The sequence below is a fragment of the Vogesella sp. LIG4 genome, assembly GCF_900090205.1.
GTDB lineage: Bacteria > Pseudomonadota > Gammaproteobacteria > Burkholderiales > Chromobacteriaceae > Vogesella.
In genome coordinates, this window is the sequence record NZ_LT607802.1 from 1,510,762 (window position 1) to 1,565,222 (window position 54,461).

At 64.3% G+C, this 54,461-nt stretch carries 56 protein-coding genes and 1 riboswitch (1 of these 57 running past the window's edge); of the genes, 33 read left to right on the forward strand and 23 right to left on the reverse strand.

The features are described 5' to 3' along the window. Window positions 1-72 precede the first annotated feature (72 nt). The 7 genes from PSELUDRAFT_RS07090 to PSELUDRAFT_RS07120 all read left to right on the forward strand — a co-directional run bounded on the left by PSELUDRAFT_RS07090 (window position 73) and on the right by PSELUDRAFT_RS07120 (window position 5,918). Window positions 73-603 carry a hypothetical protein gene (locus PSELUDRAFT_RS07090; protein WP_088966180.1) on the forward strand — a complete coding sequence of 177 codons (531 nt, stop codon included), beginning with the start codon at window positions 73-75 and terminating at the stop codon, window positions 601-603. 48 nt (window positions 604-651) lie between these two features. Beyond that, a complete protein-coding gene (locus PSELUDRAFT_RS07095; RefSeq protein ID WP_088966181.1) occupies window positions 652-1,143 on the forward strand; it encodes a gluconate 2-dehydrogenase subunit 3 family protein in 492 nt (163 codons plus the stop codon). Continuing rightward, the gene (locus tag PSELUDRAFT_RS07100) at window positions 1,134-2,798 is read left to right on the forward strand and encodes a GMC family oxidoreductase (RefSeq protein ID WP_088966182.1); all 1,665 of its coding nucleotides are present in this window, start codon (window positions 1,134-1,136) and stop codon (window positions 2,796-2,798) included. Before PSELUDRAFT_RS07095 ends, PSELUDRAFT_RS07100 begins: the two co-directional genes overlap by 10 nt. 221 nt (window positions 2,799-3,019) lie before the next feature. After that, on the forward strand, window positions 3,020-3,493 hold the full coding sequence (locus PSELUDRAFT_RS07105) for a hypothetical protein (protein WP_088966183.1): 474 nt from the start codon (window positions 3,020-3,022) through the stop codon (window positions 3,491-3,493). Between the two features lie 115 nt (window positions 3,494-3,608). After that, entirely contained in the window at window positions 3,609-4,202 is a 594-nt protein-coding gene (gene ruvA, locus PSELUDRAFT_RS07110; protein ID WP_088966184.1) for a Holliday junction branch migration protein RuvA, read from the forward strand. Window positions 4,203-4,204: 2 nt separating this feature from the next. Further along, window positions 4,205-4,951, forward strand: coding sequence for an SDR family oxidoreductase (locus PSELUDRAFT_RS07115; protein ID WP_088966185.1), 747 nt, complete (start codon window positions 4,205-4,207; stop codon window positions 4,949-4,951). Window positions 4,952-5,141: 190 nt separating this feature from the next. Then, window positions 5,142-5,918 carry an NYN domain-containing protein gene (locus PSELUDRAFT_RS07120; protein ID WP_088966186.1) on the forward strand — a complete coding sequence of 259 codons (777 nt, stop codon included), beginning with the start codon at window positions 5,142-5,144 and terminating at the stop codon, window positions 5,916-5,918. 414 nt (window positions 5,919-6,332) lie between these two features. Here PSELUDRAFT_RS07120 and ribB read toward each other — a convergent pair whose 3' ends face one another. Then, window positions 6,333-6,965, reverse strand: coding sequence for a 3,4-dihydroxy-2-butanone-4-phosphate synthase (gene ribB / locus PSELUDRAFT_RS07125; protein ID WP_088966187.1), 633 nt, complete (start codon window positions 6,963-6,965; stop codon window positions 6,333-6,335). Between the two features lie 126 nt (window positions 6,966-7,091). Continuing rightward, window positions 7,092-7,232, reverse strand: a riboswitch (FMN riboswitch). A gap of 212 nt (window positions 7,233-7,444) precedes the next feature. Between ribB and ruvB the strand changes: the two genes are divergently transcribed. Genes ruvB through PSELUDRAFT_RS07140 form a run of 3 tightly spaced genes read left to right on the forward strand, consistent with a single transcriptional unit; the run spans window position 7,445 to window position 9,664 of the window. Then, a complete protein-coding gene (ruvB, locus tag PSELUDRAFT_RS07130; RefSeq protein ID WP_088966188.1) occupies window positions 7,445-8,479 on the forward strand; it encodes a Holliday junction branch migration DNA helicase RuvB in 1,035 nt (344 codons plus the stop codon). After that, on the forward strand, window positions 8,476-9,195 hold the full coding sequence (locus tag PSELUDRAFT_RS07135) for a glutamine amidotransferase (RefSeq protein WP_088966189.1): 720 nt from the start codon (window positions 8,476-8,478) through the stop codon (window positions 9,193-9,195). Before ruvB ends, PSELUDRAFT_RS07135 begins: the two co-directional genes overlap by 4 nt. A 43-nt stretch (window positions 9,196-9,238) precedes the next feature. Continuing rightward, window positions 9,239-9,664: a hypothetical protein gene (locus PSELUDRAFT_RS07140; protein ID WP_088966190.1), complete on the forward strand. Its 426-nt coding sequence runs from the start codon at window positions 9,239-9,241 to the stop codon at window positions 9,662-9,664. A gap of 93 nt (window positions 9,665-9,757) precedes the next feature. Here the strand turns inward: PSELUDRAFT_RS07140 and proB are convergent, their stop codons facing one another. From proB to bioA, 3 genes are all read right to left on the reverse strand, one after another. Next, complete coding sequence (proB, locus tag PSELUDRAFT_RS07145) at window positions 9,758-10,876, reverse strand: glutamate 5-kinase (protein ID WP_088966191.1); 1,119 nt, start codon at window positions 10,874-10,876, stop codon at window positions 9,758-9,760. A 53-nt stretch (window positions 10,877-10,929) separates the two neighbouring features. Next, complete coding sequence (locus tag PSELUDRAFT_RS07150) at window positions 10,930-12,516, reverse strand: hypothetical protein (protein ID WP_088966192.1); 1,587 nt, start codon at window positions 12,514-12,516, stop codon at window positions 10,930-10,932. A 72-nt stretch (window positions 12,517-12,588) separates the two neighbouring features. Continuing rightward, window positions 12,589-13,947: an adenosylmethionine--8-amino-7-oxononanoate transaminase gene (gene bioA, locus PSELUDRAFT_RS07155; protein WP_088966193.1), complete on the reverse strand. Its 1,359-nt coding sequence runs from the start codon at window positions 13,945-13,947 to the stop codon at window positions 12,589-12,591. Between the two features lie 255 nt (window positions 13,948-14,202). On the opposite strand from bioA, the gene PSELUDRAFT_RS07160 reads away from it, so the two are divergent. The 5 genes from PSELUDRAFT_RS07160 (at window position 14,203) to PSELUDRAFT_RS07180 (ending at window position 18,049) form a co-directional block, all read left to right on the forward strand. Next, entirely contained in the window at window positions 14,203-14,637 is a 435-nt protein-coding gene (locus PSELUDRAFT_RS07160; RefSeq protein ID WP_088968420.1) for a pilin, read from the forward strand. Window positions 14,638-14,675: 38 nt separating this feature from the next. Beyond that, on the forward strand, window positions 14,676-15,131 hold the full coding sequence (locus PSELUDRAFT_RS07165) for a pilin (RefSeq protein WP_088966194.1): 456 nt from the start codon (window positions 14,676-14,678) through the stop codon (window positions 15,129-15,131). A 172-nt stretch (window positions 15,132-15,303) separates the two neighbouring features. Then, window positions 15,304-15,759: a pilin gene (locus PSELUDRAFT_RS07170; protein ID WP_088966195.1), complete on the forward strand. Its 456-nt coding sequence runs from the start codon at window positions 15,304-15,306 to the stop codon at window positions 15,757-15,759. A gap of 75 nt (window positions 15,760-15,834) precedes the next feature. After that, complete coding sequence (locus PSELUDRAFT_RS07175) at window positions 15,835-17,655, forward strand: PglL family O-oligosaccharyltransferase (RefSeq protein ID WP_088966196.1); 1,821 nt, start codon at window positions 15,835-15,837, stop codon at window positions 17,653-17,655. A gap of 70 nt (window positions 17,656-17,725) precedes the next feature. Next, window positions 17,726-18,049 (forward strand): hypothetical protein, encoded by a 324-nt coding sequence (locus tag PSELUDRAFT_RS07180; RefSeq protein ID WP_197693949.1) that lies wholly within the window; start codon window positions 17,726-17,728, stop codon window positions 18,047-18,049. Window positions 18,050-18,109: 60 nt separating this feature from the next. Here PSELUDRAFT_RS07180 and pyrE read toward each other — a convergent pair whose 3' ends face one another. Further along, the gene (pyrE, locus tag PSELUDRAFT_RS07185; protein WP_088966198.1) at window positions 18,110-18,754 is read right to left on the reverse strand and encodes an orotate phosphoribosyltransferase; all 645 of its coding nucleotides are present in this window, start codon (window positions 18,752-18,754) and stop codon (window positions 18,110-18,112) included. Between the two features lie 70 nt (window positions 18,755-18,824). On the opposite strand from pyrE, the gene PSELUDRAFT_RS07190 reads away from it, so the two are divergent. Both PSELUDRAFT_RS07190 and PSELUDRAFT_RS07195 read left to right on the forward strand, forming a co-directional pair. Continuing rightward, window positions 18,825-19,598, forward strand: a complete 774-nt coding sequence (locus PSELUDRAFT_RS07190; RefSeq protein ID WP_088966199.1) for an exodeoxyribonuclease III — start codon at window positions 18,825-18,827, stop codon at window positions 19,596-19,598. Further along, on the forward strand, window positions 19,598-20,194 hold the full coding sequence (locus tag PSELUDRAFT_RS07195) for an alpha/beta hydrolase (protein ID WP_088966200.1): 597 nt from the start codon (window positions 19,598-19,600) through the stop codon (window positions 20,192-20,194). The genes PSELUDRAFT_RS07190 and PSELUDRAFT_RS07195 overlap by 1 nt, the downstream gene beginning before the upstream one ends. 94 nt (window positions 20,195-20,288) lie before the next feature. On the opposite strand, the gene PSELUDRAFT_RS07200 is transcribed toward PSELUDRAFT_RS07195, so the two are convergent. The 4 genes from PSELUDRAFT_RS07200 to hemF all read right to left on the reverse strand — a co-directional run bounded on the left by PSELUDRAFT_RS07200 (window position 20,289) and on the right by hemF (window position 23,332). Then, window positions 20,289-20,903: a DJ-1/PfpI family protein gene (locus PSELUDRAFT_RS07200; RefSeq protein ID WP_088966201.1), complete on the reverse strand. Its 615-nt coding sequence runs from the start codon at window positions 20,901-20,903 to the stop codon at window positions 20,289-20,291. Window positions 20,904-21,022: 119 nt separating this feature from the next. Beyond that, on the reverse strand, window positions 21,023-21,862 hold the full coding sequence (locus tag PSELUDRAFT_RS07205; protein WP_088966202.1) for a sulfurtransferase: 840 nt from the start codon (window positions 21,860-21,862) through the stop codon (window positions 21,023-21,025). 134 nt (window positions 21,863-21,996) lie between these two features. Further along, window positions 21,997-22,395: an HIT family protein gene (locus tag PSELUDRAFT_RS07210; RefSeq protein ID WP_088966203.1), complete on the reverse strand. Its 399-nt coding sequence runs from the start codon at window positions 22,393-22,395 to the stop codon at window positions 21,997-21,999. 28 nt (window positions 22,396-22,423) lie between these two features. Next, window positions 22,424-23,332, reverse strand: coding sequence for an oxygen-dependent coproporphyrinogen oxidase (gene hemF / locus PSELUDRAFT_RS07215; RefSeq protein WP_088966204.1), 909 nt, complete (start codon window positions 23,330-23,332; stop codon window positions 22,424-22,426). A gap of 94 nt (window positions 23,333-23,426) precedes the next feature. On the opposite strand from hemF, the gene PSELUDRAFT_RS07220 reads away from it, so the two are divergent. Further along, window positions 23,427-24,047 carry a glutathione S-transferase N-terminal domain-containing protein gene (locus PSELUDRAFT_RS07220; protein ID WP_088966205.1) on the forward strand — a complete coding sequence of 207 codons (621 nt, stop codon included), beginning with the start codon at window positions 23,427-23,429 and terminating at the stop codon, window positions 24,045-24,047. 257 nt (window positions 24,048-24,304) lie between these two features. Here the strand turns inward: PSELUDRAFT_RS07220 and PSELUDRAFT_RS07225 are convergent, their stop codons facing one another. The 6 genes from PSELUDRAFT_RS07225 to PSELUDRAFT_RS07250 form a co-directional block, all read right to left on the reverse strand. Further along, window positions 24,305-24,895: a porin family protein gene (locus PSELUDRAFT_RS07225; protein ID WP_088966206.1), complete on the reverse strand. Its 591-nt coding sequence runs from the start codon at window positions 24,893-24,895 to the stop codon at window positions 24,305-24,307. Window positions 24,896-25,056: 161 nt separating this feature from the next. Next, entirely contained in the window at window positions 25,057-26,385 is a 1,329-nt protein-coding gene (locus tag PSELUDRAFT_RS07230) for an ATP-binding protein (RefSeq protein WP_088966207.1), read from the reverse strand. Continuing rightward, window positions 26,382-27,080, reverse strand: coding sequence for a winged helix-turn-helix domain-containing protein (locus tag PSELUDRAFT_RS07235; RefSeq protein WP_088966208.1), 699 nt, complete (start codon window positions 27,078-27,080; stop codon window positions 26,382-26,384). Before PSELUDRAFT_RS07235 ends, PSELUDRAFT_RS07230 begins: the two co-directional genes overlap by 4 nt. Before the next feature lie 250 nt (window positions 27,081-27,330). Beyond that, on the reverse strand, window positions 27,331-28,269 hold the full coding sequence (locus PSELUDRAFT_RS07240) for a homoserine kinase (protein WP_088966209.1): 939 nt from the start codon (window positions 28,267-28,269) through the stop codon (window positions 27,331-27,333). A gap of 9 nt (window positions 28,270-28,278) precedes the next feature. Continuing rightward, complete coding sequence (locus tag PSELUDRAFT_RS07245) at window positions 28,279-28,563, reverse strand: DUF2782 domain-containing protein (protein ID WP_088966210.1); 285 nt, start codon at window positions 28,561-28,563, stop codon at window positions 28,279-28,281. A 117-nt stretch (window positions 28,564-28,680) separates the two neighbouring features. Continuing rightward, entirely contained in the window at window positions 28,681-29,409 is a 729-nt protein-coding gene (locus tag PSELUDRAFT_RS07250) for a TIGR00730 family Rossman fold protein (protein WP_088966211.1), read from the reverse strand. Window positions 29,410-29,423: 14 nt separating this feature from the next. Here PSELUDRAFT_RS07250 and polA point away from each other — a divergent pair, with 14 nt between their 5' ends. Beyond that, on the forward strand, window positions 29,424-32,240 hold the full coding sequence (polA, locus tag PSELUDRAFT_RS07255; RefSeq protein WP_088966212.1) for a DNA polymerase I: 2,817 nt from the start codon (window positions 29,424-29,426) through the stop codon (window positions 32,238-32,240). A gap of 84 nt (window positions 32,241-32,324) precedes the next feature. Here the strand turns inward: polA and PSELUDRAFT_RS07260 are convergent, their stop codons facing one another. After that, on the reverse strand, window positions 32,325-33,989 hold the full coding sequence (locus tag PSELUDRAFT_RS07260) for a diguanylate cyclase (RefSeq protein WP_088966213.1): 1,665 nt from the start codon (window positions 33,987-33,989) through the stop codon (window positions 32,325-32,327). A gap of 166 nt (window positions 33,990-34,155) precedes the next feature. Here PSELUDRAFT_RS07260 and cysG point away from each other — a divergent pair, with 166 nt between their 5' ends. From cysG to PSELUDRAFT_RS07330, 14 genes are all read left to right on the forward strand, one after another. Further along, window positions 34,156-35,550: a siroheme synthase CysG gene (gene cysG / locus PSELUDRAFT_RS07265; protein ID WP_088966214.1), complete on the forward strand. Its 1,395-nt coding sequence runs from the start codon at window positions 34,156-34,158 to the stop codon at window positions 35,548-35,550. A gap of 66 nt (window positions 35,551-35,616) precedes the next feature. Next, window positions 35,617-36,030 (forward strand): PTS sugar transporter subunit IIA, encoded by a 414-nt coding sequence (locus PSELUDRAFT_RS07270; RefSeq protein WP_088966215.1) that lies wholly within the window; start codon window positions 35,617-35,619, stop codon window positions 36,028-36,030. Then, entirely contained in the window at window positions 36,011-36,280 is a 270-nt protein-coding gene (locus PSELUDRAFT_RS07275) for an HPr family phosphocarrier protein (protein ID WP_088966216.1), read from the forward strand. The genes PSELUDRAFT_RS07270 and PSELUDRAFT_RS07275 overlap by 20 nt, the downstream gene beginning before the upstream one ends. A gap of 90 nt (window positions 36,281-36,370) precedes the next feature. After that, a complete protein-coding gene (ptsP, locus tag PSELUDRAFT_RS07280) occupies window positions 36,371-38,110 on the forward strand; it encodes a phosphoenolpyruvate--protein phosphotransferase (protein WP_088966217.1) in 1,740 nt (579 codons plus the stop codon). Window positions 38,111-38,127: 17 nt separating this feature from the next. Next, the gene (rfaQ, locus tag PSELUDRAFT_RS07285; protein WP_088966218.1) at window positions 38,128-39,207 is read left to right on the forward strand and encodes a putative lipopolysaccharide heptosyltransferase III; all 1,080 of its coding nucleotides are present in this window, start codon (window positions 38,128-38,130) and stop codon (window positions 39,205-39,207) included. Beyond that, window positions 39,204-40,343 carry a glycosyltransferase family 4 protein gene (locus PSELUDRAFT_RS07290; protein ID WP_088966219.1) on the forward strand — a complete coding sequence of 380 codons (1,140 nt, stop codon included), beginning with the start codon at window positions 39,204-39,206 and terminating at the stop codon, window positions 40,341-40,343. Before rfaQ ends, PSELUDRAFT_RS07290 begins: the two co-directional genes overlap by 4 nt. Then, window positions 40,340-41,467, forward strand: coding sequence for a glycosyltransferase family 9 protein (locus PSELUDRAFT_RS07295; protein WP_088966220.1), 1,128 nt, complete (start codon window positions 40,340-40,342; stop codon window positions 41,465-41,467). Before PSELUDRAFT_RS07290 ends, PSELUDRAFT_RS07295 begins: the two co-directional genes overlap by 4 nt. 6 nt (window positions 41,468-41,473) lie before the next feature. Continuing rightward, on the forward strand, window positions 41,474-42,772 hold the full coding sequence (locus PSELUDRAFT_RS07300; RefSeq protein WP_088966221.1) for an O-antigen ligase: 1,299 nt from the start codon (window positions 41,474-41,476) through the stop codon (window positions 42,770-42,772). Next, on the forward strand, window positions 42,765-43,871 hold the full coding sequence (locus PSELUDRAFT_RS07305) for a glycosyltransferase family 4 protein (protein ID WP_088966222.1): 1,107 nt from the start codon (window positions 42,765-42,767) through the stop codon (window positions 43,869-43,871). Before PSELUDRAFT_RS07300 ends, PSELUDRAFT_RS07305 begins: the two co-directional genes overlap by 8 nt. 12 nt (window positions 43,872-43,883) lie before the next feature. Further along, entirely contained in the window at window positions 43,884-45,632 is a 1,749-nt protein-coding gene (gene msbA, locus PSELUDRAFT_RS07310) for a lipid A export permease/ATP-binding protein MsbA (protein ID WP_088966223.1), read from the forward strand. Window position 45,633: 1 nt separating this feature from the next. After that, window positions 45,634-46,743: a glycosyltransferase family 4 protein gene (locus PSELUDRAFT_RS07315; RefSeq protein ID WP_088966224.1), complete on the forward strand. Its 1,110-nt coding sequence runs from the start codon at window positions 45,634-45,636 to the stop codon at window positions 46,741-46,743. Beyond that, entirely contained in the window at window positions 46,730-47,551 is an 822-nt protein-coding gene (locus tag PSELUDRAFT_RS07320; protein ID WP_088966225.1) for a polysaccharide deacetylase family protein, read from the forward strand. The genes PSELUDRAFT_RS07315 and PSELUDRAFT_RS07320 overlap by 14 nt, the downstream gene beginning before the upstream one ends. Before the next feature lie 156 nt (window positions 47,552-47,707). Continuing rightward, window positions 47,708-48,244, forward strand: a complete 537-nt coding sequence (locus PSELUDRAFT_RS07325; protein ID WP_088968421.1) for a GspH/FimT family pseudopilin — start codon at window positions 47,708-47,710, stop codon at window positions 48,242-48,244. Then, window positions 48,241-48,660, forward strand: a complete 420-nt coding sequence (locus PSELUDRAFT_RS07330; RefSeq protein ID WP_088966226.1) for a type IV pilin protein — start codon at window positions 48,241-48,243, stop codon at window positions 48,658-48,660. The genes PSELUDRAFT_RS07325 and PSELUDRAFT_RS07330 overlap by 4 nt, the downstream gene beginning before the upstream one ends. 13 nt (window positions 48,661-48,673) lie before the next feature. Here PSELUDRAFT_RS07330 and PSELUDRAFT_RS07335 read toward each other — a convergent pair whose 3' ends face one another. The 7 genes from PSELUDRAFT_RS07335 to PSELUDRAFT_RS07365 form a co-directional block, all read right to left on the reverse strand. After that, complete coding sequence (locus tag PSELUDRAFT_RS07335) at window positions 48,674-49,042, reverse strand: FimV family protein (RefSeq protein WP_088966227.1); 369 nt, start codon at window positions 49,040-49,042, stop codon at window positions 48,674-48,676. A 79-nt stretch (window positions 49,043-49,121) separates the two neighbouring features. Further along, window positions 49,122-50,210, reverse strand: coding sequence for a 3-dehydroquinate synthase (gene aroB, locus PSELUDRAFT_RS07340; RefSeq protein WP_088966228.1), 1,089 nt, complete (start codon window positions 50,208-50,210; stop codon window positions 49,122-49,124). A 2-nt stretch (window positions 50,211-50,212) separates the two neighbouring features. Then, complete coding sequence (gene aroK, locus PSELUDRAFT_RS07345) at window positions 50,213-50,746, reverse strand: shikimate kinase AroK (RefSeq protein ID WP_179947595.1); 534 nt, start codon at window positions 50,744-50,746, stop codon at window positions 50,213-50,215. A 33-nt stretch (window positions 50,747-50,779) separates the two neighbouring features. Next, entirely contained in the window at window positions 50,780-52,885 is a 2,106-nt protein-coding gene (gene pilQ / locus PSELUDRAFT_RS07350) for a type IV pilus secretin PilQ (RefSeq protein WP_162291246.1), read from the reverse strand. Then, entirely contained in the window at window positions 52,882-53,400 is a 519-nt protein-coding gene (locus tag PSELUDRAFT_RS07355) for a pilus assembly protein PilP (protein WP_088966230.1), read from the reverse strand. The genes pilQ and PSELUDRAFT_RS07355 overlap by 4 nt, the downstream gene beginning before the upstream one ends. A gap of 14 nt (window positions 53,401-53,414) precedes the next feature. Beyond that, the gene (locus PSELUDRAFT_RS07360; RefSeq protein ID WP_088966231.1) at window positions 53,415-54,032 is read right to left on the reverse strand and encodes a type 4a pilus biogenesis protein PilO; all 618 of its coding nucleotides are present in this window, start codon (window positions 54,030-54,032) and stop codon (window positions 53,415-53,417) included. Next, window positions 54,029-54,461, reverse strand: the 3' portion of a protein-coding gene (locus PSELUDRAFT_RS07365) for a PilN domain-containing protein (RefSeq protein ID WP_088966232.1). 137 nt of this gene lie beyond the right edge of the window; the window shows 433 of its 570 coding nt (coding positions 138-570); its start codon lies beyond the right edge, outside the window; its stop codon occupies window positions 54,029-54,031. The genes PSELUDRAFT_RS07360 and PSELUDRAFT_RS07365 overlap by 4 nt, the downstream gene beginning before the upstream one ends.

Consider the following 54,461-nt stretch of genomic DNA (forward strand, 5'->3'; position numbering starts at 1 on the left):
TTAGGCTATCCGCATGCCGCGCATCGCCGCCGTTCAGGCTGGCTCCTGTGCATGTCGCCCGGAGAAAACAACATGAAAAAGATTCCGCTGTTGTTCGCATGCTGTCTGTCGCTGCTGGCGGCGCAGGCATTCGCCGGGGTGATCCCCACCGTTCCCGCTACCGAAACCGGCGACAGCCATACCCAGACCCGTGCCTACGCCGGCCTGAAGTGGACGCTGGGCGAAGGCCCGACACCGTCGCTGGTGCTGGGGCTGGTGAATGCCCGCACCACCTCCGGCGGCCATAGCGATGGCGCCGACCTGGTGCTGAGTTTCGGCCTGACTGGCGGCATCAAGCCGCAGGCGCTGAAGCTGAGCTACCTGAACGGCAGCAACGAGGTGCAGGGCGAGCTGGGGCTGGGCTACAGCTTCGTTGCCGGCAAACCGTTCGGCGGGCTTGGCCTGCGCGGGCCGTACGCCACCCTGGCCGGCGACTACCTGGACAGCAAGATACTGCCCAGCCTGACCCTGCACAGCCTGGGCAAGTTCGACAAGCCGCAGCCGCATTACAGCTGCCCCAGCAGTCTGTACACCCTGTCGGGCACCACCTGTATCGGGCCGTAAGCGGGCTACCCGATTGGCAATGCTGACAACGCGAGGCACGGTATAGCGATGCATCTGGCCTCTCCCCAGCGGCGGCAACTCCTGCAGGTGGTTGCCGCCTTTTTCGTGGCTTGCGGCGTAGCGCCGCTGCCTGCCGCCCCCTTGGCCGTGCCCGACGCCAGCGAGCGCCGCACGCTGGCCGCCTTTGTCGATGTGCTGCTGCCGCGCGATGCGCTGTCGCCCGCCGCCAGCGAGCTGCAGGTGGACGATATGCTGTGGCAGCTGGCCGGCCACGATGCGCGCTTCCGCCAGTTGCTGGCGCTGGGCTGCCAGTGGCTCAACCTCGGCGAGCAGGGGCAATTCGCCGCGCTGGCGCCGGAGCAGCAGCAGGCCGTGGTGGCCTGGATGGCCGAGTCGGACTGGAACCACCCGCCACGCCGCTTTTACGAACTGGTGCGCCAGAGCGCCATTAGCGGCTACTACAGCCAGCCGGCGGCACGCGCCGGGCTGGACCTGCCGCTGGCGCCGCAACCACAGGGCTATCCGCCGCCATGGGACTGAAACCGCGTTTCGATGCCGTCATCGTCGGCGCCGGCGCCGGTGGTGCCGCTGCCGCCTGGCGGCTGTGCCGGCACGGCCTGTCGGTACTGCTGCTGGAGGCCGGGCCGCGCTTCCAGCCGGCGCGCGATTACAGCCTGCAGCTGCCGGACTGGGAACGGCTGCACTTTCCGCAGCTGCCCGGCAGCCAGGCGCGCATCAGCTTTGCCGATTTCGCCGCGCTGGACCCGGCAGCACAGGATCTGCGCTCGTGGAGCAAGGCTGGCGGGGCCATGGTGCGCTCCGGCGTGCGCGAACCGATGGGGCCCGGCTACTGGCATGTGCAGGGTGTAGGCGGGAGCACGTTGCATTTCGTTGGCGAGGCGCACCGGTTGCACCCGGCGGCGATGAAGTTGCGCAGCGATTTTGGCGTCGGCCACGACTGGCCGCTGGATTACGCCGCGCTGGAGCCCTACTACCAGCAGTGCGAGCAGCTGATCGGCGTGGCCGGCCCGGCCGAACAGGGCGCGCGCTGGCGCTCCGCACCGTACCCGCTGCCGGCGCATCCGCTCAGCCCGGCAGCACAGCGGCTGGCGCAGGCCGGGGCCACGCTCGGCATGCACTGGCAGGCCAATTCCCGCGCCGCGCTATCGCGCGTTTACGATGGCCGCCCGGACTGCAACTACTGCGGCCAGTGCAGCCGCGGCTGCCCGCGCGGCGACAAGGGCTCGGCCGATGTCACCTTCATTCGCCACGCCGAAAGCAGCGGCCGGCTGCAACTGCGCACCGGCAGCCGCCTGCTGCGCATGGAAAGCGGCAGCAATGGCCTGATCCGCGCCATTGAATATGTTGAGGGCAGCCAGCGCCACCGGGTGGAAACGCCGCTGCTGATCCTGGCCGCCGGTGCGGTGCAGACGCCGCGGCTGTTGCTGGCGATGCGCAGTCGCGAACAGCCGCACGGGCTGGCCAACGGCTCCGGCCAGGTTGGCCGCAATTTCCTGGAAACGCTGTTCTGGTCCAGCACCGCGCTGCTGCCGGCGCTGCATGGCAGCCATCGCGGCCTGCCGGCCGATGCCATCTGCTGGGATTTCAACGCGCCGCAGGCGATTGCCGATGTGGTCGGCGGCTGCCGTTTCAATTCCACGGTGCAGGAAATCGGCCTGACCGGGCCCATCGCCTATGCCTCGCGCGTGGTGGCCGGCTTTGGCGCCGCGCTCAAGCAGGGCGTGCGCGACAGCTTTGGCCACTGCCTGTCGGTGGGGGCGATCGGCGAAGTGCTGCCCAACGAACGCAGCTTCATCGATCTGCACCCGAGCGAGCGGGATGATCTGGGCATGCCGCTGCCGCGCATCCATGCCGAACTGGGCGAGAGCGAGATCCGCCGCCTGCGCTTCATGGCGCAGCAGTCGCGGCGCCTGCTGCAGGCGGCTGGCGCCAGCGAGCTGGTGGAGGAAGTCGGCGCCTGGGACCAGTTCTCCACCACCCATGCCTTCGGCACCTGCCGCATGGGCGCCTCCAGCGCGGACAGCGTGGTGGATGCCAATAACCGCAGCCACGACCACGCCAATCTGTACATCACCGATGCCAGTGTGTTTCCCTCCAGCGGGGGCGGCGAGTCGCCGTCGCTGACCATCCAGGCGCTGGCGCTGCGGGCGGCGGATCATATTGCCGGCAGCTAAGCGCCTGTTCATGATCTGCTGCGCTGAGGCGATACGGCGTTGAATTCGACTCGGGGATGCGTATTTACGCTGTGTAAACGCCGCGCCCCTCGGTTTTCGCCTTGTCTCGCTCTCGCTCGCGAGAGCGTGAACACGCGCCAGGTGCTTTCTTGTCCGTGGCCAAGGTTGGCTGCAACAATGTTGCCCACACTGATGTCATCAAAAAAATAGTGGAGTTTGCCATGTGGAACGACTACGCCATTGCCCGCGCCCTGCACGTGCTGGCCATTCTGCTGTGGGTAGGCGGCGTGGCTTTTGTCACCGTGGTGCTGATTCCGGCCATCCGCCGGCATATTCCGGAGCAGCAGCAATACACGCTGTTCGAAACCGTGGAGCACCGCTTCGGCGCCCAGGCGCGGCTGTGGGTGCTGCTGGCGTTGGGCAGCGGCTTGTGGATGCTGCATGCCAGCGCCGGCTGGGCGCGGCTGCTGGATACCGGCTGGCTGCAGCTGATGCTGGCCGCCTGGCTGCCGTTCTTCCTGATGCTGTTCCTGCTGGAGCCGCTGTTCATCCACCGCTGGCTGCGCAACAAGGCGGCGCGCGACCCGGCCGGCAGCATGCGCCTGCTGCAATGGCTGCACGTGGGCCTGCTGGCACTGACCCTGGCGGCCGCCGTGGCCGGGGTGGTGGGCGCGCACGGCGGCTGGCGCTTCTAGCGCGGCACGGCCGGCGGCGGCGCTGTGGCACAATGCCGGGCAGACCGCCGGCTTACCCGGCCGGCATCATCCTTCCTTTGCGCCGCGCTGCGGCCAACCTTGTGAAAGACCCCGCATGATCGGACGACTCACCGGCAACCTGATCGAAAAACTGCCGCCGCAAATCACCGTGGACGTGAACGGCGTCGGCTACGACGTGGACGTCACCATGACCACCTTCTACCAGCTGCCGGCGCCGGGGCAGAAGGTGACGCTGTTCACCCACCTGGTGGTGCGCGAGGACGCTCACCTGCTGTACGGCTTTGCCAGCCGCGACGAGCGCGAAACCTTCCGCCAGCTGATCAAGATCACCGGCATCGGCGCCAAGATCGCGCTGGCCATCCTCTCCGGCATGACCGCCGACGAGCTGGCCATCGCGGTGGCCAGCGAGGACATCAAGCGGCTGTCGTCGGTGCCGGGCATCGGCAAGAAAACCGCCGAGCGCCTGGTGCTGGAACTGCGCGGCAAGCTGGCCACCGGCGGCAACCTCACCGTGCCGGGCGGCCTGCCGTTTGCTGCCACCCCGGACGAGAAGAGCGACATCGTCAATGCGCTGCTGGCATTGGGCTACAACGAAAAAGAGGCCGCCGCGGCTACCAAGGGCTTGCCGGCGGAGGTTACCGTCAGCGACGGCGTGCGCCTGGCGCTGAAAAACCTGATGAAGGGCTGAACATGAGCAAGGTGCTGCTGATCACCGGCGCCAGCCGCGGCATCGGCGCCGCCACCGCGCGGCTGGCTGCGCAGCAGGGCTGGGCGGTGGCGGTGAACTACCACCACAACCACACTGCTGCCGAGGCGGTGGTGGCCGACATCCGCGCCGCCGGCGGCAAGGCGGTGGCGATTGCGGCCAACGTGGCGGACGAGGTGGACGTGCTGCGCATGTTTGCCGAGTGCGAAGCGGCGCTTGGCCCGCTGTCGGCGCTGGTCAACAACGCTGGCGTGCTGGAGCAGCAGATGCGGCTGGACGAAATGAGCATGGCGCGCTGGCAGCGCATCATGGCCACCAATGTGCTGGGTCCGATGCTGTGCTGCCGCGAGGCGGTGAAGCGGCTGTCCACCCGCCACGGCGGGCCGGGCGGCGCCATCGTCAACGTCTCCTCCGCTGCCGCGCGGCTGGGTTCGCCGGGCGAATACGTGGACTATGCCGCCAGCAAGGGCGCGCTGGATACGCTGACCATGGGGCTGGCCAAGGAAGTGGCTGCCGAGGGCATCCGCGTCAACGGCGTGCGCCCCGGCTTCATCTACACCGATATGCACGCCGACGGCGGCGAACCGGGCCGCGTCGACCGCGTGAAAAGCGCGGTGCCGATGCAGCGCGGCGGCCAGCCGGAAGAAGTGGCGGCCGCCATCCTGTGGCTGTTGTCCGATGCGGCGTCGTTTACCACCGGGCATATGCTGGATGTTTCCGGCGGGCGCTGAATGCCGGTTCACGATCTGCTGCGCGGAAAAGCGTTTCGGGTGAGTGCGGCTCGCTCATTCACGGCGTGTAAACGCCGAGCCCTGCCGATTTTGCCTTGTCCCGCGCGGGCTCGCGGGATCGTGAACAGGCTTTGAACAACAAGGCACCGCCGCACACTGCCGGCGGCGCAGCATCATCAAGGGGAACACCATGCCCAACGTAGCGGTACTGATAGACGCGGACAATGTGTCGCCGGCCTGGATCGAAGACGTGCTGGAGGAGGCCGGCAAGCTGGGCGTGCTGGCGCTCAAGCGCGTCTATGGCGACTTCAGCCGCCATGACAAGGCCTGGCGCGACCTGTGCGCGCGCTTCGCCATTCACCCCATCCAGCAGTTTCCCAATACCAAGGGCAAGAACGCTTCCGACATCACCCTGGTGATCGACGCCATGGACATGCTGCACTCTGGGCGCTATCAAAGCTTCTGCCTGGTTTCCAGCGACAGCGACTTCTCGCGGCTGGCCACCCGGCTGCGCGAGGACGGCCTGGAAGTGTGGGGCTTCGGTGAGGAAAAGACGCCGGGCGCCTTCGTCAACGCCTGCAGCAAGTTCGTGTACGTGGAAGTGCTGGCGATGGCCGACGACGTCACCAAGGCCGAAGAGGCCGGCAGCAAGGAGGGCGCGCCCGACAGTGGCAGGCAGAAGCCGGCGGCACGGGTACTGCGCCCGCTGGACAAGAAACTGCGCGCCCAGTTTCAGAAGGGCATCGAGAGCATGGACGATGACGAAGGCTGGGCCGACCTGGGCGGCGTGGGCAGCCTGCTTGGCCAGTGGATGCCGGACTTCGATCCGCGCAACTACGGCTTTGCCAAGCTTTCCGACCTGGTGGTGAAGTCCGGCTGGTTCGAGGTGTACAAGGCCGGCGGCGGCCGCGGTGGGGTATCGATCCGCCTCAAGCCGGGCAACGGCGGCAGCAAGAAGGCGAAGTAGCCCTGCCGGGCATGAAACGTTGGCCGCAAGCCGTTGCCGGTTTGCGGCCAACATTTTTTAGTGGAGTGGAGTCCGCTGCGCGGATGATGTTTGAAGTCGCCGGTTCCGCCCGGCGGACGGGGTACTTTCTTTTGCTTCGCCAAAAGAAAGTACCCAAAGAAAAGGCGACACCCTGATATCTATTGGCGCTGCTCGAAACCCCGTGCAAAAAGGCACGCCCCAGGCGCCGCCGAACTCGCCCCTCGCTAACGGCTCGGGACTCAGACAGATCGGCGTCTTAAAACCTGGGGCGCACCATTTTGCCCGGCTCGCGCCAACGGGATTGGGGCGCGTCGGTTCGGTTCTACCTCTTGTGTCATTAGCAGGTAGCCCGGATGCGCTGGGCTTATCCGGGCCACGCGTGGCCGCGCTAGTTCAATGCGCGTTGCGCTCCAGCCATTCCACCAGTTCGGCCACCGTCAGCTGCGGCAGGCCGTGGCGTTCGGCGTAGGCGTCCAGTTCGGCGCCGCGCATCATGCTGCCGTCCGGGTTCATCAGTTCGCACAGCACGCCGGCCGGGCTGAAGCCGGCCAGTCGCGCCAGCTCCACCGCCGATTCGGTATGGCCGCGGCGTTCGCGCACGCCGCCGGCGCGGGCGATCAGCGGGTAGACGTGGCCGGGGCGTGCCAGGTCGGCGGGTACTGCTTGCGGGTTGATGGCGGCGCGGATGGTGGTGGTGCGGTCGGCGGCGGAGACGCCGGTGCTTACGCCCTCGGCGGCTTCGATGCTGACGGTGAAGGCGGTGCCGTAGCGGCTGCCGTTGTTGGGCACCATCGGTGGCAGCTCCAGCCGCGCGGCGTGTTCCGGGGTCAGGCACAGGCAGACGATGCCGCTGCAGTCGCGGATCATGCGCGCCATTTCCGGCACGGAGAGCGCGTCGGCGGCCAGGATCAGGTCGGCTTCGTTTTCGCGGTCGTGGTCGTCGGCGACGATCACCGGCAGGCCGCGACGCAGGGCGTCGAGTGCGGCGTGGATGCGCAGGGAAAGGATATCGGTGTTGGCATTCATGGGAACGGTCCTCAAGTACGGCGTTTGAGAAACACGTCACCGGGCAGGAAGCGGCGGCCTTGCGGCCAACCTTGCGCCACGCGGATTGCGCGCGCAGACACAGCGCCGCGCATGGCGCGGTACTGGCGTCATCTTCTTTCATCCGGACTATTACCGTCGGCTCTGGATTCGCACCAGATCTGCTGACCCTTCACATGAAGGCGCTCGCGGGCTTGGCCTTGCGGCCTTACCGCCGGTGGGGACTTGCACCCCGCCCCGAAGACGTACGGGCCTTCCGGTTTGCAGCTAATGTTCACGATCTTGCGAGCTAGGCGAGACAAGGCGAAAACGGCTGAGAGAGCGGAATTGACATGAAGTCAATGAGCATCTCGAAGGTGTACTCATCGCGTAACGTCTCACGACGCGCAGCAGATCGTGCGGAAGGCAAGGGCGAGTATAGCAGTGGTAACATCCCCCCATCGATTGCGAGCGACTGTTACATGATCCAGACCGACAACCTGATGGGCGGCGCCCCCGAGCGCCGCATCGTGACCCAGCAAAGCCTGTCGCAGCAGGAAGAGGCGCTGGAGCGCGCGCTGCGGCCCAAGCTCCTGGACGAGTACGTGGGCCAGAAGAAGGCGCGCGAGCAACTGGAGATCTTCATCGAGGCGGCGAAAAAGCGTGGCGAGGCGCTGGACCACGTGCTGCTGTTCGGCCCGCCCGGCCTTGGCAAGACCACGCTGGCGCACATCGTGGCGCGCGAGATGGGGGTGAACCTGCGCCAGACTTCCGGCCCGGTGCTGGAGCGCGCCGGCGACCTGGCGGCGCTGCTCACCAACCTGGAGCCGCACGACGTGCTGTTCATCGACGAGATCCACCGCCTGAGCCCGGTGGTGGAGGAGATCCTCTACCCGGCGCTGGAGGATTACCAGATCGACATCATGATCGGCGAAGGGCCGGCGGCGCGCTCGGTGAAGATCGACCTGCCGCCGTTCACCCTGGTGGGCGCCACCACCCGCGCTGGCATGCTCACCAACCCGCTGCGCGACCGCTTCGGCATCGTGGCGCGGCTGGAGTTCTATACCGCCGAGGAGCTGACGCGCATCGTCAGTCGCTCCGCCGGCCTGCTGGGCGTGCCGCTGGGCGATGATGGCGCCTTCGAGGTGGCGCGCCGTTCGCGCGGCACGCCGCGTATCGCCAACCGCCTGCTGCGCCGGGTGCGCGACTATGCCGAGGTGAAGGCCGACGGCGTGGTGACTTCCCAGGTGGCCGATGCCGCGCTGGCGATGCTGGACGTGGACCCGGCCGGGCTGGACGTGATGGACCGCAAACTGCTGCAGGCCATCCTCGACAAGTTCGGCGGCGGCCCGGTAGGGCTGGACAACGTGGCGGCCGCCATCGGCGAATCCACCGACACCATCGAGGACGTGATCGAACCGTTCCTGATCCAGCAGGGTTACCTGCAACGCACCCCGCGCGGCCGCATGGCGACCGCGCTGGCTTACACCCACTTTGGCTTACCCATCGAATCATGAAACAGCGACTGATCATCAAGACCGGCGAACCGCACGCCGAGGTACAGGCCGAACACGGCAATTTCGAACAATGGATCGTCCGCGAACTGGGCAGCGACGGCGCCGCCTGGCGCGTGGTGGACGTGACCGGGGGCGAAGCGCTGCCGCCGGTGGCCGAGGTGGCTGGCGCCATCATCACCGGCTCGCCGGCCATGGTCAGCGACCGTGCCGACTGGAGCGAGGAGGCCGCCGCCTGGCTGCGCGCGGCGCATGCGGCCAACGTACCGCTGCTGGGCATCTGCTTTGGCCACCAGCTGCTGGCGCACGCGCTGGGCGGCGAGGTGGGCTACCACCCGGGTGGGCCGGAGGTGGGCACCGTGCAGGTGCAGCGTCAGCCGGCCGCGGCGGGCGATGCGCTGTTCGACGCCATGCCGGCGCAGTTTGCCGCCCAGGCGCTGCACTGGCAGAGCGTGCTGCGCCTGCCGCCGGGTGCCGCGGTGCTGGCGGCCAACGCTTTCGAGCCGCATCACGCCTTCCGCCTTGGCCGCAGCTGGGGCGTGCAGTTCCACCCGGAATTCGACACCGCCGCCAGCGTGAGCCTGCTCGACGTGCTGACGCCGGCACTGGAAAAGGAACAGCAGCCGGTAGCGGCGCTGCGCGCCGGCATCGCCTCGACACCGGAGGCTGCCACGCTGTTGCCGCGCTTCGCCGCCCTGTTGCAGGGCAGCAATAACTAAAGCGGCGTACAATGCCATTCACTTCAAAAATCAGGGAGCAATCATGTTCTATGCCTTGCTGATCGTGACACTGTCTGTGGCGCTGGTGACCTCGCTGCTGGTGGCGCGTTTCTTCAACGATGCCATCACCAAGATTCTCAGCCGCATCATCGGCCCGGAACTGACCGATGCCTGGCGCAAGTACATGACCTTCGCCATCGTGGTGGTGGGGGTGTCCGGCGGCGTGAACATGTGGGAGATCCAGAAATACCTGCAGAACGGCCGCGAACAGACCATGGAGCTGAACGGCCCGCGCTGGGTGATCGAGATCTACCGTACCGCCATCGATACGCTGTCGCAGATTTCCTGGGTGATGCTGCTGTTCTTCCTGTGTGCCATGGTGGCCTACGTGATCATGCGCGTGGCGGAAAGCAGCCGCGCCAACCGCCAGCAGCGCGAAGGCAGCCAGGACGAGGACACCACGGCCTGATTATCGCCGCGCGTGATGCACAACGGCCCGCACCATGAGGTGACGGGCCGTTTGCTTGTGTGCTTGCGGCCAACGTTGGCCGCATGATGCCGCTTACAGCGTCACCATGTTGTCGCGGTGGATCAGCTCCGGTTCCACCAGGTAGCCCAGCACGCCCTCGATGTCGCGGGTGGCTTTCTTCATGATCAGTCGCGCCTCTTCCGAGCTGTAGTTCACCAGGCCGCGCGCCACTTCGGCACCCTGCTGGTTGACGCACACCACGGCGTCGCCGCGCAGGAAGCTGCCTTCCACCGCGATGACGCCGATGGGCAGCAGGCTGGTGCCGCGCTCGCGCACCGCCAGTGCGGCGCCGTCATCCAGCACCAGTTTGCCGGACAGCTGCAGGTGGTCGGCCAGCCACTGCTTGCGGGCGGCCAGGCGGGTGGTGGCGGCATTGAGCTGGGTGCCGATGCTCTCGCCGTCCGCCAGGCGCGACAGTACGTTGGTCTCGCGGCCGCTGGCGATCACCGTGGCGGCGCCGCTGCGTGCCGCGCGCTTGGCGGCGATGATCTTGGTGTACATGCCGCCGGTGCCCACGCTGGAGCCGGCGCCGCCGGCCATGGCTTCCAGCTGCGGCGTGCCGGCCTCGGCCTCGTGCACGAACTCGGCATCCGGATGCTTGCGCGGGTCGGCTGTGTACAGGCCTTTCTGGTCGGTGAGGATCACCAGCGCATCGGCTTCGATCAGGTTGGTGACCAGTGCGCCCAGGGTGTCGTTGTCGCCAAAGCGGATCTCGCTGGTGACCACGGTGTCGTTCTCGTTGATGATCGGCACCACGCCCAGGGTGAGCAGGGTGGCGATGGTGGTGCGGGCGTTGAGGTAGCGCAGGCGGTCGGACAGGTCTTCGTGGGTGAGCAGCACCTGCGCGGTTTTCAGGCCGTATTCGCGGAAGGCGCTTTCATAGGCCTGGCACAGCCCCATCTGGCCGACGGCGGCGGCGGCCTGCAGCTCGTGTACCGCCTTGGGGCGCTTGTTCCAGCCCAGGCGCTGGCAGCCTTCGGCAATGGCGCCGCTGGAAACCAGCACCACCTGTTTGCCGCGGCGGCGCAATTCGGCGATTTCCGCCGCCCAGCGGGCAAGCGCGGCATGGTCCAGGCCCTTGCCGTCGTTGGTTACCAGGCTGGAGCCGACTTTGACCACGATGCGTGTGGCCGTGTGAATCACCGATTGCATCCGCACTGCTTCCTGTTCGTGTGAAACGGAAAGCCAGTTTACCCGATTCAGCGCTAATGGTGCGCCGCGGTGCTGAGCACGGCGGGGCGGTACTCCATGAACTGGTAACCGGCGGTCTGCAGCGACAGCGAGGTGCTGCTGACCACCTGGCGGCCCTGGCGATCCAGCAGGTAGAACTCGCGCTGGCGCTGGTACTGGCGGCCGCCCAGCACCAGTTGCGGCTGTTTGCCGGGCCGCGCGGCGGCAGGCAGGCGCAGCGCCATGTGGTAGTGATCGTTGGGGTGGGTGAGCAGCGGCAGGGTCATCACCGCCTCCGGCTGCGGGCCTACCAGTTCCACGCCGCATTCGGTTTCCATCTGTTCGCCGCACAGGTTGACCCAGCGCACCACCGCCAGCTGCCAGGGCTGGCTGCTGCCGCGCAGCAGCAGCAGTTCTCCGGCGCGCAGCGGGTGGTACTGCGCCTCGCCGCGCAGCAGCATGCCGGAGGCGCTGGTGTTGACGACCTGCATGCGTACCGGCAGCGGCGGCGGCATGCGTTGCAGCTTGCCGTGCATGCCGTTGTCCGGCAGCAGCTCCTGCGGCAGCGCCTCGCCGTTGGGGAAGGTCCAGGCGGCACCGTTGGTCATGTACCAGATGGTGGACAGGCTGCTGACCAGCTCCACTTCCTCTTCGCTGGGCAGGCGTTCGTGACGTCGCAGAATGGCGCTCTGCCATTCCATGGTGAGGTACAGCACGTGCTGTATTTCTTCTTCCACCTCGAACGGGCTTTGCTGGTGACGCGCCAGGTATTGCAGCTTCTGCAGCTTGCTTTTCAGTTCGGCTTCCAGCGAATGGGTGTCCACCACCCAGATGCCCTGGGCGCTGGGGCTGTCCGGCGCTTCGCTGATGAAGCGCGGCGGGTGGTCGGAGCCGGGCTGGAAGGCGAAGCTGCCGTGGCCGCTGGTGAGGTGGCCCAAGTGCAGCAGGTCGAGCTGGTCGGCATGCTTGCGGATCAGCAGCAGGCTGTAGTCGATCAGCGCCGGTGCCATGCGGTTGCTGGCGGTCATGCCCAGCAGCAGGGTCTGGCGGTAGTAGTGCGCCGGGCTCTTGGCTTGGCCGGGCAGCGGGATGTTCTCCCAGCCCTTTTCCAGCGCGTGGAAGAACAGGCGGTGGCAATCCAGCCAGAAGCCTTCCGGCAGGGTGCTATAGGTGCGGGCGTACAGAAAGGCCAGCTGGCGCGCGCTGCGCATCGCCAGGCACAGCGCCTCGGTCTTGTATTTGTCCAGCGCCAGCAGGCCGTGCTCTTCGCTGCGCTCCATCGCCAGCAGCTTGTAGCCGTTGTGCAGCGCCAGTGCCAGGTGTTGGGCCAGCCGGGCGGCGTGCCGCGCGCGGTGCTGGGTGGACAGCTCGCCGTTTGCGGCCAACCTTTCCAGCAGCGGCAGCAGGATCTTGTGCTCCTGCTGATGGCGGTCCAGCAGTTTGGCACGCTGTGCCGTCGGCAGACGCGCACGGTTGAGTTGCTCCAGTGCCTGGCGCAGTTGTTCCGCGCATTCGAGCGGCTGCCCCAGCGGGCGCTGGCGTAGCCAGTCGTTCAGCTGCCCAAGATCGGACATCGCCAGGGATGCGTCGATGTAGGGCGGCGCAACAGACAATTTCAGCATGCTCAACCTGCCATTTTCAGTATTATCGAAAAAGCATAGTGTAATGCCGTTGTGTGGCTGGCAACAGCCTGATTATGGCAAGGGCATCTCCCTGCTGCTGCCAGTGCTGGCCGTTTGCGCTGCCAACGCTGCCACTACCGCCTGGGCGCTTTCGGACAGTTGCTGCATATGTGTTTCTTCCAGCACGTACGGCGGCATGAAATACACGGTATTGCCTATCGGTCGCGTCAGGCAGCCACGCTCCAGCATGGCGCGGTAGAACGCCAGGCTGAAGTCGCTGCGCTCGGTCTCCACGTCGAACGCCCAGATCATGCCGCGCTGGCGTACATGACGAATGCCCGGCGTATCCTGCAGCCAGGCCAGGTGGCGATTGAACTGGGCAGCTTTCTCTGCGTTGCGCACCAGTATGTCTTCGTCTTCAAAAATGGCCAGCACTTCCAGCGCAGCACGGCAGGCCAGGGCATTGCCGGTGTAGCTGTGCGAATGCAGGAAACCGCGACTGACATCATCATCGTAGAACGCTTTATAGATATCGTCGCGGGTCAATACGCAGGAAAGTGGCAGATAGCCGCCGGTAATGCCCTTGGACAGGCACAGGAAGTCCGGTTTTATGCCAGCCTGCTCGCAGGCGAACAGCGTGCCGGTGCGGCCGAAGCCCACGGCGATCTCGTCGGCGATCAGGTGCACCTGGTACTGGTCGCACAGCGCGCGCAGCCGCGTCAGGTAGACCGGGTCGTACATCAGCATGCCGGCCGCGCCCTGCACCAGCGGCTCGATGATGATGGCAGCAATCTGCCCGGCTTCGCGCTGGAACAGCTGTTCCACATCCGCAATCGCCTTCAGCGCAACATCGGCCGCGCTTTCACCCGGCCGCGCCAGCCGTGCATCCGGCGAGGCAACGCGCAGATTGCTCTGCAGCAGCGGCGCGTAGGTGGCGGAGAACAGCGGCACGTCGGTTACCGCCAGCGCGCCAGCGGTTTCGCCGTGGTAGCTGTGCTGCAGGCTGACAAAGCGGTGCTTGCCCGCCTGGCCGCAGTTGCGCCAGTAGTGGAAGCTCATCTTCAGCGCGATTTCGGTGGCGCTGGCGCCGTCCGACGCATAGAAAGCATGGCCCAGGCCGGTGAGCGCATGCAGCTTTTCCGACAGCTCCACCACCGGGCGGTGGGTGAAGCCGGCCAGGATCACGTGTTCCAGCGAATCCAGCTGCTCGCGGATCGCCTGCTTGATGCGCGGGTGGTTGTGCCCGAACAGGTTCACCCACCAGGAGCTGATGCTGTCGATGTAGCGTTTGCCATCGAAATCCTCCAGCCACACGCCGTCACCGCGCGCAACCGGAATGATGGGCAACTGCTCGTGGCGCTTCATCTGCGTACACGGGTGCCAGACGGCATTGCGGCTGCGTTGCAGCCATTCTTGAGAGTGGTTCGACATGCGCTTGCTCCAGGGTTTGGGCTGCATGCTAGCAGAGCCTGGCAGCTTGCTGACTGACAAAAATTGTCACTGTCTGGCGATGTTTGTCAGTTGCTAGTCATTACGGCGGTGTGCGATAGCGAGCCGGAAGAGTGATTCTGGTTAATACTTGGTAAGAATTTCAAGGCATACTGATCTGGCATGAGCAGTAGAAACAGGGCTGGCCTGGAAATTGCATACATGGGCTGCCAGCCAGCGGCAGCCAGGGAGCAGGGAATGAAGCATAGTGAATCGGGGTTCACCCTGATCGAGCTGATGGTGGTGGTGGCGATTATCGGCATTCTGGCGGCGATAGCGGTTCCTGCATATAACAACTACACCCGGCGTTCGTATTTGGCAGAGGCTCTTACTCTGGCAGGTGGGGTGAAAACTTCCGTTGAAGAATATTACGGGACTTTTAATCAATGGCCGAATACAAATGCAAGTGCCGGATTACAGTCACCCAATTCATATTGGGGTGAGTCGGTAACTGAGTTGCGATTGGTCGCTTCCGGATCGGTTGCTATGATACGAATGCAGTTGAATGACAAGGTGGTTAGTGGAGCATATGTCTGGTTGATTCCAGATCCAATTGTCAGTGGTTCGTTTCGCTGGCAATGTCAGGGTGACAACAATTTAACTTCACTATTGCCCTCCAACTGCCGGGGCTAATGGTTGGTTCTAAGGTGGCAGTAACTTAGGAGGTGTTTATGAAAAGCGTTCAGCAGGGTTTTACTCTTATTGAACTGATGATCGTAGTAGCGATCATTGGTATTCTGGCTGCGATTGCTATTCCTGCATATCAGGATTACACCAAGCGCGCTCACGTTTCTGAAGGCCTGCAATTGGCTGGCGCAGCTAAGACTTCTATTGCAGAATACTATGCCTCAAGCGGTGTGTTCCCGTTGAATAACACCGCGGCTGGTTTGGCAGCTGCAACTACCATTAAAGGTGCGGCAGTGACTCAGGTTGAAGTAAAACAAGATGCGAGTGGTTCGGGGGCGATTGTTATTACTTATAACACTACCGTTGCTAGCGGCGGCAAGGTATGGCTCGATGCAGTTGCTGCCAGTGGGTCCCTGAGCTGGAACTGCTACTATGACCCTGCTTTGATGCAGTCCAATTGGGTGCCATCCAACTGCCGCACTTCTCAAACGGCCCCTTAACGAGTTCGTGCTTGTATCGAGTGCTGCCAGGTGAGGCTAAAATGGTGGCTGAATGGCAGTAGTACATTATCACTGGTAATGCCAGGGCAATAATGAATTGACTTCATTATTGTCCGCCAATTGTCGGTACTAATGGCCAGATTTTTCTGGCAGTAACTCAGGAGGGTGTTTCATGAAACGCGTTCAGCAAGGTTTTACTCTCATCGAACTGATGATCGTGGTGGCCATTATCGGTATTCTGGCCGCCATTGCCATCCCGGCTTACCAGGATTACACCAAGCGAGCCCACGTTTCCGAGGGGCTGCAATTGGCTGGTGCAGCCAAGACTTCTATTGCAGAATACTATGCCTCGAGTGGTGTATTTCCTTTGAACAACACTGCGGCAGGTTTGGCAACTGCAACCGATATCAAGGGTGCGGCAGTAACTCAGGTAGAAGTGAAGCAAGATGCGAGTGGTTCGGGGGCGATTGTTATTACCTATAACACTACTGTGGCTAGTGGTGGAAAGGTATGGCTCGATGCGGTTGCTGCCAGTGGGTCCCTGAGTTGGAATTGCTACTATGATCCCGCTTTGATGCAGTCCAACTGGGTGCCATCCAACTGCCGTACTTCACAAACTGCTCCTTAAAAAGTTTGGGCTTGCCAAGGTATTGGATATTCACGAAAGGGTGCTGCGGCGCCCTTTTTATTTTTCAGGCGAAAAATGCGTTCTAACTGGGTTGATAGCTGGGCGCTGGTTTTCTTGGCGATGGCAGTGAGCTTGCCTTTTTTCAATTATGCTCGATATGTGCCTGCACCCGACTGGTGGACTGATGCGGCTGCACTATTCATGCTGGTTTGCGGCGCATTGCTTGGTCTGCTGAGCGCAAGCACGATGGCTTGGCCGCGTGCCAGCATCTGGGCCTTGGTCTGGTGGTTGGCCTGTTTTGTGCCGATATTTGTGCTGCGCTTTGGCAATGTGTACCAGATCCCGCTATCGGAAACGTTCGGCATTCTGTGGGCCATCGTGGCGGGTAGCCAATTTTATGCGCTGGAGCAGCGTCTTGGCAGGCCGCGCGTGGTAACTGTGCTGGCGATTTGCGTGCTGATTGTGGCCTTGATGCAAGCATTTATCGGCTTTGAACAGCTAATGGGACTTGCCCTGCTGGCGAATGGTTACTTCCTGTTTAATGGCCCAGGTGACATCATGGGTAATTTTGGGCAACGCAACCAGTTTGCCCAGTTTTTGAGTTGGGGGATCATTGCTGCCCAGTACCTGATGGCAACTCGTAAGCTGAATATTGTATTGTCATTTATATCCATGACAATACTGTCTGTGGTAGTTGCTTGGTCAGGTGGGCGGCTGCCTTTGGCTTATGCTGTTACCATGGTGCTGTTCGCTACTGTCTGGTACAGAAAAAATCGGGATGTACGTTTGTTGTCCACGCTCATTGCAGGAGCCGTACTAATATTGGTGGCCCAATTATTTGGGCATCATATTGCCCAGTGGATAACGGGACATGAAGTCAATAGTGGTCTAGACAGAATCAATGATGCTGGTTTTGGGGGGCGCAGGCGGGTTGAATGGACAAAAGCCTGGCAAATTGCCAAGGCATATCCCTGGTTCGGGGTGGGGTTTGGCGGTTATGCATACCAGTCTGTCTGGCTGGAGGCGTTTGCCGGGCTACCCAAGATTCCAGAAAATACGCTGTTCACACATAGCCATAATCTGATTACCCAGTTGCTGGCAGAAACAGGGGTGCCAGCAACTTTACTGGCTGCCACCGGGGTAGTAGTAGCAATGTTGCCTTATTTCCGGCGCGAACAGGCAACGTCGGAGAATGCATTCCTGGTACTGATTGCTGCCGCAATATTGGGGCACTCCATGTTCGAGTACCCGATGTGGTATATGCCGTTTCTGGTCATGTTCTTCATTGTGCTCATGCTTTCTCCACAGGGTGGCCTGAGCATTCCTGTGCGTCCAATGTTGCGCAAGCTTGGAGTGCTTGTGCTTGTCGTTGCCACCTTTGCATACCTGGTGAACGGCGCGAGTGTTTTTAATCAGCTCCGCTTCATGGTAGTAACCACTACGGATGTCAAACTGAATGAAAAGAACATGGCGAGACTGCTGCAAATCGCGCCTAATCCGTTCTGGTCTTATGAGGCAGAATCTCTGCTTGCCAATTATATGCAGCCATCCCGTCAGGATTTGCAGCTGAAGCGTCGCTATTACGAACAGTTGGCAGCTTATCGGCCCTATCCGCTGCTGTTATGCAACCTGGCCATGTTGCGGACCTGGTCTGGCGATCAGGCGGGTGCGCAGAATGCCCTGATCATGGCGCTGGCAACGTATCCTGCAAATTCGCCGCAAATCCTGTGGCAACTGAAAGCAGCGGGAGATCCTGCCTTGCAACCACTGGAGGATATGGCCAACAAAAGTGCGCAAACGTTAGCCAAGCATGGTGACCAGGCGGTTGTCGAAGCTGTCACCAAAGGCCTCCCCGTCCGCGGCCCGCAGATTCCCGATCTGTCGCGCTTCCGCTGACGCGGTGCCGTGGTAGGGCAGGGGGCTTGGTGGTATCGTGTCGGTCTTGGTGTTGCAGGATGAAACCGGCATGAAAACATGGATGATCCCCCTGCTGCTGGCGCTGTCGGCCGTGGCACAGGCGCAGCCGACAGTGGACCAGCAGTTGCTGTCGGCGCAGATGACATTCCGCGCGGCGGATAACAAGCAGCTGCAGGCGTTGAAGCTGGAACAGGCGGCGGAGCTGGCGGTGAAGGAAGCCGAACAGAAGCTGGCCAGCGCGCAGCAGCAGCTGCAGCAGAGCCAGCAGCAGTTGCAGGATGCGCATGTGGCGCGGCAGGCGGCGGATGCCGAGCTGTCGCAGGCCACGCAGCAGCTGCAGCAGGCCTGGAAGCTGAAGGAAGGCGGGCAATGAAAAACCGGGGCATGGCCCCGGTTTTGTTTTGCTGCCGTATGGAACGCTATCTAAAGCAGCTTAGTTCTGCACGCCGTACTTGGCGCGGTAGGCGCTGACCGCCTCCAGGTTGGCCGCAAGCTCCGGGCTGCCGGCCAGGAAACCCAGCAGGTCGTTCAGGTTGGCGATGGCCACTACCGGCAGATTGTAGTCGCGGGCCACTTCCTGCACTGCGGACAGCTCGCCAGTGCCGCGTTCCATGCGGTCCAGCGCGATGGCCACGCCGGCCGGTTCGGCACCGGCAGCGCGGATCAGCTGTACCGATTCGCGCACCGAGGTACCGGCGGAGATCACGTCGTCGATGATTAGCACCTTGCCCTTGAGCGGCGCGCCCACCAGGGTGCCGCCTTCGCCGTGGTCCTTGGCTTCCTTGCGGTTGTAGGCGAACGGCACGTTGCGGCCCTGTTCAGCCAGTGCCATGGAGGCGGCGGCGGCCAGGATGATGCCCTTGTAGGCCGGGCCGAAGATCATGTCGAAGCCGATGCCGCTGGCGCTGATCGACTGTGCGTAGAAGCGCGATAGTTGCAGCACGCTGTCGCCGTCATAGAACAGGCCGGCGTTGAAGAAGTAGGGCGAGGTCCGTCCTGCCTTGGTGACAAACTCGCCGAAGCGCAACACCTGCTTGTCCAGCGCAAAACGAATAAAATCCTGACGGAAATCGCTCATTACAAACCCTCTTTCACTTAAGTCTTTGTTGCTGCTTGAAAATGGCGGCAAGGATACCACGGGAGAACCCATGCTTCGAATCGTTTCGGCCAACCTCAACGGCATCCGCTCGGCGGACAAGAAAGGTTTCTTCGACTGGCTGGCAGGCCACAACGCCGATTTCGTCTGCGTGCAGGAGTTGAAGGCGCAGGCCGACGACCTGTCCGCGCGCATGCGTGCGCCGGACGGCTACAGCGGCTACTTCCACTACGCCGAGAAGAAGGGCTACAGCGGCGTGGGCATCTACAGCCGCCACCAGCCGGACGCGGTGGTGGAAGGCCTGGGCGTGGACTGGATCGACGCCGAGGGTCGCTACCTGCAGTTGGATTTCGGCAACTTGTCGGTGGTGTCGCTGTACCTGCCGTCCGGCTCCAGCAGCGATGAGCGCCAGCAGGTGAAGTTCCAGTTTCTGGACGTGTTCATGCCGCACTTGGACGCGCTGCGCGAAAGCGGCCGCGACGTGGTGATCTGCGGCGACTGGAACATCGCCCACAACGAGATCGACCTCAAGAACTGGAAGGGCAACCTGAAGAACTCCGGCTTCCTGCCGGAAGAGCGTGCCTGGATGACCGACCTGCTGTCGCGCGGCTGGAGCGACACCTGGCGCCGGTTGTACCCGGAGCAGCCGGGCTACAGCTGGTGGAGCAACCGCGGCCAGGCCTACGCCAAGGACGTGGGTTGGCGTATCGACTACCACATCGTTTCGCCGGGCATGATGGACACCGCGCGTGCCGCCAGCGTGTACAAGGACGAAAAATTCTCCGACCACGCACCACTGACGGTGGACTACGACAGGGCACTGTGATGCTGGACGATGATGACGTGTACCTGGTGACGGTGCCGGGCTGGGGCAATTCCGGCGCGGAACACTGGCAGAGCTACTGGGAAGTGCTGTACCCGCTGGCCCTGCGTGTGGAGCAGGACAACTGGCTGTACCCGACGCGTGCGGAGTGGGTGGCGCGGCTGGCGGCCACGGTGGACGATTGCGCCGGCAAGGTGGTGCTGGCGGCGCACAGCCTGGGCTGCCACACCGTGGTGGCATGGCTGGCGCAGGCCAGCCTGCAGCAGCAGCGCAAGGTACAGGGTGTGCTGCTGGTGGCGCCGCCGGCGCTGCCGATCACCCCGCAGCGGGCACTGGCCAGCGGTGAACTGCCGGCAGGTGCGGCGGTGCCGGATTTCGCCGGCTTCGAGCAGGCTCTGGCGCTGCATTTGCCGGTGCCGGTGCGGCTGGTGGCCAGCCGCGACGACCTGTTCTGCGACTGGGCCGAAGCCGAGGCGATGGCCGCAGGCTGGGGTGTCAAGCTGCTGGATGCCGGCCACGCCGGCCACATGGGCAGCCACAGCGGGCTGGGCGACTGGAAGGCGGGGCAGAAGCTGATCCAGCAGTTGATGCTGGGCTGAGCCTGTCGGCTGGGTGTACGGCCCGCTTTACCGGGCAGGAAAACAAAAAGGTTGGCCGCATGCGGCCAACCTTTTGTTGTTTCAAGCGTGGAGATCAGGCGAAGGCGTGCTGGCCGGCATCGGCCTGGCGCAGCACTTGCAGCGCGTGCGCCACGTAGCTTTCCTTCTCGCCCACCGGCGCCATGTAGTGCAGCGCGGCTTCCGCCGCGGCCTCGCCGGCCAGGCGCGAGATCAGCCAGCCTGCCAGGTAGGCGGAAGCCAGGCAGCCGCCGGCGGTGGCCACGCTGCCGTTGACGTGCAGCGGCGTCTGCAGCGGGCGCACGCCCAGCTCCTGCAGCCACGGTGCGGTGGTGAGGTCGGTGCAGGCCACGCCGTCCTGCAGCAGGCCGAGGCGCGCCAGAATCAGCGCGCCGGAGCATTGCGCCGCGATCAGTTGCCGCGAGCGGTCCAGCTGCAGCCGCGCCAGCATCGCTTCATCCTGGATGATATTGCGGGTCTGGATGCCGCTGCCCACCAGCACCGCGTCGGCGCTGGTGGCTTCTTCCAGCGAGATATGGCCGTGCAGCGTCACGCCGTTCATCGAGGTGACCTGCGGCGTGGGCGTGGCCAGCGACACGCGCAGCTTGGGCGTGACGCGGTTGAGGATGCCCAGCGCGATCAGCGAGTCCAGTTCATTGAAACCTTCGAAAGTCAGGATGGCAACGTGCATGGGGTCTCCTCGTCAGCAAAAAAATTGTAGAGCGTGCTCACGATCCTGCGAGCCCGGGCGAGACAGGGCGCACTCATCGCGCAATGTTTCACGACGCGCAGCGGATCGTGTGCCGGCGCTCAGGCGCCGGTGGCTATCGGGCGGCTGCTATCACTGCACCACTCGCTCCACGAGCCGGGATACAGGCGGCTGCCGGCGAGGCCGGCGTGTTCCAGTGCCAGCTTGTTGTGGCAGGCGGTGACGCCGCTGCCGCAGTACAGCACCACTTCATCGGCCGGGGTGTCGCCCAGTACGGCCTGCCATTCTGCGGCCAACGTTGCTGCCGGTTTGAAGCGGCCATCCTGCAGATTGAGCTGGAAGAAGCGGTTGCGCGCGCCAGGAATGTGGCCGCCTACCGGGTCCAGCGTTTCGTTCAGGCCGGCAAAGCGGTCCGGGGCACGGGCATCCACCAGCTGGAAGGCCGGCTTGTCGAGATTGGCCACTATCTGTTCCACTTCCAGCATTTCTTCCAGCGGCGCACGCATCACGAAGCGGGTGCTGCGCTTTTCCGGTGCTTCGGTGCTGATGGCGCCACCGGCGGCCTGCCAGGCTGCCCAGCCGCCATCCAGTACTGCCACCGCCTCGTGCCCCAGCCAGCGCAGCAGCCACCAGGCGCGCGCGGCGTACATGCCGCCGGCGTCGTCGTAGGCCACCACCTGGGTGTCCGGGCCGATGCCCAGCGCGCCGAAGTTGACTGCCAGGCGCTGGCCGTCCGGCAGCGGGTGGCGGCCGTTGCTGCCGTTCTTGGCACCGGACAGGTGGTAGTCCAGGTGCAGGTAATGCGCTTCCGGCAGGTGGCCGGCTTCGTACACGGTGGGGCCGTAGGCCGGGTCGGCCAGCTGGAAGCGGCAATCGAGAACCACCAGCTCTGCCGGGTCAAGGGCCTGCAACTGCTGGGCCGAGATAAGGGTGCGGTACATGACGTTTCTCCTGTCTGCGCTGCGGGCACCTTGCGAAGCCAGCCACTGGCCGGCTTCGCAAGGCGTCCTGACCGCCGTGGCGGTCAAGCGTTGTTTGAAATTTTAAACGTTAGTCACCTTAGCATGCCGTGGCCTCAGCCGGCCAGTTTGTCGCGCAGCCGTGCGGCCAACTGTGGCATGCCGTGCGCCACGCCCTCGCGCTGCGCGGCGCCCCACAGCGGGTTGGGGAAGTGCTTGTCGTCGGCAAAGCGCGGAATCACGTGCCAGTGCAGGTGCGGCACCATATTGCCGAAGCTGGCGAGGTTGATCTTGTCCGGGTTCAGCACATCGCGCAGCGCCTGCTCGGTGCGCAGCACCCAGTCCAGCACATGGGCGCGGTCGGCGGGGGCAAGGTCGGTCATTTCCTTGACGTGCGCATGCCAGATCACGCGGCAGAACGCCGGGTAGTCGGCATCGGCCACCAGGATTACCCGCAGCCTGTCGTCGCGGTAGAGGATGTCACCACCGTCCTGGTGGCACAGTTCACAGTTCATTGTAGGTCTCCCAAGGTTGGCCGCAGGCTCACAGCCACTCGCGCGGCGGCAGGAAGTCGCTGTACAGCGCCGCTTCCGGGCTGCCGGCTTCCGGCTGGTAGCCGTACTCCCAGCGCACCAGCGGCGGCATGGACATCAGGATGGATTCGGTGCGGCCGCCGGTCTGCAGGCCGAACAGCGTGCCGCGGTCCCACACCAGGTTGAATTCCACGTAGCGGCCGCGGCGGTAGAGCTGGAACTGGCGCTCGCGCTCGCCCCACGGCGTGGCCTTGCGGCGCTCGACGATGGGCAGGTAGGCATCGAGGTAGCCGTTGCCCACTGCCTGCATGAAGGCGAAGCTGGTATCGAAATCCGGCTGGTTGAGGTCGTCGAAGAACAGCCCGCCCACGCCGCGCGCCTCGCCACGGTGTTTAAGATAAAAGTACTCGTCGCACCATTTCTTGTATTTCGGGTAGGTTTCGGCGCCGAACGGTGCGCACAGCTCGCGCGCCACCGTGTGCCAGTGCACCACGTCTTCCACGTTGCCGTAGTAGGGGGTGAGGTCGAAACCGCCGCCGAACCACCATACCGGTGCTTCGCCGTCTTTCTCGGCAATGAAGAAGCGCACATTGGCGTGGCTGGTGGGTACGTAGGGGTTTTCCGGGTGGATCACCAGCGACACGCCCATGGCCTCGAAGCGGCGGCCGGCCAGTTCCGGGCGGTGCGCGGTGGCGCTGGCCGGCAATGCCTCGCCACTGACATGCGAGAAGTTCACACCGGCTTGTTCGAACACCGCGCCACCGGTGAGTACCCGGCTTTTGCCGCCGCCGCCAGTCGGGCGCTCCCAGCTGTCTTCGCGGAACGAGGCTGCCCCATCGGCGGCCTCCAGCCCGCTGCAGATGCGTTGCTGCAGCTCCAGCAGGAAGGCTTTGACTTGGTTGGCGTGCGGGTGGCTCATTCACGTATCCTGCATTTTTTGGGCGATAGCCGATTGTAACCCGTTCACCCGCGCCGGCACGCATTACCACGGCATGGCGCGGCAAGGAGCCTGCATGATCGATCTCTACACCTGGGGCACTCCCAACGGCAAGAAAGTCTCCATTGTGCTGGAGGAGCTGGGCCTGGCGTACCGGGTGATTCCGGTGAACATCGGCCAGAACGAGCAGTTCGCGCCGGATTTCCTCAGCATCAGCCCCAACAACAAGATTCCAGCCATCGTCGATCACGACGGCCCGGGCGGTGCGCCGCTGGCGCTGTTTGAATCCGGCGCGATTCTCTCCTACCTGGCGGAGAAATGCGGCCAACTATTGGCCGCTGCCGGTGCCGAGCGCTACCAGACGCTGCAGTGGCTGATGTTCCAGATGGGGGGCTTCGGACCGATGCTGGGGCAGGCGCATCACTTCCTGCGCTACGCGCCGGAGCCGGTGCCGTATGCGCAGAAGCGCTACCACGACGAGACGCTGCGCCTGTACGGCGTGCTGGATCGCCAGCTGGCGGCGCAGCGCTACGTGGCCGGCGCGCACTACAGCATCGCCGATATCGCCATCTACCCGTGGGTGGCGCGGCACGAGTGGCACCGAGTTGATCTGGCCGCCTTCCCGCACGTGGCGCGCTGGTATGCCGAGCTGGGCGAACGCCCGGCGGTACAGCGCGGTATGGCGGTGCCGGGCTGAGCGACTGTGCACGATTGAGCAGCTGTTTTTTTACGGTGTGCTGCGCATTGACGCCATGCCAATGCCGCCTCCGCTGCTGTTTTCGCCCTGGCTCGCCAGGTCGTGAATGGGGGGCGGCACAAAAAAAAGCGGCCCGTCCACGGGGACGGGCCAAGCAACGCACTTCAACACACTTCAACAAAAAAATTGCCCGCCGCGAGGCGGGCCAAGGTTCACACGAGAGGAGAAAAAGAGAGCAGAGGAGGCTGCCGTAATACTTAGAACATGTAGGCTACGCCAGCCTTCAGTACCGATACCGGCGCGGTGTCGGTGATGTTCTTGTGCTTGATGTCGCCCAGGGTTTCATACTCGGCACGCAGGCTTACCTGCTTGTTCAGCTTGTAGGCGGCGCCTACACCCAGGCCGAGGCTGAAGTTGTCGTCCTTGCCGCTGCTCAGCGCCGGGTTGCTGCTGGTGAAGCTGCTGTGCAGGTAGTTGGCGGACACCTTGCCATATACCTCGAACTTGTCGTTTACGGGAATGATGCCAAGTGCAGCTGCACGAAAGGAGTCGTAGTCCAGTTTGCCGGCGCCATTCAGCGGCACGGCGTCGCCGTTGCGCAGGTAGCTGCCTTCAACCGCGAAATTGTCATTGATGCGCTTGCCGACGCCGATTTCCGCCATGCCCTTGGTGGCATCGTCGCTATCGACCTTGGTGCTGCTTACGCCAGCACGGCTGGCGGCGCCGTCTTTCAGCGTCCACTGGTTGGTGGAGGCGCCCAGGTTGCCGAACACATAGGTACCGGTATCAGCGGCGTAGGCGGAAGTACCGGCGGCGATCAGTACAGAAGCGATAAGCAGTTTTTTCATGAGTGACTCCGAGTCAGCGGTGAAGTTGATGGAGTCATTGTGCGTTTCGCTGCGGCTTAACACTATGCGGCTTGCGTGGGCGGAATGTGCGCCTGGCGTGGCGTTGTGTGACGCTGTGTGACAGGGCAGCCCGGGGGCGATGCGGCTGCCCGGGGCGGGGCTTACGGTGCCGGCGGATGTTGCGGCAGCTGGATGGTCATGCGTGCGCCGCCCAGCGGCCGTGCTTCGCCGGCACTGGCCGCGCCGCCGTGGTGCAGGGTGATCAGCCGCACGAAAGACAGGCCCAGGCCGTGGCCGCCGGTGGCGCGGTCGCGCGAACGGTCCAGGCGCTGGAACGGCTCGAACACCCGGTCGCGCTCGTCAGCCGGAATGCCGGGGCCGTCGTCGTCCACGTCGATGTGCAACTGGCCATCCGCCAGCCATACCTGCATGTGCACCTTGCCGGCGGCGTACTTGAAGGCATTCAGCAGCAGGTTGCGGGTGGCCACGTACATCAGCTTGCGATCGAAAGTGGCGCTGCCGGCCATGCAGTCCAGGGTCAGGGAGATGTGCGGCGGCTTCAGCGGGTGCAGCAGCTGGATCAGGTCTTCGAACCACTCGGTCAGGTCTATGGTTTCGTACTGCAGTGCCACTTCGCCGCGGTCGAGCCTGGCGTAGCTGAGGCTGATGTTGAGCAGTTCGTCCAGTTCGGTCAGGTCGCGCTCCATGCCTTCGCGGAACTGGTGGCGCTCGTGCTCGTCCTCGGCCTCGTCTAGCATGGTCAGCCCGAAGCGCAGCCGTGCCACCGGGGTGCGCAACTCGTGCGCCACGGCATGCGCCAGCGCCTGGCGGGTTTCCATCTGTCGCTCCAGCTTGCTGGCCATATCGTTGATCAGCTCGGCCAGCGGGCCGAACATCGGGCTTTTCACGTTGGCCGCACGGGCGGAGAGGTCGCCTTCGGCCAGCTGGGTGGCGGTGAAGCGCAGCGCCTTGAGCGCCTGCCAGTGCGGGCGCAGGTTGAGGTAGATCAGCAGCGCCATCGGCACGCCGAAGAAGCCGAACCACAGCAGGAACAGCCCGGCTTCGCTATGCAGCCAGCCTTGCTCCAGGCTGTCTTCCAGCGGCCCCAGCAGCAGCACCTGGCGGGTGCCCGGCAGTGGCGCGTACAGCAGTTTGCGATCGGCATCCAGCCAGTTGTTGCCGCTGGCGAGCCAGGCGCGGGCATCGTCGCTCAGCCCGGCGGGCGTGGCTGGCAGCAGTTGCAGCGGGTAGGCGTACAGCTCGGCGATGGTGTGCAGCTCGGTAGCGCGCGCGGCGGGCGGCTGGCTCAGCAGCTGGCGCTGGATCATGCGCACCGGGCCGGCCATCTGCAGCTCGATACGGTCGCGCTCGGCGCCGGAGGTGAGCAGGATCAGCAGGCCGACAAAACCCAGCAGCAGCACGAATTGCACCACCATGGTCTGCACGAAATAGCGGGCAAACAGTGGCGCCAGGCCTGGCAGTGGTTTCACTCCCAGTCGCTCCGCGAGAACAGGTAGCCCTTGCCGCGCACGGTCTTGATGCGGGTGGGGGTTTCCGGGTTGTCGCCCAGTTTCTTGCGCAGGCGCGAGATGCGCGCGTCGATGGAACGGTCCAGGCCGTCGAAGCCGATGCCGCGCAGCGCGTTCATGATGTCGTCGCGTGACAGGATCTCGCCGGCGTGGCTGGCCAGCAGCCACAGCAGGTCGAATTCGGCGGTGGTCAGCTCCATTGCCTCGCCGGCCAGCGAGGCTTCGCGTGTGGCCTGGCTGATGCTGAACTGGCCGAAGTGCAGGCTGCCGTCCAGCACCGGGGCACTGTCGTTCTCGCTGCGGCGCAGCAGCGCGCGGATGCGCGCCAGCAGCCGGCGCGGCTCCACCGGCTTGGACAGGTAGTCGTCGGCGCCCAGCTCCAGCCCCAGGATCTCGTCGATCTCCTCGTCGCGCGCGGTCATCATCAGGATGCGGCCGTGGTAGCGCGGGCGGATGTCGCGGCACACCTCGAAACCGTCCTTGCCCGGCAGCATCACGTCCAGGATCACCAGCTCGGGGTTGGCCGCAAGAATGGCATCGGCGGCGGTATCGCCGCGCGGGTGGTGTGCTACCTCGTAGCCGTGTTTGGCCAGGTACTGGATCACCAGGTCGGCCAGGCGCTGGTCGTCTTCCACCAGCATCAGTCGGTTGGACATGGGGTTCTCCGTCAGCTTGCGGTTATCGATAGGGTTATACCGCACAGGTAGCGGGGCAGGCAAAACAGCCTCTGGCTGCAGGCAACGTGCTTCGTTGGCATGGCGCCGGGCCCGGCAAGGCCGGGCCGTGCCAACTTAAGCCCTCGGGGTGGCTGCCTGCCTGACTTGCAAAACAAAGTCCTTTCGCGATGCGAAAGGACTTTGTCTACACGCTTGGCTCGCCGGGCGGGCTGTTGCGGGCAAGGCTGGCTTACAGCCAGAAATGGTTGCGCTGGCGGTGGGCTTCCAGCAGGCGCTTGAACACGCCCGGATCCTTGGTGAAGGTCATCTCGCCGCTGGCCGGGTGGTAGTAGTCCAGCAGCCGCGAGGTCCAGAAGCGGATGGCGGCGGCGCGCAGCATCAGCGGCCAGGCCGTGACCTCTGCCGCGGTGAGCGGGCGCACCGACTGGTAGCCGGCCAGCAGCGCGCCGGCCAGTGCATCGTCTATGCTGCCATCGTCCAGTCGTGCCCAGTCGTTCAGCGCAATGGCCACGTCGTACAGCAGGATGTCGTTGCAGGCGTAGTAGAAGTCGATGAAGCCGGCGATGCGGTCGCCGTCCATCAGCACGTTGTCCTTGAACAGGTCGGCGTGGATCACGCCCTGCGGCAGGTCGTCGAAGCGGTGCTGCTCCTGCAGGGTGACTTCGTCATGCAGCAGTGCGGCTTCGTCCGCCGGCATGTGCCGGTACAGCTCGGCTGCGGTGCGGCTCCACCATGCCGGGCCGCGCGGGTTGCTCATGCGCAGCGGGAAAGTGCTGCCGGCCAGGTGCATCTGCGCCAGCATCTCGCCCACCGCGAAGCATTGCGCGGCATTCGGGTGGCTGATGTCCTTGCCGTTCAGGCAGCTCACCAGGCAGGCGGGCTTGCCGGCCAGCATGGAGGCGAAGTTGTCGGTGTGGTCGGCGATGGGCGCCGGGCAGGCCACGCCGTGGCGCGACAGATGGCTCTTGAGCTTGAGGAAGTAGGGTACTTCTTCCAGTGTCAGCACTTCGAACACGGTCAGCACGTAACGGCCGTGCGTGGTGGTGACGAAATAGTTGGTGTTGGTGACGCCGGCGGCAATGCCCTTCAGTTCAACGAGTTCGCCCAGGGCATAACGCTGCAGCCAGGCACGCATCTCGTCCTGGCTGACGGTGGTGTAAACAGACATGCAGGCTCCTCAGAACGACAGCAGCGGCCAGCTGGGTGTCAGTGTCTGGTGATCGGAACCGTAGGACTGCGGCTTCATGCCGCGGTCTTCGTCCAGCAGCATGTAGCTGGGCGCGCCGTTCGGGTTCACCTTGATCTGGTACACCTGGCCATTGCGGCGGAGTTCTTCCACCGTGCTGTTGTTGCCGTACTCGGTAACCTGTTTTTCCGGCTCCACGCCCACCGGTGGCTGGGCCGGTGCGGCGTGCGCGGCGACTGTGACCAGCAGCAGGCTGGTCAGCAAAATGCGTTGCATGAGGATTTCCTTGTCCTGGATTCTGGCTTGGCAAGCGGTCTGGAAGCCGCCTCTGCATTATGCATTCTAGCATCGCTGCCCGGCGGGAAGGCGGGCAGCGATGGCAGTGGCGGTGCTTTACAGGTTGAGCAGCTGTTCGCGCTCTTCCGGCAGCGCCTCGAAACCGCGGGTTTCGTAGAAGCGGAAGATGGTCTCCACGATCTCCTGCGGTTCGTCGATCAGCTGCAGCAGGTTGATGTCTTCCGGGTTGATCATGCCCTCGCCGATCAGGCGGTTGCTCACCCACTCGAACAGGCCGCCCCAGAATGAGCGGCCGCACAGGATGATGGGCATCTTGCGGCTCTTGCCGGTCTGGATCAGCGTCAGCGCCTCGAACATCTCGTCCAGGGTGCCGAAGCCGCCTGGCATGACCACGTAGGCGATGGCATGTTTCACGAACATCACCTTGCGGCTGAAGAAATGGTCGAATTTCAGGCTCAGGTCCTGGTATTCGTTGGGGCGCTGTTCGTGTGGCAGTACGATGTTGAGGCCCACCGACGGGCTCTTGCCGTAGAAGGCGCCCTTGTTGGCCGCCTCCATGATGCCGGGGCCGCCGCCGGATATTACCGAGAAGCCGGCGTCGGAAAGCAGGCGGGCGATATGCTCGGTCTGCTTATAATACGGATGGTCGCGAGGGGTGCGGGCGCTGCCGAAGATGCTGACGGCGGGGGTAACCTGTTGCAGCTCCTCCGCCGACTCCACGAACTCGGACAGGATTTTCATTACGTGCCAGGCTTCGCGGGCCCGGAAACGTTGCATCATCGCGTAGCGGTCGCTGGTTTGCGGCAATTTATCGGACAAGCTCATTTTTTATCGCCTTTATGAAAACGTTGTTATTGATTGACGGCTCTTCTTATCTGTACCGCGCCTTTCACGCGATGCCCGACTTGCGTTCTCCGCAGGGTGAACCGACCGGAGCGATCTACGGCATGGTGAACATGCTGGCTCGCCTGCGCAAGGAAGTACAGTTCGATTATAGCGCCTGCATATTCGACGCTAAAGGCAAGACCTTCCGCGACGATCTGTACCCGGAATACAAGGCCAACCGGCCTTCCATGCCCACTGATCTGGCGGCGCAGATCGCCACCGTGCACGAGGTGGTGCGCGCCAGCGGCTGGCCGCTGCTGATGGTGGACGGCGTGGAAGCCGACGACGTGATCGGCACCCTGGCACGGCAGGGCGCCGCTGCCGGCATGCAGGTGATCATCTCCACCGGCGACAAGGACATGGCGCAGCTGGTGACGCCGCAGGTCACCCTGGTCAACACCATGACCAACGAAACGCTGGATGAAGCCGGGGTGAAGGAAAAATTCGGTGTGCCGCCGACGCGCATCATCGACTACCTGACGCTGATCGGCGACAAGGTGGACAACGTGCCCGGCGTGGACAAGTGCGGCCCCAAGACCGCGGTGAAGTGGCTGGAGGAATACGACAGCCTGGATGGCGTGATCGCCCATGCGGCCAACGTTGGCGGCAAGGTGGGCGACAACCTGCGTGCGGCGCTGGACTGGCTGCCGCGCGGGCGCGAGCTGATCACCATCAAGTGCGATGTGGCGCTGGAGGCCGAGCTGCCGGCCGGCATGGAAAGCCTGCTGCATGGCGAGCGCCAGCTGCCGCGGCTGGCCGAGCTGTTCAGCGCCTGCGGCTTCCGCACCTTCCTGCGCGAAGTGCAGCAGGCGATGGCCGGCACCGAAATGGTTGCCGAGGTGGTGGCCGACGCACCGGCAGCGCAGCCCGCGGGCGGCGACCTGTTCAGCGCCAGTGGCGACCTGTTCGGCGATGCGCCAACGCCAGCAGCCCAGCCGGCGGCGCCTGCCGCGGCAGCCGCACCGCTGGATCGCCACTACGAAACCATTCTTACCGACGCGCAGCTGGATGCCTGGCTGCAGCGCTTTGCCGGCGCGGTGGTGTCGCTGGATACCGAAACCACCAGCCTGGACCCGATGCTGGCGCAGATCGTCGGCATGAGCTTTGCCATCGAAGCCGGCCATGCTGCCTACCTGCCGCTGGCGCACCGTGGCCCGGACGCGCCGCACCAGCTGGATCGCGACGCCACCCTGGCGCGGCTCAAGCCGTGGCTGGAAGACGCCGGCAGCAAGAAGCTGGGTCAGAACCTGAAGTACGACCGCCACGTGCTGGCCAACCACGGCATCAGCCTGCGCGGCGTGGTGGACGACACCCTGCTGGCGTCCTACGTCATCGAAAGCCACCTGCGCCACAATATGGACGACCTGGCCAGCCGCCACCTGGGCGAAACCACGGTCAGCTACGAGGAAATCTGCGGCAAGGGAGCCAAGCAGATCGGCTTCGACGAAGTGACGGTAGACGTTGCGGCCAACTATGCGGCGGAGGATGCCGACATCACCCTGCGCCTGAACCAGCACTTCGCGCCGCTGCTTACCGGGCAGCTGCAGAGCGTGTACCGCGATATCGAGCTGCCTGTGGCCGAAGTGCTGTTCAAGATGGAACGCAACGGCGTGCTGATCGACCGCGACATCCTGGCGGCGCAGAGCCACCAGCTGGGCAGCGAGATGCTGCGCCTGGAGCAGGCCGCCTACGAGCTGGCCAGCCAGCCGTTCAACCTCAACTCGCCCAAGCAGCTGCAGGAGATCCTGTTCGGCCGGCTTGGCATCCCCACCAAGGGGGTGAAGAAAACCGCCAGCGGCGGCTTCTCCACCGATGAGGAAGTGCTGGAAAAGCTGGCGCTGGACTACCCGCTGCCCAAGCTGATCCTGCAGTACCGAGGTCTGGCCAAGCTCAAGTCCACCTACACCGACAAGCTGCCGACGCTGATCAACCCGCGCACCGGCCGCGTGCACACCAACTACGCGCAGGCGGTGGCGATTACCGGCCGCCTGGCCAGCAACGATCCCAACCTGCAGAACATCCCGGTGCGCACCGCCGAGGGCCGCCGCGTGCGCGAGGCCTTCGTGGCTGCGCCCGGCCACGTGATTGTCAGCGCCGACTACTCGCAGATCGAGCTGCGCATCATGGCGCATCTGTCCGGTGACGAAGGCATGCTGGCCGCCTTCGCCAGCGGCGAGGACATCCACAAGGCCACCGCCGCCGAGGTGTTCGGCGTGCCGCTGGCCGAGGTCGGCAGCGACCAGCGCCGTGCCGCCAAGGCCATCAACTTCGGCCTGATCTACGGCATGGGCAAGTACGGCCTGGCCTCGCAGCTGGGTATCAGCAACGATGCGGCGCAGCAGTACATCGACAGCTACTTCCGCAAATACCCCGGCGTGGCCGACTACATGCAGCGCACCCGCGCCGATGCCGCCGAGCGCGGCTACGTGGAAACCGTGTTCGGCCGCCGCCTGTACCTGCCGGAAATCCGCGCCGCCAACCAGGCGCGACGCGCCGGCGCCGAGCGCGCGGCGATCAATGCGCCGATGCAGGGCACCGCTGCCGACCTGATCAAGCTGGCGATGCTGGCGGTGCAGGGCTGGCTGGAGACGGAGCAGCTGCAAAGCAAGCTGATCATGCAGGTGCACGATGAACTGGTGCTGGAAGTGGTGGAGGCCGAGCTGGCGCTGGTGCGCGAGCGCTTGCCGCAACTGATGGCCGGCGTGGCCGCGCTGAAGGTGCCGCTGCTGGCCGAGGTGGGCACGGGCCCGAGCTGGGAGGCGGCGCACTAGCGGCCTGCCGACCGGCACCATAAAAAAAACATGCGGCCAACCTTTACGGGTTGGCCGCATGTTTTTTTACTGCTGCAGGAGGCGTTAGTCGTCGTGCGCCAGGCACACGCGGTTGCGGCCCTCGTTCTTGGCCTGGTACAGCGCCTTGTCGGCCTGGCGGATCATGTCGCCCAGCGAGCCGAGGACGCCATCCAGGCTGCACACGCCGATACTGACGGTGACTTCGATCGGCTGCGCCGGGTGCGGCACGCTGCTGCCGGCCACCGCCTTGCAGATGCGCTGCGCGGCCACGGCGGCCTCGTCCAGGCCGGCTGCCGGCAACAGCGCGGCAAACTCCTCGCCGCCCATGCGGCAGATCAGGTCGCTGCCACGCAGACCGTCGCGCAGCAGGCGGGCAAACAGCTGCAGCACATCGTCGCCGGCTTCGTGGCCGAAGCGGTCGTTGACGGACTTGAAGTGATCCAGGTCCAGCATCAGCAGGCTCAGCGGCTTGCCGCTGTGGCGGGCATCCTGGAACGCCTTGCCGGCCAGCTCCATGAAGTGGCGGCGGTTGATCAGCCCGGTGAGCGCATCCATGGTAGCGAGCTGGAACAGCTGGCTGGCGCGGCGCTCCTGCTGGATGGCAATGGCCATCAGGTGCGAGGTGCGCTGGATGATGTTGAGCTCGCCTGGCTGCGGGCTGCGCGGTTCGGCGAAATAGGTGGCAAAAGTGCCCAGTACGCGGCCGTCGTACGCCATGATCGGGTGCGACCAGCAGGCGCGCAGCGCGAACGGGCGCACCAGCTCGATATACGGCGCCCACAGCGGGTCGTGCATGATGTCTTCGACGATCACCGGCCGGGCGCGGGCGACGGCGGTGCCGCAGGAGCCGACGCCTTCGCCGATGGCGATGCCGTCTATGCTGGCCTTGTAGGCGTCCGGCAAGCCGGGCCCGGCCACCACCTGCAGGTGCTCGTTGTCCGGCTGCAGCAGCATGATGGAGTTCATCGCGCCGGGGATGTGGCTGTCCAGCATGCGGCAGGTCCAGTCCATTACCTCCGGCAGCGGGCGGTCATTGGCCAGCATTTCCAGCAGGCGGTTCTCGTCGGCCTGCCACATGCGGTTGGCGTGCTTTTCGGTGATGTCGCGCTCGATGCACAGCAGGCTTTGCAGCGTGCCGTTTTCGTCGGTCTCCGGTAACAGCCGCGCTTCGAACACCAGGTGGCGCTCCGGGCGGCTGATCTCGGTTTCGAAGGTGTAGGGCTGGCCGCTGGCCAGTACCTGGTGCGCGGCGTGCTGCATGGCATCGCACATGCCGGCCGGCAGGCCGCGGTCGGCAATGCCCAGCCCGACGTGGTACAGCGGCGGCAGCGGCGAATAGCGCGCCAGCGCGCTGTTCACATACAGGCACACCAGGTCGGTGTCGTAGCGGCTGATGATGTCGGGGGAGTTTTCCACCAGGGTGCGGAAGGCCTGGCGGTCCTCGCGCACGCTCAGCAGCAGGCCGTCCGGCAGCGGCGTCAGCAGCCAGTCCAGCAGCGTGCCGCCGTGGAACAGCTGCAGCGACCACTCCTGCGCCGGCAGGCGCAGTTGCTGCATCACCGCCGGCGGCAGCAGCTTGTCCGGCAGTGCCTGCCCGACGGCCAGTGGTGGCGCCTGCAGCAGCAGCTCGAAGCGCTGGGTAACGAAACTGACCCGCAACTGCGCATCCAGCAGCAGGTAGCCGCCAGGCAGTGCGGTAAGAATGGATTGCAGCGTGGGATTCGGCACGATCCGCTCGGCTTTGGGTGTGACCCGGTTAAAGACAGGAACAGTGTGATTGTAGCCGTTTCAGGCCCGAAAATTGCAACGGAATATGACGTTGCCGCCGGTTTTCGTCATCGCCAACCGGCTTGGCAGCGGGTATGCTCGACGGGATTATCGATAGGAGTTGGCTGTGGAGTATTTCCCGATCTTCCTGCGTTTGCAGGACGAGCCCTGCCTGCTGGTGGGCGGTGGCGAGGTGGCCTTGCGCAAGGTGCGACTGCTGCGCAGTGCCGGTGCGCGGCTGACCGTGGTGGCGCCGGCGCTGGTGGCCGAGCTGGCCGCCATGGCCGACAGCGGCGAAATCCGCCACCTGCCGCGCGCAGTGGCGGCAGAGGATATCAGCGGCTACCGCCTGGTGGTGGCCGCCACCGACGATCGCGAGGTGAACCGCATGGTGTCGCAGGCGGCACAGGCGCAGGGCATCCCGGCCAACGTGGTGGATGACCCGGAGCTGTCCAGCTACATCACCCCGTCCATCGTCGACCGCTCGCCGCTGGTGATCGCGGTATCCACCGGCGGCGGCGTGCCGGTGCTGGCGCGGCTGATCCGCGCGCGGCTGGAGGGGCTGATCCCGGCCGGTTTCGGCAATCTGGCGCGTTTTGCCAGCCGGTTTCGCGATCAGGTGAAGGCGCGTTTCGGCAATGTGGAGGAACGGCGCGCATTCTGGGAGTCGGTGCTGGAAGGGCCGCTGGCGGAGCGGGTGATGAACGGCGACGAGGCCGCCGCCGAGGCCGACATGCTGGCAAGGTTGGCCGCAAGCGACACGCCGCCTTCCGGCGCGGTGTACCTGGTGGGCGCCGGGCCGGGCAACCCGGATCTGCTGACCTTTCGCGCGCTGCGGCTGATGCAGCAGGCCGACGTGGTGCTGTACGACAACCTGGTGTCCGACCCGCTGCTGGAACTGGTGCGCCGCGATGCCGAGCGCATTTTCGTGGGCAAGCAGCGCGCCAACCATACCCTGCCGCAGGAGGACATCAACAGCCTGATGGTGCGCCTGGCCGGCGAGGGCAAGCGCGTGCTGCGGCTCAAGGGCGGCGACCCGTTCACCTTCGGCCGCGGCGGCGAGGAGATCGAGGCGCTGGCGGCCGAGGGTATTCCGTTCGAAGTGGTGCCGGGCATTACCTCGGCCAGTGGCGCGGCGGCCTATGCCGGTATTCCGCTGACTCACCGCGACTACGCGCAGTCGGTGACCTTTGTTACCGGTCACAGGCAGGACGGCAGCATCACGCTGGACTGGCCGGCACTGACGCGCACGCAGCAGACCGTGGTGGTGTACATGGGTGTGACCATGGCTGCGGAACTCTGCGCCGAGTTCATCCGTCATGGTAAGGCGGGCACCACGCCGGCTGCCGTGGTGGAGCGTGCCACCACCGAGCGCCAGCGCACCGTGATTGGTACACTGGAAACCTTGCCTGGCTTGATCCAGGCGCATAGTATCAGTTCGCCTGCATTGATTATCGTGGGCGATGTGGTGGCGCTGTCATCGCGGCTGGGCTGGTTCCGCCGCGCGGAAACGGCGCTGTAAGGAGGCGGTCTGACCGCCGGCCGCTTGCGGCCAACTCAACCGGCCTGGGCCGGAAGTAGACGAGACATGGTTGGTGTATTGATTATTTCGCACGGCAATCTGGGACACAGCATGGCTGACTGCGCGCGCCACGTACTGGGGCGCGTGCCGGACAACCTGGCTGTGATGGCCGTTGAAAAACACGAAGACCCGGAAGACAAGTTCCGCGAAGCCGGTGCACTGGTGGCCAAGCTGCAGCAGGGCGACGGCGTGCTGCTGCTCACCGATATGGTGGGCGGCACGCCGGCCAATATCACCTGGCGCCTGGTGGAGGCCGGCAAGGTGGAAGCAGTGGCCGGCGTCAACCTGCCGATGCTGGTGCGGGCGCTGTGCTACAGCAGCCAGGCGCTGGAAGTGGTGGTCAGCAAGGCCATTACCGGCGGGCTGGAAGGGGTCTACTACATGCTGCCAGAGGGGAAAGATGCAAAAGCTACAGATTGAGATCATCAACAAGCTGGGCCTGCACGCGCGGGCATCCAGCAAATTCACCCAGACTGCCAGCCGCTTCCGTGCCGAGGTGTGGATTGCGCGCAATGGCCGCCGCGTCAATGGCAAGAGCATCATGGGCGTGATGATGCTGGCCGCGGCCAAGGGCGCGGTGGTGGATCTGGAAACCAGCGGCGAGGACGAAGAAGCCGCCATGGGCGCGCTGGTGGAGCTGATCAACAACCGCTTCGACGAGGCGGAATGAATGCCGCGCCGGTTTTGCGGGCTCGCAAACCGGGCACCAAGCCATAAGCCAGTGGCCGCACGATAACAACAAAGGGCGGGGGAACGAACAATGAGCATCATCTTGCACGGCGTGCCCATCGGTGGCGGTATCGCCATCGGCCGGGCGCACTTGTTGACCCAGAGCATGGATGACGTGGTGCATCTGGCGCTGGATGACGACGAGATTCCTGCCGAGCAAGCCCGCTTCGACATCGCCGTACGCGACACCCGCAAGCAGCTGGAAATGCTGTGGGGCACCATTCCGGAAAACGCCCCGGCCGAGCTGGGCGCCTTCCTGTCCTTGCACATCATGCTGTTGTCCGACCCCACCATTTCGCGCGAGCCGCGCGAGTTGGTGGAAAGCCAGCGCTGCAATGCCGAATGGGCGCTGAAACTGCAGTGCGACACCCTGGTGGAGCAGTTCGACGCCATCGAGGAAGACTACCTGCGCGAGCGCAAGCACGACGTGCTGCAGGTGATCGAGCGCATCTTCAAGAACCTGGGCGGCCACAGCACCGAGCTGCAGATCGCCGAGGACCTGGACGAAGACACCATTCTGGTGGCGCACGACCTGTCGCCGGCGGACATGGTGTACTTCAAGGATGCCAGCGTGGCGGCCTTCGTCACCGACGTGGGCGGCGCCACCAGCCACACCGCCATTCTGGGCCGCAGCCTGGACCTGCCGTCGGTGATTGCCATGCACCACGCGCGCCAGCTGGTGCGCGAGGAAGAAATGATCATCGTCGATGGCCAGCAGGGGGTGCTGATCATCGACCCGCCGGCCTCGGTGCTGGCCGAATACCGCCGCCGCCAGCGCAACTGGGTGGAAGCCAGGCGCAAGCTGTCCAGCATCCGCATGACCGATGCCATCACCCGCGACGGCACCCCCATCGAGCTGCTGGCCAATATCGAGCTGCCGCAGGATGCGGCCAACGTGCTGGAATCCGGCGCGGTGGGCGTGGGCCTGTTCCGCAGCGAATTCCTGTTCCTCGGCCGCGACAGCCTGCCGTCCGAGGACGAACAGTACGAAGCCTACCGCGCGGTGGCCGAGGCCATGCGCGGTGCGCCGGTGACGGTGCGCACCATGGACCTGGGCGCCGACAAGAACCCGCGCTGGCTGGGCCACGGCAGTGCCGAGAACCCGGCGCTGGGCCTGACCGGCATCCGCCTGTGCCTGGCCGAGCCGCTGATGTTCCGCGGCCAGCTGCGTGCGCTGCTGCGCGCCAGCTGCCACGGCAAGATCCGCATCCTGTTCCCGATGATCAACAGCCTGCCGGAGCTGCGGCAGGCGCTGGCGCAGCTGGAATACGCCAAGAGCGAGCTGCGCGAGGAGGGGCTGGATTTCGATCAGGAGGTCGAAGTCGGCGCCATGATCGAGATTCCGTCGGCGGCGCTGGTGGTGGGCAGCCTGCTCAAGTTCGTCGACTTCCTGTCCATCGGCACCAACGACCTGATCCAGTACACGCTGGCCATCGACCGCAACGACGACTCGGTGAGCCATCTGTACGACCCGGTGCACCCGGCGGTGATCAAGCTGATCTCCCACACCATCAAGACCGCCACCAAGGCCGGCAAGCCGGTGTCGGTGTGCGGCGAGATGGCGGGCGACGCGCGCCTCACCCGCCTGCTGCTGGGCATGGGGCTGCGCCGCTTCTCCATGCACCCGGCCAACCTGCTGCAGGTGAAGCAGAATGTGCTGGATTCCCACCTGGACGAGATCGGTCCGCATGCTGCCCGTATCCTGCGCAGCGAAGACCCTGATAAAATCGCCGATCTTCTGCAACAACTGAATGCTGGGCCGGGCGCCTGACCCGGCTTTTTTCTTTTATGCTCAAGGACGCCATCGATTTGTCCGCCGTGCGGCGCGTGCTGGTCATCAAGCTGCGTCACCACGGCGACGTACTGCTGACTTCGCCGCTGCTGACGACGCTGAAAAACCACGCCCCGCACGCCGAGATCGACGCGCTGGTGTATCACGACACCCGCGACATGTTGTCCGGTCACCCGGCGCTGGCCGAGTTGTTCACCATCGACCGCCAGTGGAAAAAACTGGGGCCGCTGGGGCAGTTGCGCGCCGAATGGCAGCTGCTGTCGCGGCTGCGCGCCCGCAACTACGACCTGGTCATTCACCTTACCGAACACAAGCGCGGCGCCTGGCTGTCGCGGCTGCTGTCGCCACGCTGGTCGGTGGCGCCCGGTGGTGATTACGGCAAATTCTTCAAACGCAGTTTTACCCATCGCTACCCGGTAATCGGCGGCAATCGCCGCCATACCGTGGAAATTCACCTGGATGCGCTGCGCCGCCTGGGCATCTACCCGAGCGCCGACGAGCGCCGGCTGCAGCTGGCGATTCCGCAGCCGGCACGCGAGCTGGTGCGTGCCAAGCTGGCCGCCAAAGGGGTAAGCGGCCCCTATATGCTGATCCACCCGACCTCACGCTGGCTGTTCAAGACCTGGCCGGTGGCGCGCATGGCGGCGCTGATCGATGCCTTGACCGCACGCGGCGAGACCGTGGTGCTGTCGGCGGCGCCGGATGCCGCCGAGCTGGCGATGCTGGCGGATATCCAGTCGCGGTTGGCGCGCCCGGTGGTCAGCCTGGCTGGCGAATTGAACCTGAAACAGTTGGCCGCATTGATAGACGACGCCACGCTGTTCATCGGCATGGATTCGGTGCCGATGCACATGGCGGCGGCGCTGCAGACGCCGTGCGTGGCGCTGTTCGGCCCGTCCGGCGACATCGAGTGGGGGCCGTGGCAGGTGCCGCACCGGCTGCTGACCACCAACATGAGCTGCCGCCCGTGCGGGCGTGACGGCTGCGGTGGCGGCAAGCGCAGCGAGTGCCTGGAGCGTATCGACGAGCAGCAGGTGCTGGCGGCCATCGCGCAACTGCAGCAGGAGCTGTCATGAAAAAACTCGCCATCGTGCGACAGAAATACAACCCGGCCGGCGGCGCCGAGCGCATTGTCAGCGCCATCCTGCGCCAGCTGCACGGCCGGCCGGATGTCGATGCCTACCTGATCAACCGCAAATGGCAGCCGATGGAAGGCATCAAGGGCGTGTCGGTCAACCCGTTCTACCTCGGCAATGTGTGGCGTGACCGCAGCTTTGCCCGCGCAGCGAAGGCGCGCTGGCAGCAGGACGGCGCCGACCTGGTGCAGTCGCACGAGCGAATTCCCGGCTGCCATGTCTACCGCGCCGACGACGGCGTGCATCGCGCCTGGCTGGCCTCGCGCCGCGGCGTGAAGGGACCGCTGGGCATGCTCGGCATGATGCTCAACCCCTACCACCATTACATGTTGGCCGCAGAGAAGGGCATGTACCGGTCGCCGGCGCTCAAGGGCGTGATCTGCATTTCGCAGATGGTGAAGAACGACATCGTCGAGCATTACGGCGTGGCAGCGGACAAGTGCCACGTGATCCTCAACGGCATCGACACCGCCTTTTTCAACCCGCAGGAGGCTCGCGCCAGCCGCGACAGCCTGCGTGGCGAACTGGGCATTCCGCCGCAGGCGCCGGTGCTGGTGTACGTGGGCTCCGGTTTCGAACGCAAGGGCGTGGCGCAGGCACTGCAGGCCATCAGCCAGCAGCCCGATGTATGGCTGGTGGTGGTGGGGGGCGATAAGAAACTGCGCCGCTACCAGCAGCTGGCCCGGCAACTGGGCGTGGCGGAGCGGGTGCGCTTTACCGGCGCGCAATCCAATGTGCGTGCCTACTACGGCATGGCCGACGGTTTCATCCTGCCGGCGCTGTACGAGCCGTTCGGCCTGGTGGTGAGCGAGGCGATGGCCTGCGGCCTGCCGGTGCTGGTCAGCACCCGCGTTGGCGCCGCCGAGCTGGTTGAGCCCGGTCGCAGCGGCTGGGTTACCGCACCGCAGGACGATGCCGGCTGGCGTCAGGCGGTAGCCGGCTGGCTGGCGGTGCGCCAGGGTTGGCCGCAAATGGGCGAGGCGGCGCGCCAGCGCGTGGTCGGCCTGACCGAGAAACAGATGGTGGACGGCATGATCGCGCTGTACGAGCGCTGGCTTGCCGGTGAGGCGGCATGAAGAAAAGCCGCGTTCCCGGCCGTCTGCTGATTTTCGCGCTGCTGCTACCACGGCTGCTGTTCGGCTGGCTGCGGCGCAAGCCGGCACCGGCGCAGGTGCGGCGCATCGTGGTGCTGCACCAGTTCCTGCTGGGTGATGCGCTGATGGCCACCAGCCTGCTGGCCAAGCTGCGGCAGCAATACCCCGCCGCCGAGATTCTGCTGGCCTGCCCGCCGCTGCAGGCCGGGCTGTATGCCGCTCGCCCCTACGGCGTGCAGGCGCTGCCCTGGTCGCCACGCGATTTTGCCGCCATCTGGCGGCTGTGCACGCTGGGGCGGGTGGACTGGGTGCTGCTGATGGGCGAGAACCGCCTGTCCTTCCTGGCGCGGGCGATGGGCGCGCGCTGGGTGAGCGGTTTTGCCGGCGAAACGCCGGCCTACAAGAACTGGCTGCTGGACGAGGCGGTGCCGTATGCCGGCGAGCCGGAAGCCTGGACTGACACCGCCGCGCGGCTGGTGGACGGCCCGGAGCCGGCACGTTTCAGCGTGGCCGACTGGCCGTTGCCGCAAGCCGCGCTGCCGGACTTGCCGGTGCGCTTCGTGCTGCTGCACGTGGGCGCCAGCTCGGCCACCCGCTATTGGCCGGCGGACAGCTGGACTGCACTGGCGCAGCTGCTGCGCGCACAGGGGCTGGGCATCGTCTGGTCCTGCGGGCCGGGCGAGCAGCATCTGCTGCCCGCTGCCGGCATCCTGCCGGAGGATTCGGTGTTGGCCGGCACGCTGAGCCTGCCGCAATTGCGGCTGGTGATGGCGCGGGCGCTGGTGAACGTGTGCCCGGATACCGGCGTGGCACACCTGGCCAAGACCACCGGCCAGCCGCTGTTGATGCTGTTCGGCCCGGGGGCGGAAGTGCTGTTCGGCCCTGGGCGTTTCTTTGCCGGTGCGCCGTTTGCCGGTGCAGGGCCGGCATGGTTTCCCTGCCGCAACCAGCGCACCATCCACCACCGCGAGGTGGACTGGGTGCTGCGCTGCGGCCGCAGCCAGGGCGCAACGCCACCGGCGTGCAAGCGCCCGCTGTGCATGGAGGCGATCCAGCCCGATGCCGTGGCCAGCGCAGTTGGCCGCATGCTGCAACTGAATGATTGAGATCCGATGACTAAAAAGCTGGACCTGCTGTTCCTGTTCCTGGCCCTGGTGTTCGTCACCCTGGCCAATGTGTCGCATACCGTGGCGCTGCGCAATGTGCTGCTGCTGTTGTTCCTGGTGTACGCGGGCTGCAACCGGCACGTGCTGCTGGGCTTCATCCGTGGCAGCGGAGCGGTGTTCTGGGCGCTGGCGGCCTTTGTCGGCTACGCCTTCCTGCATTCACTGCTGTGGTCGGGCTGGCGCGATGTCTCTCTGTCCGAAGCCAGCAGCCAGCTGTTGATGGGCCTGCTGTGGTTCGTGGTGGGCGGGGCGCTGTTCTGGCGCCGGCAGGCGTTGTCGATCAAGGACGTGGTGATGCTGGCCGGTGCCCTGCTGTGCGGGGTGGAGCTGGGGCATGCGCTCTACCAGCGCATTACTACTGGCAGCCTCCCCTATCAGGAAGTGTTTACCACTGCCACCAAGCTGGAGCTGACCTTCTTCATCAATACCGTGCTGGTGTTCCTGGCTGTACGGATTTTTGCCGATTTCAGTGCCCGCTTTCACTATGCCAGCCGGTTGCCGCGCTGGTTTCCCTACCTCGCCCTGCTACTGCTGCTGCTGGTCAGCCTGATGGCCGGTGCGCGCAATGGCTTGATCGGCATGGTGTACCTGGCGTTTTCCATGCTGGGCGTGTTCCTGTACTGGGAGCGCAAGCGCCTGGGCTGGAAAAAGACGGTACTCATCATCGCCGCAATCTGTGCCGCCATCGGCGGCATGGCCAGCTACGCCTATCATAAGGACACCCGCAACCTGATTTTCATCGGTTCCGCCGACATGGGCTGGCATTACCAGACCAGTAAGGGCTGGCTGCGTGTCGAGGACTACCCGAAGATGGCTAGTGGCCAGATGGTGGATCCTTCCGCCTACGAGCGCGTGGCCTGGATCAGCCGCGGTCTGGACCTGATCCGCGACAACCCGCTGGGCTACGGCTACGGCCGCAATGCTTTCACCCGTTCGCTGACCCATATCGGCGTGGAGAACAAGGTCGGCCACAGCCATAGCGGCTTCATCGACCTGGGCGTCGGGCTGGGCATTCCGGGCATCCTGCTGTGGTTGTTGTTCTGCCTGTCGCTGATGTTTACCGGCTTGCGGCGTTTCGTGCGCGAGCAGAACACCACCGGCCTGGTGCTGGCGCTGGTGGTGGGCGGCTTCGTTGGCCGCATGCTGATCGAAAGCATCCAGCGCGACCACCTGCTGCACCTGTTCCTGTTCATCGTTGGCGCGCTGTTGGCCGAGCTGCTGTCGCGGGAGTCGCGCCATGCTTGAGCACGTGGTGTTCTCCGAGTCCTCGCGCAACGTCGGCGGGCAGGAGCTGCAGCTGATGCAGCAGATGGCGGCCATGCAGGCGCAGGGCATTGCCTGCACCCTGGTGTGTCCGGCGGGCGGCAAGGTGGATGCGGCGGCGCGCGCGCGCGGCCTCGCGGTGGAAAACGCACCTTTCCGCAACAGCCTGCACCTGCCCAGCATCCTCGCGCTGGCGGCGCTGCTGCGCCGCACGCGGGCCGGCATGGTGATCTGCCACAGCGGCCACGATGCCAACAATGCCGCGCTGGCGGCACGGCTGGTGCGGCCGCGGCCCTTCGTGCTGCGCTCGCGCACCTATCTTGCCGGCCGGGTGAAGCCACTGCCGTACAATGTGCTGGCCGATGCCACCATGGTACCCAGCCACTACCTGCGCAATGCGCTGCTGGACAACCCGGCGATCCGCGCCGAGCGCATCCACGTGGTGTACCCGGGCATCGACTTTGCCGGCATCGACCAGCGCAGTCATGAAGCCTTGCCCGCCCACGTTGCCGACTGGCTGGCGGCAGGGCAGGGCCCGCTGCTGCTGCACGTGGCGATGCTGCGCGGCGAGAAGGGCCACCTGCTGATGCTGGAAGTGCTGGCGCAGCTGCGGCAACGTTGGCCGCAACTGCGTTACCTGATTGCCGGCGAGGGCGATGCACGTGCCGCCATCGCGGCGCGCATTGTCGAGCTGGGCCTGCAGCAACAGGTGTTGCTGGCGGGCTCGGTGATGCCGGCCAGCTGCCTGTTCCGCCATGCCGACCTCCTGGTGATGCCGTCCACCTACGAGCCGCTGGGCATGTCGCAGATCGAGTCGCTGGCGCTGGGTGTGCCGGTGGTGGTCAGCGCTACCGGTGGTATCCCGGAAACCGTGATTGCCGAACGCACCGGCGTGCTGGTACCGCCGGGTGATGTGGACGCCTGGGCGGCGGCCATCGACCAGGCGCTGTCGGCGCCGCAGGCCATGCGCGAGCTGGCGCAGCAAGGGGCGCTGGACGTGCGTGCCCGTTTTTCCGTTGAACACAATCTGCAGCAGATCCTGGCGCTGCAGGCCGATTTTGCCCGCCGCCAGGCGCGCTAGAAGAGAGTGAAATTGCATAATTCCGAGCGAAGCAGCCTGCAGATCTACCTGCGGCTGCTGCAGTACCTGAAGCCGTACTGGAAGGTGTTCCTGCTGTCGCTGGTGTCGATGACCGTCGCCGCGCTGACCGAGCCCTTCTTTGCCCGCCTGATGAAACCGCTGATCGATGGCGGCTTCGTCAACCGCGACCGTTCCGCCATGGTGTGGGTGCCGCTGGCCATCGTTGCGGTATTCACGGTGCGTGGCATCACCTCCTTCATCAATGAATACAGTTCCAGCTGGCTGACCGGCCACCTGGTGCAGAAGCTGCGCGAAGAAATGTTCGCCAAGATGCTGCGCCTGCCGATTCGCTATTACGATGACAACCAGTCCGGCCGGCTGGTGTCGCGCATCTCCTACGATGTGAACCAGGTGACCGAGGCCGGCTTCAACGTGATTACCGTGACGGTGAAGGACGGCATCACCGCGCTGAGCCTGCTGGGCTGGCTGCTGTACCTGGACTGGCAGCTGACGCTGATCTGCCTGGTGGTGATGCCGGTGGTGACGTTGTCGATGCGCAAGGTGGGCAAGCGCCTGCGCGGCCTGTCGGTGCAGAACCAGCAGAACATGGCGCAGCTGACCCAGGTGCTGAGCGAGAGCATAGACGGCCAGCGCGTGGTGAAGATCTACGATGGCTATGCGCTGGAGCAGAGCCGCTTCAACGACGCCGCCATGTCGCTGCGCCGCAACCAGGTGAAGCAGAGTGCCGCCAGCTCGGCCAACACCGGCGTCACCCAGCTGGTGATTGCCTGTGCGCTGGCCGCCATCCTGTATTTCGCCACCCTGCGCGCACAGCACGACAGCTTTACCGCCGGCGATTTCATGTCCTTCCTCACCGCGATGATGCTGCTGTTCGCACCGGTGAAGCGGGTGACCGGCGTGGCGCAGGCCATGCAGCGCGGCCTGGCCGCCGCCGACAGTATCTTTACCTTCCTGGACGAGCCGGAGGAGCCGGACACCGGCAAGCAGGCGCTGCCGCATACCCGCGGCCAGCTGCAGTTCCAGGATGTCAGCTTCAGCTACCCGGGGGCGGAGCGCGATGCGCTGTCCGGCATGAACTTCGAGGTGCAGCCGGGCGAGACCGTGGCGCTGGTGGGGTCTTCCGGCAGCGGCAAGACCACGCTGGCCAGCCTGGTGTCGCGCTTTTACACGCCCAGCGACGGGCAGATCCTGCTGGACGGCATGCCGCTGTCCGGCATCCGCCTGGGCGACCTGCGCCGCCACATCGCGCTGGTAAGCCAGGAGGTGGTGCTGTTCAACGATACTGTGGCCGCCAACATCGCCTACGGCGCGCTGCGCGATATCGACCGCGACAGCATCGTCGAGGCGGCGCGTGCGGCCAACGCCCTGGAGTTCATCGAGGCGCTGCCGGAAGGCTTCGACACCGTGATCGGCGAGAACGGCGCCAAGCTGTCCGGCGGCCAGCGCCAGCGGCTGGCGATTGCCCGCGCACTGCTGAAGAATGCGCCCATCCTGATCCTCGACGAGGCCACCAGTGCGCTGGACACCCAGTCCGAGCGCCTGGTGCAGAGCGCGCTGGAAAACCTGATGAAAAACCGTACCACGCTGGTGATTGCCCACCGCCTGTCCACCATCGAGCACGCCGACCGCATCGTGGTGATGCACCAGGGGCGCATCAAGGAAATCGGCAACCACCAGGCACTGCTGGCACAGGACGGCATGTACGCCCGCCTGCACCAGTTGCAGTTCAAGGAAAACTGATATGGCAGACCAACTGCTGACCATCCTGCACACCGAGTCGTCCGTTGGCTGGGGCGGCCAGGAACATCGCACCTTCAAGGAGATGGTGGGCCTGAAAAAGCTGGGCCACCGCATCCTGCTGCTGACCCGCGCCGGTGCAAGGTTGGCCGCACGCGCCCGCGAGGCCGGCATCGAAACCTTCGAGATTCCGATCTACAACGCCTTCGACATGCGCGCCATGTGGCGCATCTACAAGCTGATCAAGGCGCAGCGCGTGGACGTGGTGAATACCCACAGCGGCCACGACAGCATCCTCGGCGGGCTGGCCGGGCGTCTGGCCGGCATCAAGGTGGTGCGTACCCGCCATCTGGCGCTGCCGATCACCTCCAAGCTCACCTACTCGGTGCTGCCGCATCACGTGGTGTCGGTCAGCAACTTCGTGCGCAGCTACCTGATTGATGCCGGCATCCCCGACGAGCAGGTGTCTACCGTGTATACCGGTGTGGATCCGGAGCAGCTGAAAGTGGACGGCGAGCCGTCGCTGCGCCGCGAGCTGGGCCTGCCGGACCACGCCAGGCTGGTGCTCACCGTGGCCATCATGCGTACCGAGAAGGGCCACCGCTTTACCATCCAGGCCGCGCCGCGCATTCTGGAAGCCTGCCCGGATACCTACTTCATCTTCGCCGGCGACGGCCCGCTGTTCGACGAGCTCAAGGGCCAGGTGGTCGCCGCCGGGCTGGCGGAGCGCATCCTGTTCCTCGGCCTGCGCCGCGATATCGCCAATGTGCTGGCCTCCTGCGACCTGTTCCTGCTGCCTACCGAGCAGGAGGCGCTGGGCACCGCCTTCATCGAGGCGATGGCCATGGGCCTGCCGGTGATCGGCACCAATGTCGATGGCGTGCCGGAAGTGGTGCACGACGGCGTGAACGGCCTGCTGATCAAGCCCGGCGACCCGCAGAGCCTGGGCGACGCGGTGATCCGCCTGCTGTCCGACGACACGCTGCGCCAGCAGATGGCCGCCAAGAGCCGCGAGCTGGTGGCGGCGCAGTTCTACGTGGACGTGATGTCGCGCAATATGCAGACGCTGCTGCGCAAGGTGGTGGCGCAAGGAGAAGGCAATGGCGCGCGCTGATGCCGTACCGGTACTGATGTACCACCATGTCAGCCCCAACCCGGGGCTGGTGACCGTCTCGCCGGAAACCTTCGATGCGCATATGCACTGGCTGGCACGCAATGGCTGGCATGCGCTGCGCGCCGAGGAGTTCGCCGGCTTCCTCGCCGGCAAGCCGGTGCCGAAAAAGAGCGTGCTGATTACCTTCGACGACGGCTACCTCGACAACTGGGTGTATGCGCACCCGGTGTTGCAGCGTTACGGGCTGACTTCGCTGCTGTTCACCATCTCCGGCTGGATCGGCGATGGCGAAGTGCGCGCGGTGGCCGGCCAGGGCCGGCCGCTGCCGCAGACTCCGGATCACAACGGCTGCAAGCAGGCGGTGGCTGAAGGTCGCACCGACCAGGTGATGATGCGCTGGAGCGAGATCGAGGCGGCGCGCGCCGCCGGCACCTTCGAATTCCACAGCCACACCCACAGCCATGCGCGCTGGGACAAGCTGTGCGCCAGTCGCGATGAAAAGCGCGACAAGCTGGCAGCCGACCTGGCTGCCGCGCGCGACACGCTGCAGCAGCGGCTGGGCACGGTGAGCGACCATCTATGTTGGCCGCAAGGCTACTTCGACGACGACTACCGCGAGGTGGCGCGAGAGGCCGGCTTCCGCCACTTCTACACCGTTGACAAGCACATCAACACCACCGCTACCGACCGCGAGCTGATCGGCCGCATCGTCACCAAGGACCGGCAGGGCAGCTGGTTCGGCCAGCGCATGTGGGTATACAGCCGACCGCTGCTGGGCGCGATGTACCTGGCGGTGCGCGGCAAGTAAGTCCCCTCCCGCCGGGGGGGGGGCAGCGTTGCCTGCTGTTGCCTGACCGGCCGGGTGTTCCCAAGCAATCGTCAGTTTGTGCTGCCCTGGCTGCTTCCCGTTGCTGCGCCGTATTCAAATGCTGTCATGCAATGACTACGGCATGGCGGTGCGAACATGGTGCGACAGCATGGTTTCACGCTGATAGAGATTGTTGCGGTCATCTGCCTGCTGGCAGTGGTAATGAGCTTTGTGGCTGCCGACATGGGCAGCCTCATCCGCCGCCCACGCTACGAGGCGGCCGTCCGTCGCGTTGTCGCCAATCTCAGCAGAGCACGTACCGAAGCCAGGCTGCGGCGCCTGCCGGTGCACGCCTGTGCGGCCAACTTCAAGAGCAATCTGGATCTGCAAGGCTGCCTGCCGCTGCCGAAACAGGGGCCGCCCTACCGCTGGGAACAGGGGTTGATCGTTTTTTACGATCGGCCGGATGGCATTGCCGGGGTGTACGACAGCAAGGAGCTGCTGGCGGTCAACCCGCTGGATCCGGGCTTGCCGCTGCAACTGAGCGCCATGCAGCAGCGGCTGACGTTTTTGCCAAGCGGACTGCTGAGTGAAAGTCGTGTCGAACTGGAGTTCAGGGCCCGGCAGGACGACTGGTGCCGGCGTATTGTCGTCTACAAGGCAGGCATGGTGCGCCAGCTGGAGTGCGCATGAAGGCGCGCGGGTTCAGCCTGCAGGAGCTCGTGGTGTGCCTGGTGCTCACCAGTCTGCTGGCGGGTTGGGGCATCAGCAGTTATCGCCAGCACGTGCTGCAGCAGGAGCTGCAGGCCGTGGCAGGGCGCTTGAAACAGTGTGCGGCCTTCCTGGAGGAATACTATGCGGTGAACTTCCGCTACAAGGAGTCGGCATATAACTGGCCGGCCTTGCCTTACAGCCGTTACCCGGACACGGGAAACATGAAATTCCAGATCGGTTTTGGCGCCACCGCCCGCAATACCGACAACGGCTATTACGCCCTGCGCGCGGTGGATACCGCCGATAAACGCCACTACGTCGAATTAACGCAGACCGGCATGCTCAGGCATTGCTACCCGGAAGGCAGCAAGACGGTCTGCCAGCTCATGCATTGATGGGATATATGGCTCAGTGCAGCTGGAACAGCGGGTGGCGCGGCGCCAGCTCCCGGCCCTCGGCGGCGATTACCTGCCACACCGGCAGCTGGGACAGGCGGGGGTGCAGTTGCTGCGCCAGTTCGATGTAGGCGCGGGTATCCAGCAGATAGGCATGGGTTTGCAGCAGCAGCAGCTGGGCGGCCAGGTTGTCCGGTTCGAGCTTGACGGTGTACAGCAGCACACGCAGCGCTTCCTTGCGCTTGCCGTAGGAAAGGAATATTTCGGCTTCGGCCACCGGATCGATGCCACGATCCTGCGGCGGGACGAAATGGCCGGCTTTGAGCAGGTTGCTCAGGCGACCCAGCCCGGCGGCTGCGCTGGAAAACAGTTGCTTGTACATGAGCGACTCCCGAATGTTTCGGAAGATTGTCCGGTTTGTACCAGCTGGCCGCAATTCGTAGAAATGCGTATAAGCCGGGCTATGTTTTTTCAATAAACCGGCCGGTCAGCAGGGGCTGCAACACGCTGGCAGCAAGCGGTGCCACATAAGCCTGGCCAAGCGAGCGCAATAGTACGAAACGGATTTCGCCACCGCTTACCTTTTTGTCATGGCTCATCAATTCCAGCCAGGTGTCCACGCCAAGGTCCGGGCTCATGGTCGGCAAGCCGGCCAGCTCCAGGATGCGTTTCACCCGCTGCACGTCCGCTTCGCCGAGATTGCCCAGCAAACGGGATGCCTCCGCTGCCAGCAACATGCCGGCACCGACAGCCTCGCCGTGTAGCCAGGTACCAAAGCCGAGCCCGGCCTCGATGGCGTGGCCGAAGGTATGGCCGAGATTCAACAGCGCCCGGACGCCATGTTCCTTTTCATCCTGCGACACGATGTCGGCCTTCATCGCACAGGAGGTCTGTACCGCATGCGACAGCACATTCTTGTCCTTGCTGCGCAGCGCCGGCAGGTTCTGCTCCAGCCAGCTAAGGAATTCTGCATTGCCCAGCAGGCCGTACTTGATGATTTCGGCCAGGCCGGCGGACAGCTCGCGCTCGGGCAGCGAATCCAGCAGATCCATGTCGGCAATCACCGCCTTGGGCTGGTAGAAGGCACCGATCATGTTCTTGCCCAGCGGATGGTTGATGGCGGTCTTGCCGCCCACCGATGAGTCGACCTGGGCCAGCAGGGTAGTGGGGATCTGGATGAACGGCGCGCCGCGCTGGTAGCAGGCGGCAGCAAAGCCCACCATGTCGCCGATGACACCGCCACCCAGTGCGATCAGGGTGGTGCTGCGCTCGCAGCGCTGTTGCAGCAACGCATCGAAAATCAGATTGAGCGTTTCCCAGGTCTTGAAGTCTTCGCCATCCGGCAAAATGATGGGAATCACGCTGATGCCCTGGGCTTCCAGCGCGGCACGCAGGGGCGTCAGATAGAGCGGTGCTACCGTGGTGTTGCTCACCACGGCAACCTTGTTGTGCTTGATATGGGGAAGCAGCAGATCGACCCGGTCGAGCAGTTGCTGTCCGATGTGGATGGGATAGCGGGTGTCCGGCAGGGTCAGATCAAGAGTAATCATAGTCAGATGGCTTGCTTGCTCAGGCGTTGTTCCAGGCGTTGGACCAGGGTGTTGACATTCTGCGAGCTGGTGTCGACCACGATATCCGCTATTTCCATATAGAGCGGGTCACGCTGCAGGTAGAGCTGTTCCAGCTTCGAGCGGGGGTCGGCGGTTTGCAGCAGCGGGCGGCTCTTGTCGTGCTTGGTGCGCGCCAGGATGTCGTCGATCTGCGCCCGCAGGTAGATCACGGTGCCGTGGGCCTTCAGCGCCGCACGGTTTTCCGCTGCCAGAATGGCTCCGCCGCCGGTGGCCAGCACGATGTCGTGCAACTGGCATAGCTCGGCAATCACCTGCTTTTCGCGCTCGCGAAAGCGCACTTCGCCCTCGATATCGAAAATCGTGGTGATCTTGACGCCGGTACGACGCTCGATTTCATGATCGGAGTCGTAAAAGGTCTTGCCCGCATGCCGCGCCAGTGTGCGGCCAACCGTGGTTTTGCCGGCTCCCATCAGCCCGACCAGAAAGAAATTGCCTGCCAGTTCCATGGCAGGCATTGTATCGGATTGCATCAAGCGCTGTCGTCGAATTTAGCGCGCGATCAGCTCGCTTTCCACGATACGCGGGGTGATGAATACCAGCAGTTCGCGGCGGTTATTGATAACCGACTTGTTGCGGAACAAGGCACCCAATACCGGAATATCGCCCAGCAGCGGTACCTTGTTTTCCGTGTTGCTGTTGTCCTGTGTGTAAACCCCACCAATGACCACTGTGCCGCCATTCTGCACGCGCACTTCGGTGGTGATGGTCTTGGTGTCGATCGCCGGCTCGGTGCCGACTACCAGGCTGCTGCTGACACTGTCCTTGGAAACATTCAGTTTCAGCACGATGTCCTCATCCGGGGTGACCTGTGGTGTCACGGTGAGGCTCAGTAGTGCTTGCTTGAACTGGGTGGTGGTGCTGTTAGCCGTGGTGCTGGTGTAGGGTATCTCTGTGCCCTCGGAGATGGTGGCAGGGGTGCGGTCAGCCGTCAGGATGCGCGGGCTGGACACGATCTTGCCTTGTCCTTCCGCCTGCATGGCAGACAACTCCAGGCCGATGATGGTACTGGCGCGCTGGTACACGGCGCCGATGCTGCCACCGGTCAGACCGGCAGGCAGATTGATGTTCGGACTGAAAGAGATGGTGCCAGCGCTGCCAAAAGTGCCAATGGATGTATCGCCGCCTACGTGTTTAACGCCCAGCTTCACGCCAAGGTCACGCTGGAAGTTGTCGGTGGCCTCCACGATTCGGGCCTCGATCAATACCTGGCGCAACGGCGTATCCAGCGTCTGGATGATCTTGCGCAGTTCTTCTACTACCGATACGCGGTCACGGACGATCAGCTTGTTGGAGCGCGGGTCTACTACCAGGCCAGTGAACTTGGCATTTTGTGCGGCAGTGGTCGCATCTTGGTTGGTATCCAGGGCGCCGCTGTCGCGGTAAACAGCAACCAACTGGGTCAGCGCATCCTTGAATTCTTCTACTGCGCGGTAACGGATCTGGAAGGTTTCCGTGATGAGCGGCTCGTTGCTTATCTTCTGGCGCTGTGCTGCAGCGGCATCCTTTTCCGCGGCCAGCAGTTCAGCGCGTGGGGCGATGCGGATCACATTGCCAGCCTGGCGTTTTTCCAGCCCGCGCTGCGCCAGGATCAGATCCAATGCCTGGTCCCAGGGCACGTCCTTCAGACGCAGGGTCAGCGAGCCGTTCACTGAGTCGCTGACAATCACGTTCAGGCCGGTGAACTCGGCAATCACCTGCAGCAAGGAGCGCACTTCCACATTCTGGAAGTTCAGCGACAGCTTTTCACCCTTGTACGGGCTCTTGCCTTGTGCCAGTAGCGCTGCATCCTGTTCTGCTGACGTTTGTTTCTGGATTTCCACCACCAGGCGGCGGTCGGTCTGGTAGGACGAGTAGGTCCAGTTACCTTCGGACTGGATGACTACGCGGCTGCCCTTGCCCTGATTCATGGCTTCGACCTGGGTGGCCGGGGTGGCGAAATCGGTAACATCCAGGCGACGTTCCAGCGAGTGCGGGATTTTCACCCCCGGCATCTCCACTATGACATTCTTGCCCTCACGGCGAATATTCACTGGCGTGTCGGCACTGGGCAGATCCATGACGATGCGCGAACCACCGGCATTGCCGCGGCGGAAGTCCAGGCTGGCGAGCATGCCGCCCGGTGCCATGGCGCCAGGGGCGGCGGCAACGACCGGGGTCTGGATTTCGGTAGGCGGCTCACTATTGGCCGCACTGCTGCCATTGCTGCTACCCACGCTGGACAGGGTAACCAGTACGCGGTTGCCATCGAGTTTGCTGGTGTAGGAAGCTGGTTTGTTCAGCGACAGTACCAGGCGGGATTTGTCCTGCCCTTCAACCAGGGTGGCACCAGTGATCAGGTTGCTGTTCAGGGAAAACTGGTTCTTGCCGGTCTGATTGTGGGTCGAGGGGAAGTCGAAGGCAATGCGTGGCGGCGAAGACAGGGCAAAGCTGCGTGGCGTGGTGGCAGCATCGGCAAAGCTGATGGCCAGCACCTGTTCGTCCAGGGTGCCCTGGAGCAGCTTGACATCGGTGATGGTGCTGGCAGCCCAGGCAGGCAGGGACAGACCGGTCAGCAGCAGAGCTGAAGAAAGCAGTGTCAGCGAAATTTTTTTCATGGGGTTTTTCCTTGTTCCGCCTGCAGGAGGAGGTGATTGTCCTGCTTGACCCATTCTCCGTTGATATTTTCCACGGTCTCTTCGAGGCGCACTTCAGTCTCGGAAATACTGCGCACGATGCCGAAATTGGGACCGATAAAGCTGCCGACCCTGATCTGCTGGATACCGACATCGGGTGTTCTGATCAGGCCGATGCGACCTTGCTTGCGCTGGACGGTACCAACCAGTTTCAGCTTGTCCAGATCATAGTTCTCCAGCAAATCGCGTGTGCGTTGGAGATCCGGCATGTTCTGGCTGGATTTCTTGGCAATCTGCAGACGGTCGGTATTGAATGGCGGTACCAGGCTCTGCCCCTGATATTCGGCCGGTATATAGGCCGTCATGGGCGGAATCGGCTCAATGGTGCCCTTGATACCTTTACCTGCCTGCTGCATCCATTGCTCGATATCATCGTTCGATCTGTAGCCACAGCCTGCCAGCAGTAACCCGATCAGCAGCGAGAGAATCAGTTTCATGATGAGCGTCTGACCTATTTCTTGGGTTTGGCCGCAGCGGCTTCGCTCGGGTCAAGCGCACGGTAGGTGCGTGCCGTGGCGTCCAGTGTCAGTCGTGGTTCGCCTGGGCCGGCGCCGAGCGGGTTCAGCGTAATGTTGCCGATGGTAACGATACGCGACAGCTTGGCCACATCGGTGGCGAAGGTTGCCAGATCGCTGTAGCTGCCGCTCAGCTTGATCTGGATGGGCAGTTCAGCCAGTTGCTCATTGCGGATTTCGGCCGCGGGGCGGAACAGCTCGAACTGTAGCCCGCGGCCAACGCCTGCCTGGTTGATCTCGGTCAGCAGCGAGTCCATTTCGGCCTTGCTCGGCAGTTGCTTGAGCATGGCATTGAAAGACTGTTCGATCTGCTGCAGTTGCGCTCGCAATGCCTCCAGGTTGGCAACCTGCTGCTTCTTGTTGATGAAGGTGTCTTTCAGTTGCTCTTCCTGCTGTTGCGCTTGTTTCAGCTGGTCGTACATGCCGGAAAACAGCGCATAGTAGGCGAGTGCAAAGGCGAGCAGCGCCATGATGACCATGAAGCCGATCTGAGCTGGCAACTGCCAGTTGGGCATGTCCTTGAAGTCAAGTTGACGAATCTCGTCCAGGGTCATTTCTTCACTCCCTGCGCTGGCGGCGTGTCGTTGCGCAGACTGACGTTGAGGCTGAAGCGGCTGGCGTGGATATTGTTGTCCACCGTCGCGGCAACTTCGACCAGCACCGGGTCGGCAAATACTTTCGATTCACTCAGGTTGTGCATCAGCTGCGATACCCTGGCACTGGACAGTGCCGAGCCGCCCAGGCTGATGGTCTGCCCATTCTGGGAGAAGGTCCGCAGATAGACGCCTTCCGGCACCATGCGGATCAACTCGTCGAAGATGTGCACGGCCTGGCCGCGTTCGGTCTGCAATTTTTCGATCAGCGCCTGACGCGTCAATAGTGTCGAGCGTTTCTGGCGCAGCAGTTCAATATCTTTCAGCTGTGCATTCAGGTGGTCGATTTCCTGTTGCAGACGCTGGTTGCGCTCTTGCTGTGCGGTCTGC

Bases quoted from the DNA above. Each gene is read 5' to 3' on its own strand.
- PSELUDRAFT_RS07090 (WP_088966180.1), top strand. From the start codon at position 73: ATGAAAAAGATTCCGCTGTTGTTCGCATGCTGTCTGTCGCTGCTGGCG.
- PSELUDRAFT_RS07095 (WP_088966181.1), top strand. From the start codon at position 652: ATGCATCTGGCCTCTCCCCAGCGGCGGCAACTCCTGCAGGTGGTTGCC.
- PSELUDRAFT_RS07100 (WP_088966182.1), top strand. From the start codon at position 1,134: ATGGGACTGAAACCGCGTTTCGATGCCGTCATCGTCGGCGCCGGCGCC.
- PSELUDRAFT_RS07105 (WP_088966183.1), top strand. From the start codon at position 3,020: ATGTGGAACGACTACGCCATTGCCCGCGCCCTGCACGTGCTGGCCATT.
- ruvA (WP_088966184.1), top strand. From the start codon at position 3,609: ATGATCGGACGACTCACCGGCAACCTGATCGAAAAACTGCCGCCGCAA.
- PSELUDRAFT_RS07115 (WP_088966185.1), top strand. From the start codon at position 4,205: ATGAGCAAGGTGCTGCTGATCACCGGCGCCAGCCGCGGCATCGGCGCC.
- PSELUDRAFT_RS07120 (WP_088966186.1), top strand. From the start codon at position 5,142: ATGCCCAACGTAGCGGTACTGATAGACGCGGACAATGTGTCGCCGGCC.
- ribB (WP_088966187.1), bottom strand. From the start codon at position 6,965: ATGAATGCCAACACCGATATCCTTTCCCTGCGCATCCACGCCGCACTC.
- ruvB (WP_088966188.1), top strand. From the start codon at position 7,445: ATGATCCAGACCGACAACCTGATGGGCGGCGCCCCCGAGCGCCGCATC.
- PSELUDRAFT_RS07135 (WP_088966189.1), top strand. From the start codon at position 8,476: ATGAAACAGCGACTGATCATCAAGACCGGCGAACCGCACGCCGAGGTA.
- PSELUDRAFT_RS07140 (WP_088966190.1), top strand. From the start codon at position 9,239: ATGTTCTATGCCTTGCTGATCGTGACACTGTCTGTGGCGCTGGTGACC.
- proB (WP_088966191.1), bottom strand. From the start codon at position 10,876: ATGCAATCGGTGATTCACACGGCCACACGCATCGTGGTCAAAGTCGGC.
- PSELUDRAFT_RS07150 (WP_088966192.1), bottom strand. From the start codon at position 12,516: ATGCTGAAATTGTCTGTTGCGCCGCCCTACATCGACGCATCCCTGGCG.
- bioA (WP_088966193.1), bottom strand. From the start codon at position 13,947: ATGTCGAACCACTCTCAAGAATGGCTGCAACGCAGCCGCAATGCCGTC.
- PSELUDRAFT_RS07160 (WP_088968420.1), top strand. From the start codon at position 14,203: ATGAAGCATAGTGAATCGGGGTTCACCCTGATCGAGCTGATGGTGGTG.
- PSELUDRAFT_RS07165 (WP_088966194.1), top strand. From the start codon at position 14,676: ATGAAAAGCGTTCAGCAGGGTTTTACTCTTATTGAACTGATGATCGTA.
- PSELUDRAFT_RS07170 (WP_088966195.1), top strand. From the start codon at position 15,304: ATGAAACGCGTTCAGCAAGGTTTTACTCTCATCGAACTGATGATCGTG.
- PSELUDRAFT_RS07175 (WP_088966196.1), top strand. From the start codon at position 15,835: ATGCGTTCTAACTGGGTTGATAGCTGGGCGCTGGTTTTCTTGGCGATG.
- PSELUDRAFT_RS07180 (WP_197693949.1), top strand. From the start codon at position 17,726: ATGAAAACATGGATGATCCCCCTGCTGCTGGCGCTGTCGGCCGTGGCA.
- pyrE (WP_088966198.1), bottom strand. From the start codon at position 18,754: ATGAGCGATTTCCGTCAGGATTTTATTCGTTTTGCGCTGGACAAGCAG.
- PSELUDRAFT_RS07190 (WP_088966199.1), top strand. From the start codon at position 18,825: ATGCTTCGAATCGTTTCGGCCAACCTCAACGGCATCCGCTCGGCGGAC.
- PSELUDRAFT_RS07195 (WP_088966200.1), top strand. From the start codon at position 19,598: ATGCTGGACGATGATGACGTGTACCTGGTGACGGTGCCGGGCTGGGGC.
- PSELUDRAFT_RS07200 (WP_088966201.1), bottom strand. From the start codon at position 20,903: ATGCACGTTGCCATCCTGACTTTCGAAGGTTTCAATGAACTGGACTCG.
- PSELUDRAFT_RS07205 (WP_088966202.1), bottom strand. From the start codon at position 21,862: ATGTACCGCACCCTTATCTCGGCCCAGCAGTTGCAGGCCCTTGACCCG.
- PSELUDRAFT_RS07210 (WP_088966203.1), bottom strand. From the start codon at position 22,395: ATGAACTGTGAACTGTGCCACCAGGACGGTGGTGACATCCTCTACCGC.
- hemF (WP_088966204.1), bottom strand. From the start codon at position 23,332: ATGAGCCACCCGCACGCCAACCAAGTCAAAGCCTTCCTGCTGGAGCTG.
- PSELUDRAFT_RS07220 (WP_088966205.1), top strand. From the start codon at position 23,427: ATGATCGATCTCTACACCTGGGGCACTCCCAACGGCAAGAAAGTCTCC.
- PSELUDRAFT_RS07225 (WP_088966206.1), bottom strand. From the start codon at position 24,895: ATGAAAAAACTGCTTATCGCTTCTGTACTGATCGCCGCCGGTACTTCC.
- PSELUDRAFT_RS07235 (WP_088966208.1), bottom strand. From the start codon at position 27,080: ATGTCCAACCGACTGATGCTGGTGGAAGACGACCAGCGCCTGGCCGAC.
- PSELUDRAFT_RS07240 (WP_088966209.1), bottom strand. From the start codon at position 28,269: ATGTCTGTTTACACCACCGTCAGCCAGGACGAGATGCGTGCCTGGCTG.
- PSELUDRAFT_RS07245 (WP_088966210.1), bottom strand. From the start codon at position 28,563: ATGCAACGCATTTTGCTGACCAGCCTGCTGCTGGTCACAGTCGCCGCG.
- PSELUDRAFT_RS07250 (WP_088966211.1), bottom strand. From the start codon at position 29,409: ATGAGCTTGTCCGATAAATTGCCGCAAACCAGCGACCGCTACGCGATG.
- polA (WP_088966212.1), top strand. From the start codon at position 29,424: ATGAAAACGTTGTTATTGATTGACGGCTCTTCTTATCTGTACCGCGCC.
- PSELUDRAFT_RS07270 (WP_088966215.1), top strand. From the start codon at position 35,617: ATGGTTGGTGTATTGATTATTTCGCACGGCAATCTGGGACACAGCATG.
- PSELUDRAFT_RS07275 (WP_088966216.1), top strand. From the start codon at position 36,011: ATGCAAAAGCTACAGATTGAGATCATCAACAAGCTGGGCCTGCACGCG.
- ptsP (WP_088966217.1), top strand. From the start codon at position 36,371: ATGAGCATCATCTTGCACGGCGTGCCCATCGGTGGCGGTATCGCCATC.
- rfaQ (WP_088966218.1), top strand. From the start codon at position 38,128: ATGCTCAAGGACGCCATCGATTTGTCCGCCGTGCGGCGCGTGCTGGTC.
- PSELUDRAFT_RS07290 (WP_088966219.1), top strand. From the start codon at position 39,204: ATGAAAAAACTCGCCATCGTGCGACAGAAATACAACCCGGCCGGCGGC.
- PSELUDRAFT_RS07295 (WP_088966220.1), top strand. From the start codon at position 40,340: ATGAAGAAAAGCCGCGTTCCCGGCCGTCTGCTGATTTTCGCGCTGCTG.
- PSELUDRAFT_RS07300 (WP_088966221.1), top strand. From the start codon at position 41,474: ATGACTAAAAAGCTGGACCTGCTGTTCCTGTTCCTGGCCCTGGTGTTC.
- PSELUDRAFT_RS07305 (WP_088966222.1), top strand. From the start codon at position 42,765: ATGCTTGAGCACGTGGTGTTCTCCGAGTCCTCGCGCAACGTCGGCGGG.
- PSELUDRAFT_RS07315 (WP_088966224.1), top strand. From the start codon at position 45,634: ATGGCAGACCAACTGCTGACCATCCTGCACACCGAGTCGTCCGTTGGC.
- PSELUDRAFT_RS07320 (WP_088966225.1), top strand. From the start codon at position 46,730: ATGGCGCGCGCTGATGCCGTACCGGTACTGATGTACCACCATGTCAGC.
- PSELUDRAFT_RS07325 (WP_088968421.1), top strand. From the start codon at position 47,708: ATGGTGCGACAGCATGGTTTCACGCTGATAGAGATTGTTGCGGTCATC.
- PSELUDRAFT_RS07330 (WP_088966226.1), top strand. From the start codon at position 48,241: ATGAAGGCGCGCGGGTTCAGCCTGCAGGAGCTCGTGGTGTGCCTGGTG.
- PSELUDRAFT_RS07335 (WP_088966227.1), bottom strand. From the start codon at position 49,042: ATGTACAAGCAACTGTTTTCCAGCGCAGCCGCCGGGCTGGGTCGCCTG.
- aroB (WP_088966228.1), bottom strand. From the start codon at position 50,210: ATGATTACTCTTGATCTGACCCTGCCGGACACCCGCTATCCCATCCAC.
- aroK (WP_179947595.1), bottom strand. From the start codon at position 50,746: ATGCCTGCCATGGAACTGGCAGGCAATTTCTTTCTGGTCGGGCTGATG.
- pilQ (WP_162291246.1), bottom strand. From the start codon at position 52,885: ATGAAAAAAATTTCGCTGACACTGCTTTCTTCAGCTCTGCTGCTGACC.
- PSELUDRAFT_RS07355 (WP_088966230.1), bottom strand. From the start codon at position 53,400: ATGAAACTGATTCTCTCGCTGCTGATCGGGTTACTGCTGGCAGGCTGT.
- PSELUDRAFT_RS07360 (WP_088966231.1), bottom strand. From the start codon at position 54,032: ATGACCCTGGACGAGATTCGTCAACTTGACTTCAAGGACATGCCCAAC.